Origin of the sequence: Mesorhizobium sp. M0862 (genome assembly GCF_040319795.1) — a bacterium.
Classification (GTDB): Bacteria; Pseudomonadota; Alphaproteobacteria; order Rhizobiales; family Rhizobiaceae; genus Mesorhizobium.
Map to the genome: position 1 here is coordinate 1 of NZ_JAMYOJ010000013.1, position 53,582 is coordinate 53,582.

65 protein-coding genes and 1 tRNA gene are annotated in these 53,582 nt (G+C 59.2%); 21 read left to right on the top strand and 45 right to left on the bottom strand.

Features of this window, described 5'->3' with window-relative positions; genetic code table 11:
* Positions 1-192: 192 nt before the first annotated feature.
* The 4 genes from NKI15_RS19825 (at position 193) to NKI15_RS19840 (ending at position 3,225) form a co-directional block, all read left to right on the top strand.
* Positions 193-672, top strand: a complete 480-nt coding sequence (locus NKI15_RS19825; protein ID WP_027050850.1) for an MgtC/SapB family protein — start codon at positions 193-195, stop codon at positions 670-672.
* Between the two features lie 441 nt (positions 673-1,113).
* Positions 1,114-1,578: a hypothetical protein gene (locus NKI15_RS19830; protein ID WP_023736647.1), complete on the top strand. Its 465-nt coding sequence runs from the start codon at positions 1,114-1,116 to the stop codon at positions 1,576-1,578.
* A gap of 452 nt (positions 1,579-2,030) precedes the next feature.
* Positions 2,031-2,891 (top strand): ATP-dependent DNA ligase, encoded by an 861-nt coding sequence (locus NKI15_RS19835; protein ID WP_352886660.1) that lies wholly within the window; start codon positions 2,031-2,033, stop codon positions 2,889-2,891.
* Between the two features lie 106 nt (positions 2,892-2,997).
* Complete coding sequence (locus NKI15_RS19840; RefSeq protein ID WP_023736644.1) at positions 2,998-3,225, top strand: DUF768 domain-containing protein; 228 nt, start codon at positions 2,998-3,000, stop codon at positions 3,223-3,225.
* 214 nt (positions 3,226-3,439) lie between these two features.
* Here NKI15_RS19840 and NKI15_RS19845 read toward each other — a convergent pair whose 3' ends face one another.
* The 4 genes from NKI15_RS19845 to NKI15_RS19860 form a co-directional block, all read right to left on the bottom strand.
* Positions 3,440-3,835 carry a DUF5615 family PIN-like protein gene (locus NKI15_RS19845; RefSeq protein ID WP_023736643.1) on the bottom strand — a complete coding sequence of 132 codons (396 nt, stop codon included), beginning with the start codon at positions 3,833-3,835 and terminating at the stop codon, positions 3,440-3,442.
* Entirely contained in the window at positions 3,832-4,545 is a 714-nt protein-coding gene (locus tag NKI15_RS19850; RefSeq protein ID WP_023736642.1) for a DUF433 domain-containing protein, read from the bottom strand. Before NKI15_RS19850 ends, NKI15_RS19845 begins: the two co-directional genes overlap by 4 nt.
* 109 nt (positions 4,546-4,654) lie before the next feature.
* The gene (locus NKI15_RS19855) at positions 4,655-5,041 is read right to left on the bottom strand and encodes a hypothetical protein (RefSeq protein WP_352886663.1); all 387 of its coding nucleotides are present in this window, start codon (positions 5,039-5,041) and stop codon (positions 4,655-4,657) included.
* 162 nt (positions 5,042-5,203) lie between these two features.
* Positions 5,204-5,461 carry a hypothetical protein gene (locus NKI15_RS19860; protein WP_352886665.1) on the bottom strand — a complete coding sequence of 86 codons (258 nt, stop codon included), beginning with the start codon at positions 5,459-5,461 and terminating at the stop codon, positions 5,204-5,206.
* Positions 5,462-6,946: 1,485 nt separating this feature from the next.
* Between NKI15_RS19860 and NKI15_RS19865 the strand changes: the two genes are divergently transcribed.
* The 3 genes from NKI15_RS19865 to NKI15_RS19875 all read left to right on the top strand — a co-directional run bounded on the left by NKI15_RS19865 (position 6,947) and on the right by NKI15_RS19875 (position 8,535).
* Positions 6,947-7,156: a hypothetical protein gene (locus NKI15_RS19865; RefSeq protein WP_023701261.1), complete on the top strand. Its 210-nt coding sequence runs from the start codon at positions 6,947-6,949 to the stop codon at positions 7,154-7,156.
* 145 nt (positions 7,157-7,301) lie between these two features.
* Entirely contained in the window at positions 7,302-7,514 is a 213-nt protein-coding gene (locus NKI15_RS19870; protein WP_352886668.1) for a hypothetical protein, read from the top strand.
* A gap of 811 nt (positions 7,515-8,325) precedes the next feature.
* Entirely contained in the window at positions 8,326-8,535 is a 210-nt protein-coding gene (locus NKI15_RS19875) for a hypothetical protein (RefSeq protein WP_352886671.1), read from the top strand.
* 102 nt (positions 8,536-8,637) lie between these two features.
* Here NKI15_RS19875 and NKI15_RS19880 read toward each other — a convergent pair whose 3' ends face one another.
* Positions 8,638-8,835: a hypothetical protein gene (locus tag NKI15_RS19880; protein ID WP_023755241.1), complete on the bottom strand. Its 198-nt coding sequence runs from the start codon at positions 8,833-8,835 to the stop codon at positions 8,638-8,640.
* A 558-nt stretch (positions 8,836-9,393) separates the two neighbouring features.
* Positions 9,394-9,975, bottom strand: coding sequence for a hypothetical protein (locus NKI15_RS19885; protein ID WP_352886674.1), 582 nt, complete (start codon positions 9,973-9,975; stop codon positions 9,394-9,396).
* A 569-nt stretch (positions 9,976-10,544) separates the two neighbouring features.
* On the opposite strand from NKI15_RS19885, the gene NKI15_RS19890 reads away from it, so the two are divergent.
* On the top strand, positions 10,545-10,838 hold the full coding sequence (locus NKI15_RS19890; protein WP_352886676.1) for a hypothetical protein: 294 nt from the start codon (positions 10,545-10,547) through the stop codon (positions 10,836-10,838).
* A 220-nt stretch (positions 10,839-11,058) separates the two neighbouring features.
* Positions 11,059-11,382: a sunset domain-containing protein gene (locus tag NKI15_RS19895; RefSeq protein WP_352886679.1), complete on the top strand. Its 324-nt coding sequence runs from the start codon at positions 11,059-11,061 to the stop codon at positions 11,380-11,382.
* 273 nt (positions 11,383-11,655) lie between these two features.
* Here the strand turns inward: NKI15_RS19895 and NKI15_RS19900 are convergent, their stop codons facing one another.
* The 10 genes from NKI15_RS19900 to NKI15_RS19945 form a co-directional block, all read right to left on the bottom strand.
* On the bottom strand, positions 11,656-12,789 hold the full coding sequence (locus NKI15_RS19900) for a hypothetical protein (protein ID WP_352886682.1): 1,134 nt from the start codon (positions 12,787-12,789) through the stop codon (positions 11,656-11,658).
* A 489-nt stretch (positions 12,790-13,278) separates the two neighbouring features.
* Complete coding sequence (locus NKI15_RS19905) at positions 13,279-13,575, bottom strand: hypothetical protein (RefSeq protein ID WP_352886685.1); 297 nt, start codon at positions 13,573-13,575, stop codon at positions 13,279-13,281.
* A 43-nt stretch (positions 13,576-13,618) separates the two neighbouring features.
* A complete protein-coding gene (locus NKI15_RS19910) occupies positions 13,619-14,014 on the bottom strand; it encodes a hypothetical protein (protein WP_352886687.1) in 396 nt (131 codons plus the stop codon).
* 90 nt (positions 14,015-14,104) lie between these two features.
* On the bottom strand, positions 14,105-14,701 hold the full coding sequence (locus NKI15_RS19915; RefSeq protein WP_352886689.1) for a hypothetical protein: 597 nt from the start codon (positions 14,699-14,701) through the stop codon (positions 14,105-14,107).
* A gap of 43 nt (positions 14,702-14,744) precedes the next feature.
* A complete protein-coding gene (locus NKI15_RS19920) occupies positions 14,745-15,083 on the bottom strand; it encodes a hypothetical protein (RefSeq protein WP_023736629.1) in 339 nt (112 codons plus the stop codon).
* Positions 15,084-15,346: 263 nt separating this feature from the next.
* Positions 15,347-15,553 (bottom strand): hypothetical protein, encoded by a 207-nt coding sequence (locus NKI15_RS19925; protein ID WP_352886692.1) that lies wholly within the window; start codon positions 15,551-15,553, stop codon positions 15,347-15,349.
* The gene (locus tag NKI15_RS19930) at positions 15,550-15,825 is read right to left on the bottom strand and encodes a hypothetical protein (protein WP_023736627.1); all 276 of its coding nucleotides are present in this window, start codon (positions 15,823-15,825) and stop codon (positions 15,550-15,552) included. The genes NKI15_RS19925 and NKI15_RS19930 overlap by 4 nt, the downstream gene beginning before the upstream one ends.
* Before the next feature lie 100 nt (positions 15,826-15,925).
* Entirely contained in the window at positions 15,926-16,339 is a 414-nt protein-coding gene (locus tag NKI15_RS19935; RefSeq protein ID WP_023736626.1) for a DUF6074 family protein, read from the bottom strand.
* Between the two features lie 655 nt (positions 16,340-16,994).
* Positions 16,995-17,825 carry a DUF3102 domain-containing protein gene (locus NKI15_RS19940; RefSeq protein ID WP_352886697.1) on the bottom strand — a complete coding sequence of 277 codons (831 nt, stop codon included), beginning with the start codon at positions 17,823-17,825 and terminating at the stop codon, positions 16,995-16,997.
* A complete protein-coding gene (locus NKI15_RS19945) occupies positions 17,826-17,987 on the bottom strand; it encodes a hypothetical protein (protein ID WP_023736624.1) in 162 nt (53 codons plus the stop codon).
* Between the two features lie 185 nt (positions 17,988-18,172).
* On the opposite strand from NKI15_RS19945, the gene NKI15_RS19950 reads away from it, so the two are divergent.
* The 4 genes from NKI15_RS19950 to NKI15_RS19965 all read left to right on the top strand — a co-directional run bounded on the left by NKI15_RS19950 (position 18,173) and on the right by NKI15_RS19965 (position 21,122).
* Positions 18,173-18,700: a hypothetical protein gene (locus NKI15_RS19950; protein ID WP_156933251.1), complete on the top strand. Its 528-nt coding sequence runs from the start codon at positions 18,173-18,175 to the stop codon at positions 18,698-18,700.
* A gap of 11 nt (positions 18,701-18,711) precedes the next feature.
* Positions 18,712-19,917, top strand: a complete 1,206-nt coding sequence (locus NKI15_RS19955) for a site-specific integrase (protein WP_502898706.1) — start codon at positions 18,712-18,714, stop codon at positions 19,915-19,917.
* A 72-nt stretch (positions 19,918-19,989) separates the two neighbouring features.
* Positions 19,990-20,079, top strand: a tRNA-Ser gene (locus NKI15_RS19960).
* A 155-nt stretch (positions 20,080-20,234) separates the two neighbouring features.
* Positions 20,235-21,122 (top strand): hypothetical protein, encoded by an 888-nt coding sequence (locus NKI15_RS19965; RefSeq protein WP_352886704.1) that lies wholly within the window; start codon positions 20,235-20,237, stop codon positions 21,120-21,122.
* Between the two features lie 460 nt (positions 21,123-21,582).
* Here NKI15_RS19965 and NKI15_RS19970 read toward each other — a convergent pair whose 3' ends face one another.
* Entirely contained in the window at positions 21,583-22,065 is a 483-nt protein-coding gene (locus NKI15_RS19970; protein ID WP_352886707.1) for a hypothetical protein, read from the bottom strand.
* Positions 22,066-22,426: 361 nt separating this feature from the next.
* Between NKI15_RS19970 and NKI15_RS19975 the strand changes: the two genes are divergently transcribed.
* On the top strand, positions 22,427-22,963 hold the full coding sequence (locus NKI15_RS19975) for a hypothetical protein (protein WP_352886709.1): 537 nt from the start codon (positions 22,427-22,429) through the stop codon (positions 22,961-22,963).
* A 503-nt stretch (positions 22,964-23,466) separates the two neighbouring features.
* On the opposite strand, the gene NKI15_RS19980 is transcribed toward NKI15_RS19975, so the two are convergent.
* The 19 genes from NKI15_RS19980 to NKI15_RS20070 form a co-directional block, all read right to left on the bottom strand.
* A complete protein-coding gene (locus tag NKI15_RS19980; protein ID WP_352886711.1) occupies positions 23,467-23,916 on the bottom strand; it encodes a DUF3102 domain-containing protein in 450 nt (149 codons plus the stop codon).
* Positions 23,913-24,341, bottom strand: coding sequence for a hypothetical protein (locus NKI15_RS19985; RefSeq protein WP_352886714.1), 429 nt, complete (start codon positions 24,339-24,341; stop codon positions 23,913-23,915). The genes NKI15_RS19980 and NKI15_RS19985 overlap by 4 nt, the downstream gene beginning before the upstream one ends.
* Before the next feature lie 233 nt (positions 24,342-24,574).
* Positions 24,575-27,028 carry a hypothetical protein gene (locus tag NKI15_RS19990; protein ID WP_352886716.1) on the bottom strand — a complete coding sequence of 818 codons (2,454 nt, stop codon included), beginning with the start codon at positions 27,026-27,028 and terminating at the stop codon, positions 24,575-24,577.
* Complete coding sequence (locus tag NKI15_RS19995) at positions 27,028-27,411, bottom strand: hypothetical protein (protein WP_352886719.1); 384 nt, start codon at positions 27,409-27,411, stop codon at positions 27,028-27,030. Before NKI15_RS19995 ends, NKI15_RS19990 begins: the two co-directional genes overlap by 1 nt.
* Positions 27,401-30,187, bottom strand: coding sequence for a phage tail length tape measure family protein (locus NKI15_RS20000; RefSeq protein ID WP_352886722.1), 2,787 nt, complete (start codon positions 30,185-30,187; stop codon positions 27,401-27,403). Before NKI15_RS20000 ends, NKI15_RS19995 begins: the two co-directional genes overlap by 11 nt.
* On the bottom strand, positions 30,187-30,525 hold the full coding sequence (locus tag NKI15_RS20005; protein ID WP_352886725.1) for a hypothetical protein: 339 nt from the start codon (positions 30,523-30,525) through the stop codon (positions 30,187-30,189). Before NKI15_RS20005 ends, NKI15_RS20000 begins: the two co-directional genes overlap by 1 nt.
* On the bottom strand, positions 30,522-30,941 hold the full coding sequence (locus tag NKI15_RS20010; protein ID WP_352886728.1) for a hypothetical protein: 420 nt from the start codon (positions 30,939-30,941) through the stop codon (positions 30,522-30,524). The genes NKI15_RS20005 and NKI15_RS20010 overlap by 4 nt, the downstream gene beginning before the upstream one ends.
* Entirely contained in the window at positions 30,938-31,192 is a 255-nt protein-coding gene (locus NKI15_RS20015) for a hypothetical protein (protein ID WP_352886731.1), read from the bottom strand. Before NKI15_RS20015 ends, NKI15_RS20010 begins: the two co-directional genes overlap by 4 nt.
* A gap of 129 nt (positions 31,193-31,321) precedes the next feature.
* A complete protein-coding gene (locus NKI15_RS20020) occupies positions 31,322-31,975 on the bottom strand; it encodes an ATP-dependent Clp protease proteolytic subunit (RefSeq protein ID WP_352886734.1) in 654 nt (217 codons plus the stop codon).
* Between the two features lie 165 nt (positions 31,976-32,140).
* The gene (locus tag NKI15_RS20025; RefSeq protein WP_352886737.1) at positions 32,141-32,626 is read right to left on the bottom strand and encodes a hypothetical protein; all 486 of its coding nucleotides are present in this window, start codon (positions 32,624-32,626) and stop codon (positions 32,141-32,143) included.
* The gene (locus NKI15_RS20030) at positions 32,616-33,008 is read right to left on the bottom strand and encodes a hypothetical protein (RefSeq protein WP_352886740.1); all 393 of its coding nucleotides are present in this window, start codon (positions 33,006-33,008) and stop codon (positions 32,616-32,618) included. The genes NKI15_RS20025 and NKI15_RS20030 overlap by 11 nt, the downstream gene beginning before the upstream one ends.
* Positions 33,008-33,667: a hypothetical protein gene (locus NKI15_RS20035; RefSeq protein WP_352886743.1), complete on the bottom strand. Its 660-nt coding sequence runs from the start codon at positions 33,665-33,667 to the stop codon at positions 33,008-33,010. The genes NKI15_RS20030 and NKI15_RS20035 overlap by 1 nt, the downstream gene beginning before the upstream one ends.
* Positions 33,664-33,855: a hypothetical protein gene (locus NKI15_RS20040; protein ID WP_352886746.1), complete on the bottom strand. Its 192-nt coding sequence runs from the start codon at positions 33,853-33,855 to the stop codon at positions 33,664-33,666. The genes NKI15_RS20035 and NKI15_RS20040 overlap by 4 nt, the downstream gene beginning before the upstream one ends.
* Complete coding sequence (locus tag NKI15_RS20045; RefSeq protein WP_352886749.1) at positions 33,852-34,727, bottom strand: hypothetical protein; 876 nt, start codon at positions 34,725-34,727, stop codon at positions 33,852-33,854. The genes NKI15_RS20040 and NKI15_RS20045 overlap by 4 nt, the downstream gene beginning before the upstream one ends.
* 177 nt (positions 34,728-34,904) lie before the next feature.
* On the bottom strand, positions 34,905-35,102 hold the full coding sequence (locus NKI15_RS20050) for a hypothetical protein (protein ID WP_352886752.1): 198 nt from the start codon (positions 35,100-35,102) through the stop codon (positions 34,905-34,907).
* Positions 35,102-35,305, bottom strand: coding sequence for a helix-turn-helix transcriptional regulator (locus NKI15_RS20055; RefSeq protein ID WP_352886755.1), 204 nt, complete (start codon positions 35,303-35,305; stop codon positions 35,102-35,104). The genes NKI15_RS20050 and NKI15_RS20055 overlap by 1 nt, the downstream gene beginning before the upstream one ends.
* Positions 35,306-35,418: 113 nt before the next feature.
* Entirely contained in the window at positions 35,419-36,084 is a 666-nt protein-coding gene (locus NKI15_RS20060; protein ID WP_352886758.1) for an HAD family hydrolase, read from the bottom strand.
* Complete coding sequence (locus NKI15_RS20065) at positions 36,081-37,310, bottom strand: tyrosine-type recombinase/integrase (protein ID WP_352886761.1); 1,230 nt, start codon at positions 37,308-37,310, stop codon at positions 36,081-36,083. The genes NKI15_RS20060 and NKI15_RS20065 overlap by 4 nt, the downstream gene beginning before the upstream one ends.
* A 314-nt stretch (positions 37,311-37,624) precedes the next feature.
* Positions 37,625-37,786, bottom strand: a complete 162-nt coding sequence (locus NKI15_RS20070) for a hypothetical protein (protein ID WP_023691300.1) — start codon at positions 37,784-37,786, stop codon at positions 37,625-37,627.
* Between the two features lie 186 nt (positions 37,787-37,972).
* Here NKI15_RS20070 and NKI15_RS20075 point away from each other — a divergent pair, with 186 nt between their 5' ends.
* Positions 37,973-38,164 (top strand): DUF3606 domain-containing protein, encoded by a 192-nt coding sequence (locus NKI15_RS20075; RefSeq protein ID WP_023706817.1) that lies wholly within the window; start codon positions 37,973-37,975, stop codon positions 38,162-38,164.
* A gap of 347 nt (positions 38,165-38,511) precedes the next feature.
* On the opposite strand, the gene NKI15_RS20080 is transcribed toward NKI15_RS20075, so the two are convergent.
* Positions 38,512-39,237: a hypothetical protein gene (locus NKI15_RS20080; RefSeq protein ID WP_023706818.1), complete on the bottom strand. Its 726-nt coding sequence runs from the start codon at positions 39,235-39,237 to the stop codon at positions 38,512-38,514.
* A gap of 431 nt (positions 39,238-39,668) precedes the next feature.
* On the opposite strand from NKI15_RS20080, the gene NKI15_RS20085 reads away from it, so the two are divergent.
* The 6 genes from NKI15_RS20085 (at position 39,669) to rimO (ending at position 45,142) form a co-directional block, all read left to right on the top strand.
* Complete coding sequence (locus NKI15_RS20085) at positions 39,669-40,058, top strand: sugar 3,4-ketoisomerase (protein WP_352515104.1); 390 nt, start codon at positions 39,669-39,671, stop codon at positions 40,056-40,058.
* A gap of 43 nt (positions 40,059-40,101) precedes the next feature.
* Positions 40,102-41,322 carry an FAD-dependent oxidoreductase gene (locus NKI15_RS20090; protein ID WP_352515105.1) on the top strand — a complete coding sequence of 407 codons (1,221 nt, stop codon included), beginning with the start codon at positions 40,102-40,104 and terminating at the stop codon, positions 41,320-41,322.
* Positions 41,323-42,249 carry a glycosyltransferase family 2 protein gene (locus tag NKI15_RS20095; protein ID WP_352515106.1) on the top strand — a complete coding sequence of 309 codons (927 nt, stop codon included), beginning with the start codon at positions 41,323-41,325 and terminating at the stop codon, positions 42,247-42,249.
* Positions 42,250-42,358: 109 nt separating this feature from the next.
* Complete coding sequence (locus NKI15_RS20100) at positions 42,359-42,766, top strand: DUF930 domain-containing protein (RefSeq protein WP_032894508.1); 408 nt, start codon at positions 42,359-42,361, stop codon at positions 42,764-42,766.
* A 262-nt stretch (positions 42,767-43,028) separates the two neighbouring features.
* A complete protein-coding gene (locus NKI15_RS20105) occupies positions 43,029-43,688 on the top strand; it encodes a TerC family protein (RefSeq protein ID WP_023745054.1) in 660 nt (219 codons plus the stop codon).
* 140 nt (positions 43,689-43,828) lie between these two features.
* Positions 43,829-45,142 carry a 30S ribosomal protein S12 methylthiotransferase RimO gene (rimO, locus tag NKI15_RS20110; protein ID WP_023691314.1) on the top strand — a complete coding sequence of 438 codons (1,314 nt, stop codon included), beginning with the start codon at positions 43,829-43,831 and terminating at the stop codon, positions 45,140-45,142.
* A 139-nt stretch (positions 45,143-45,281) separates the two neighbouring features.
* Here the strand turns inward: rimO and NKI15_RS20115 are convergent, their stop codons facing one another.
* From NKI15_RS20115 to NKI15_RS20150, 8 genes are all read right to left on the bottom strand, one after another.
* On the bottom strand, positions 45,282-46,349 hold the full coding sequence (locus NKI15_RS20115) for a BMP family ABC transporter substrate-binding protein (RefSeq protein WP_023668961.1): 1,068 nt from the start codon (positions 46,347-46,349) through the stop codon (positions 45,282-45,284).
* A 50-nt stretch (positions 46,350-46,399) separates the two neighbouring features.
* Complete coding sequence (locus tag NKI15_RS20120) at positions 46,400-47,320, bottom strand: ABC transporter permease (RefSeq protein WP_023668962.1); 921 nt, start codon at positions 47,318-47,320, stop codon at positions 46,400-46,402.
* On the bottom strand, positions 47,320-48,444 hold the full coding sequence (locus NKI15_RS20125) for an ABC transporter permease (protein ID WP_352515107.1): 1,125 nt from the start codon (positions 48,442-48,444) through the stop codon (positions 47,320-47,322). The genes NKI15_RS20120 and NKI15_RS20125 overlap by 1 nt, the downstream gene beginning before the upstream one ends.
* Complete coding sequence (locus NKI15_RS20130) at positions 48,441-50,018, bottom strand: ABC transporter ATP-binding protein (protein WP_352515125.1); 1,578 nt, start codon at positions 50,016-50,018, stop codon at positions 48,441-48,443. Before NKI15_RS20130 ends, NKI15_RS20125 begins: the two co-directional genes overlap by 4 nt.
* 209 nt (positions 50,019-50,227) lie before the next feature.
* On the bottom strand, positions 50,228-51,205 hold the full coding sequence (locus tag NKI15_RS20135; protein ID WP_023688482.1) for a quinone oxidoreductase family protein: 978 nt from the start codon (positions 51,203-51,205) through the stop codon (positions 50,228-50,230).
* 17 nt (positions 51,206-51,222) lie between these two features.
* Positions 51,223-52,053: a phosphatidylcholine synthase gene (pcsA, locus tag NKI15_RS20140; protein WP_023688483.1), complete on the bottom strand. Its 831-nt coding sequence runs from the start codon at positions 52,051-52,053 to the stop codon at positions 51,223-51,225.
* Entirely contained in the window at positions 52,050-52,664 is a 615-nt protein-coding gene (locus NKI15_RS20145; protein ID WP_352515108.1) for a DUF1326 domain-containing protein, read from the bottom strand. The genes pcsA and NKI15_RS20145 overlap by 4 nt, the downstream gene beginning before the upstream one ends.
* Before the next feature lie 14 nt (positions 52,665-52,678).
* Entirely contained in the window at positions 52,679-53,566 is an 888-nt protein-coding gene (locus tag NKI15_RS20150; protein ID WP_023688485.1) for a DUF2182 domain-containing protein, read from the bottom strand.
* Positions 53,567-53,582 lie beyond the last annotated feature (16 nt).

A 53,582-nucleotide genomic window follows, 5' to 3' on the forward strand; every position in this document is an offset into this window, starting at 1 on the left:
GACGACCTGCGCGAGCACAAGAAGCTCGCTCTGCGCCAAGCCGCATGACCAGCATCATGGCTGCCCCATTTTGCAGAACTTGACGCACACAACCTTCGAGACCTAGCCCAGGCCCTTGGAGTCTGAATGTGAATCTATGGCACGAAGCGCGGCTGCCTGGAACCGACCGACCCGAGATACGTTCTGCGCCTCATGGATGAATTCATTGAACGTTTTGGGCAACAGACGTGGCTGCCTTTTTCCGTAATTTCAGCCAGGCTTTTGCTCGCGGCCGTCCTTGGCTCCATCGTTGGCATCGAACGCGAATGGCGCAACCGGCCGGCCGGATTGAGGACACACATCCTCGTCTGTGTTGCGACGGCTCTAATTGCCATCCTCACGATCGAGATTACTCACCTTCACGTCTTCGACGGTCAGGAAATCGCCATTGATCCTATCCGCTTGATCGAAGCCACGACTGCCGGCGTGGCATTTCTGGCCGCCGGCTTGATCTTCTTCTCCAAGGGCGAGGTTCAAGGGCTTACCACTGGGGCGGGCATGTGGCTGGCAGGCGCCATAGGCCTGGCGGTTGGGCTCGGGTTCTGGCAGATCGCGGCTTTGGCTACCTTGCTCGCACTTGTCGTGCTGGGTCTTCTGCAACTTGTGCAGGTCGGCAGCAAGGATCGTAATTAGATCCCGGCTCCTTCGAAAACGGGTTCGCAGCTCCGTTCGGGTAACGAACGCCACCCCCTATTATCCATGGCAGCGCCGATGGTTGACTTGGCGATGGGCAACGCTCTAGAGAAATGAACCGCAAGCTGGTCCGGAAGGACAGGTATCATTCGATACCAACTGTCGTTCACTGGGTCGGTTGATGTTCCTAGATGATTGAAAAGTCACGTTGGAGGGATGGCCGAGCGGTTTAAGGCACCGGTCTTGAAATTCGGTCATTCACGTCCCTTCCCATCCCACTACGTCCTTCCAAGTGCCGTCTTTTCAAGGCGTTGAGGCGGCGCCCATACCTTCAATCCCGCCTCGTACCTTCGAGTGCTACGCAGTTTAGTTGCAAAAAGCGTAGCAGTTTGTTGCGGAATTGTTCTGGCTACACATGCTGGCCTATGGAGGAAGATGACAATGGTTTTAAGCGATCTCCTGTTTTTCTCGCCGGTCATCCTTGGCGGCGTCGGCATGATCCTGTCGAAGGTTCCCGACATGATCGACGCCATCACAGGCGACCACGGGCAAGCCGACTTCGAACGGTTCATGATGGATGCCGGCCGGCGCGGTCTCAGCTACTCGGATTCCATGCGGGAACTCGATATCAGGACCATCTTCGCGCGGCTTCGCCGTGAGGCCAGCGGCGCCGTCGCCATCGATGTCCAGAACTGGGCAACGATCCTGGAGGCCGCCGTTCAGAAATGCCTCGCCGACAACCCGCAACATGATCGCGAGCTCAAGGCCATGATGCAGGGCCTATCCTACGCGCATATCTTGTACCCAGCGGAGGCCGCCATGGTCGATGATCTCTACAGCGGCTTCCGGCGGCGCCGTGACGGCTTCTCTATTGATCAGCAGGCCGCACTGCGATTTTCTGGCTGATCATTAATACCGGCCAATCGGTTCCCAAGCCTTGAAATATGGCTCAGCTGCAACTGTGTTCGGGTCTCTTCTGATATCCTGGCTGTGCGGCGAACCATCCTCGAATAACCATCGATGCCCGGCTGCGGACAATTCTTGGAGGTAATCTCGCAGGGTATCTGCTTGATAAATTCGATACAGGTTACGTTGATATCTGACCGGACCCATATCCAGAACGCGAAAGAGGAGTCTTATCTGGATCAGGGGCAAGCGGTCGCCGGTAGGAAATTTGTGCAACGCATAGACGTTGGTCTGAAAATCGGAAATCCAGTCACGCCGCCTCGGCATACTCAGCCCCTCTCGCGGTTAACGTCCCTTAAACGTACCATAATCCTTGTTATATCCATTTTTGCTAAACTAAGCGGAACCGATCCTAAGCCTCTGGCTTGAATCGCGATTTCGTGAGTCAGTGCATGCGTCTCAAATTCATACCGCCACTCATGCCGACCCTGATGGAAAAGCCGCCTGAGGGCGACGCCTGGATTCACGAAATAAAATTCGACGGCTACCGCTCCCAGATCATCATCGATGAGGGAGGCATTCGGATATTCACGCGGCGTGGTCTTGATTGGACATCGAACTACCGCGACCTGGTCAAGGCCGCCGAAGGTCTCAGGGTCGAAAGCGCCATTCTCGATGGCGAGGTCATCGTCACCAATGAGGCCGGCCTGTCTGATTTCCGGGCCTTGCGGAGCGCGATCACCCGGCGGCAACATGATCTCTATTTCGTCGCCTTCGATCTCCTGCACCTCAATGGCCACGATCTCAGAGATATGCCGCTCCAGGATCGCCGCGAGATCCTGGAAGCCATGATCCCGGCCGGCGGCAGGATCCAGTTCAGCCAAGCCCTTCCCGGCGACGCCAAGGCCATCTTCAAGCTAGTCGATGATGCCGGTCTCGAAGGCATGGTCTCGAAGCGCAAGGACAGCGTTTACCGATCCGGTGATTCAACGGGATGGCTGAAGATCAAGGCTTATGCCGTTGATGAATTCGATCTCATCGGCGTCGAACGCGAACAGGGCAAGCCCGCCTTCGCCCTGATGGCGGAACGCGGAACCGGTCGCTATGTCGGCGCCGCCTTCATCAACGCCAATCGGGCGATGCGGGAACGGCTATGGGAACGCGTCCAGGCCAATCCAGGGGCGCCGCCGAAGGGCATGAAGCGGCCGGCGACGGTTTGGGTCAAGCCGGGCCTTATAGGGCGCGTGAAGCACCTACGCGGCGAGGAAGACTTGCGCCATGCCTCACTGCAAGATTTCCGGGAAGAGACCTGATGCCCCGGCGCACTTCGCGCTTCGTTTCCGGTGGATACAACAAGCGTTCTTCCGCTGCGGCATCTTCAAGCGCGGAACCTAATAAATACTCTCGGCTTATTCTCTCATGAGCAAGCGCGGTATAGATTTCTTCGAAAAATGGATGGCAGAGCATCTGCCTAACGCCTTGACCGACGATCCAGCGGCTATAAGCGACATGGCAGACCAGGCGATGAAGGCCGCCGACAAGGAAGGCATCCCCGCCGAAGAGATCGCCGATGAGGTCGGCAGTGTCTTCGAGGTGATCGCCGACTCCATGCAGCACCGCGAAGGCGGCCGCCCGGTTCTAGCCTGAAGCCTTCTCCCGTGGCTGTGCCGGGCCTTGTCCCGTTCCACTGGATGAACCGCGCTCTCTCGCCGGGCGCGCGGTAGTGCTCGCAGTAATAGTCCAGAAGCGGCCCGACAATGCTCTTGAGCGCCGACGAGCGTAAAGGCACGGGTATCAGGATCAAGCTTGAGGAGGTGCGACTTGGTGAGCATGTGGCTTCCCCAAAAGGAAATAAGCGGAATTACTTCAGCTGCGCGATCCGATTGCTCTTCATCTGTAACTCGAAGATCGCGCCGCCCTTCACGATTTCCGCCTGCTTTTCGATAATAGTCCAGAGCGCCAGAAGCCGCTCCATCTGCTTCGTCACCGGCGCCTTATAAAGGCCTTTCGACAGGAAGAACCCCACAAGGCGAGAGTTTCGGAAGGCATGGTATTCGAGAGCGTTTCTGGTGATGCGCCTGTCGCCCGAGATCACTATCCATCGCCCCTCAGCGCTGCTGGACTGAATCCAGTCGATATCCTTGACGCTGGGGCCGTATTTCTCCCGCACATGGATTACATCATGCAGTCCTACGAACAATGCATTTAGGGATTTGGCCAGCGCCGGCGAAAGGTTCTCATCGATGAGAACTTTCACGCCGCTTTCAGGTCATGTTGGAAGTTCACCGCATCGCGGACGACTGCAGGCGAAACCTCGTATAGCCGGGCGACGCGTTCGACCGATCCTTCGGCCTCTACTGCATCTGCCAGCGCCACGGTAGGCACTCCCGATTTCGCGGCGATAGGCTGGCCAAAAGACCGTTCCGGATCGATGACAATTGAAGGTCGGCCGCGATAAGGCCGCCACCGCGCCACGGCATCTTTCTCGATATCCAGATCCTTGAACGTCTGGTCGATCACCTGCCGAAACACGTATTGTTTCTTCCGTAGGTCGAGCACCTCAGACTTGCCGGTCCTTTCGATGCTCTCCAAGAAAATCGTTCGGCCATCGGTCTGGAACCTCCGCGTCGAGAAAGGCCGGTCATCGCCAACGCATTCTTTGGCGTATTCAATGCAATTCCGGATTGCGAGGAGACCGACGCCGGCCTCGGTGAAGGCCTTCACAAATCGTAGCTCAATCAGATCTCGGAATCCGATTTCGAGATGGTCGTCGTCGCCGTTGGGAACCTGAGACTGCCACAGCGGTTCGATGTCATGGACAACGTTATTCCGGCGGTATGTGTACCCCTTTAACCAGCGATTTACATTCCTGGCTGAGGTCTTGATGAGCAAGGCCGCTTCCTGGGCGGAGTAAGACCCCACACCAAAAAGAATCGTTCCCTCAACGCCCGCTTGCCTCACGTTCATGCCTATAGGGTATCCTGATTATGGTTGGCCGCAAGATGGCGGCTCCGCACAGATGCCAAAGACCGTTTCCTAGGGAGTAGAAAATTTCGGCGCGCGCGCTAGGCAGCAGTCATTTCTGCGCCGCTGCAACCTTCTCGCTCGCTTCAATTAGCTTTCGGGCAGCGTCGCAGAAAACGCCCTCATTCTCTGCCGTTGGAAATTCCATAGTCGCAACCACGCCGGCTACCGCAAATACCTTCTTGCCCGCTTCCGTCTTGAAGGCGGCATCGCCGCCTGCCGCCCGTATCAAATTGGCTGAAGGCTTTGGAATGCCGCATCTTTCACCAGCAAATAGCGCCATCCCATAAGAAGTTAAAAGCGGGCTTTCTTTAGCAAGTATTTGAAACTCGCTCTGTGCTTTTCCGGGTTCGGCGAATAGGGACTTGAAGTAAACAGCGTATACTTGGTCATTTCGGGCTGGCTTATCAGCGGCGCCGGAACTCATGAGTGTTTGCATTTCGGCTGCGCCAACTCCAAGGGTGAGCGCACCTATCGCCATTGCCCCGAAATGCCACCACCTCATCCGCGTCCCCTCACCCCGAAAAGAGAATGGATTAGCCTCCGCGTGGGCGCAACCTTTATCGAAGCCGCAATTTCAGTCGAAGGTGACAGACAAATGTTAGCACAGATCGGGAAACCGCGCCGCGTCTTTGAGGCATGTAGCCCTTGCAGTTTCGCAGAAAGACGCCGCCGGATCGTATCCCGCCTGTTTGCAGAGTAGGATCGTCCGTTCCAGCACGATGTGATCAAACTCATCCTTCTTAGCCTGCTTTTCCGATACCGACCGTTGGTAGACGCCTGTGGCCGATGTCCAGATGAATTCGCCGACGAAAATTGCGGCCGCGAGGCCAACGAACGCGAAAACGAGATTTTTCATACCACTCCCCTGACCTTGATCGGGGAGTTCAGAACATCTCACGCAGGAGATGCGCCGCAGCCTTTAGGCTTTCGCCCTGGACATGCGCCGCGGCCTCCCCGACCAGGTCGGAGAGAGCGGGTGACGGCTGCTCTTGCGCCGCTGCGTGAAGGGTTCTGACGCCCCTGAGCTATTGCTCTAGGCTGTTATAAGGATCGATGAGGCTTGTGCCAATGGGGCCGCAAACCGTTTGCGAGCGTGCGCGCCGCGATGGGTTCACCGGGCGGCGAAATAGATACGGAGCCGGGCAACCCAGCGCCTAGAGCGGTGCTCATCGCCACCAACCCCTCCGCCGCTCGTTGACATTTTGCTGGCTCGCTCCAGCTACTCCAGACCGATTTCCCGCCGGCTCGCTGGCGGGCTTTTTTGCGTCAGTCGGGGGACATCCTCACTCCAAGGCTGTTCGGTCACACCCGGCTCGTTCTTCAGCGGTCCCTGCCGGTGACCAAGATGCGTCCCTCACTCGTCATGGTCGGCCCGCGCCGCTTCGGACAGCAGGCGCGGGTCATCCCATCACAAGCCCGCTCTGGGTCTCACAGCTAAGGGGCTTTCTTCCTGCTCGGATCTGATGCGCTCCTGGCGGGAGTAAACACTATCACTCCGTACGGAGGCGAGTTCCTCCCGGAAATGCTGCATGAGCGCTCGCTCTTCCGCCAGACATGATCGGAGCGACCGTGCCATTTCGATACAAACCGATGATTCTAATGCGTAATCTTTGCTCATCGTCACATTCAAACTCGCGCTGAGTCTGATTGTTCCATAGCTGGTGACCTTGCGGTGTGACATCTCTCGTCCGCCGGACGCAAGGGCGGCGGGCACCTTTTGAATTGACAAGGCGCGGGCTGATTGACAACCTTTGGATGTAATTGCGCTTTGCCTCAAATTCCCTGGAGGGGACTGCATGAAGAAAGAATACAGGAAGCCAGTACTGACCAAACGTGAGCATCTTAGCGCAGTGACGGCGCAATTGGGACCCAGTGTTCCACCGCGATCCACATCCTAAGCAAACCACGGCCCTGCAACAAAGCCCGCTGGCTTCGGTCGGCGGGTTTTGTTTTTCTGCGTGGGTAGGAACCGGCAATGAGCTGTTGCTCGTCGCATTCGCTGTTCTGTCTTTGATGGGCGTCGGCTTCTGGCTGGCGGCCCAATTGTTCCTGCCTCACTGATCCAGTTCGAGCGGCTGGTGATCCGGTTGTTCGTGCCACATTACCTGGCGGGAAAGTGGCGCCGGTCAACCTGCTGGCCGCAGATGGGGCGCGCATAGAAATGCTCTTCCCAGTCAGGTCATGTGGCTTGCCGGGGATGGGCGGTCCGAGGTCGGCTATTCTGGTCATGCCCGACCGAACCCGTCGCAGCGGCAACAGTTCCGGAAAGGCGTGCCTGTTGCCCGATCGCCCGCTCGCATTTTTTGTACCATATATTCGCGGCCTCCATTAGCATCCTCTCATGGCAACTCTGCGGTACGGCGTAAGGCGGGAACCGGATGGGACGTGGACGGTATTCGACGTGTTCACCGGGCTGCCGGCTATTGTAGCGGGCCACCCATCTGTCGACCTTCCCGACATGGAGTATGCCGAAGAGCTGGCGGCCATCCTGAATGCCAACGACCTGAAGCAGAGGCTATCTCACGGGAGGTTCCCCGGAGGGTTCGCCTGACTGAGGTGGCATGACAAGTTAGCCATTCGCCGCCTTCGTACTGCCCATCCAGGATCGTCCGAATTCCGAACAAGCATCTGTTATTGAAGTCCCGACTACCTGGGTCTTAAATCGACTTGCCATTGCTGTTCGTAGGGAGGATGTGATGAGCAACGTGGTGCCAATCCGCAAGGCCACGCCTTGCGTGGAAATGGTCGAAGCCTTCGGTGAATGGTCCGTTCGTGTGGCCGAGGAAGACCAGGAAATTACCCGATCATTCGTGCGTGAATCGTTCGCGCTGTCCTTTGCGGAGGGCCAGCGGATACGCCTGCATCTCGACAAGGTTGTGCGGCTTCAGGACCCTCCTGCGGCTGCGTAACCTCAGTGCTTGGACGGTGATGGCCGATTGTTCCATGGCTGGTGAGGCTTGCGACGTCTCTGTCGTTCGCCGGAGGACGCAAGGGCGGCGGATGATCGCGACGACTGGCCTAGCCAATCCCCAACGGCTGGGAAGAATCCGGTCCCCGGCGGCGTTCCCTTCGTTCTTCAAGGAACAGCTTGGTGTGCTCGTCCCACTCAAGAGGCGTTGTCCCCGTGCTCTTGAGCGAACTTTCCAAACGCCTTGCGCAGGTCGGCAAGGTCCAAAGCCCAAAGATGCTCATGGCTACCAAGGTCCGACATCGCGTTCACCAATTCCGTCCGTTCTCCGGAATTAAGTTGGCTTCGCGGTTGAGCCTTCAAGATGGTATCGCCAGATAATTGCTCGGTTGCTAATATGCCTATATCTTAGGCAGTGCGGGGGGCCTCCTGTCTTCCCGCAGTGGCCGGTGCGGTTAAGCCCCCACAAGCTTGCCCAACCGCACCGGCCATTCCCTACGGCTGACTGGGTAGGGTCTACAGACGAACAACCTTGTCGAGATGCAGGCGTATCCGTTGGCCCTCCGCAAAGGACAGCGCGAACGATTCAAGCTCGAATGAGCGGGTAATTTCCTGGTCATTCTCAACCACGCGAACGAACCATTCGCCGCAGGTTTCTGTCGAGCTTTATAGCGCCGACAAAAGCGGGCTTTCAATAAAAAACGCTGGTCCGGAATCATACAGTTTTGAAGCCACGAAGTGGTGAGCGGGTTGTATTTGAAGCCTGCTAACAATCGCCCTATCTGCCTTATCGCGTAGCATCGGGAGGTGGCATGGCCGGAATAACTACCGCCGCAGAGATGGCGAACGCTGTTGGGATTGACCCTGAGATGTTTCGCGAGGCTTTGCGCGATTCAGACTTCCCGTGGCACAATCCCCCCGACGACTGGACGGTGGAGATAGATGGCCGCCAGCATGAGGCAATGCGCACCGTGCTGCTGATAGTCCTCCTGAAGCGGAAAGCCCAAGGAAAATATGACTAGGTTTGTCAACGACATTTCGCCATGAAAGCTCGTGCAGATGTTCCGCGATCCGACCTCTGCATGCCGGCCCGACTTAGGTCCTGATGGCGCGCCGATGGTGCTTTAGCCACCGCCGTCCTGGCCACCCTTCTTTTCTTTGGCCGCCCTGTGTTCGGTTTCCCACGGCAATTCGTCGAAGTCGGGCTTGTGCCCCGCATCACGGTAGGAGGCCTGAGTGAGGTAACTTGCTTTGTCCCGCTCCACAATGCAGACAAACGGCGGGTTTCCCGGGCACCTGTAAACGCCTACTGCTTTTTCCATGCAACAGGTGTGCTACGGGTGCTCAAAGATGTCGTCCTTCATTACGATGACAGAACAAGAGCGAGGATAGCAGCGGTCCGGCATCACTGAAGGTGCGGGGATTGGTAAAAATCGTACAATTCTTTTCATTGCAGAGAGAGTTTCGGCGGGCTTATTAATGTGGCGTTTACCATTGCCTTTTCGGGAGGATGCGATGGTTGCAACGCCCATAGATATCGCTCAAGCGGCTACTGCGACTACGGCCACCTTGCTGAAGTGGCAGAAGACCATGGAGGAACGCGCCACGTTTCGCCAGAACATGGATCAATCGCGCAGGGCGATCCAAGCCTCACGCCTACTGCTGAAGCGCCTTCGGCCAACGTCATCGCCACGACAATAGCGTCGCGGACGCGCGCCGGGCCGGCGCCGAAGGGCATGAAGCGGGCGGCGACGCAATGGGTTCAGCCCGGGCATCATCGGCCGTGTGAAGCATCTTCGCGGGGAGGAGGATTTGCGACATGCCTCGCTGCAAGATTTCAAGAGGCGGATTAAGCGCGGAGCCCGTCCGAGCAACCGCTTTCACCGTGAAGGGCTATTATCTGTCTTGGTGGCTAAAGTGCCGACTGTGGGGTTCGTTGAATTTCCGATGGGATACCACGCAGCCTCGGGCGGATGACGCATTCGAACCATTGCCTCGCATCTTTTTAGCAGCTTCACATTCGGCCGAGGATCGTCTTCTTTGGAAAGCTCACGGAACCGTGCCTCTGCAGCTTCAAAGTCGCTATTTGACTCCTTGTCGATGTCTCCGTGGCGACGAATTCTGCTCACTAAGATGATCATATTGGCGTAATTGTCAGAGTGGCCGACATACAACCGAGTAAGTCTTTCCACTCGCTTGTTTAATTGAATTATAGGTTTTGCCACGGCGAGCAAGGCCGAAATGGTCGCTAATGTGCCCCAAATCCATGGCCCAAATGGCTCCAATGACCAGATGGTTAAGGCAGAAATGCCGCTGCCTGTTGTACCTAGCGCAATTAAAATTTCCAGTACATCATTGAATCGTTGAGTTGTTGCTAACGATCGTCCGTAGTACTCTTTATTCAGCGCACTTCGGCAAAGGAGGTTGTATATTTCTGTAAGTGTGTCGACAGATATCGGCACTCTAATTCACTCTGCACGGCGGCGGGCAAAATCCCCAAGGACGCTCTTCTATTAACGGCCGATTGTAGCTCGGAACATCATGAAAAGAGTTGTTACCGCCGAAGATCGGTAGTTGAGGCGATGGTGCAAGTTGATATTGTTGAGACTGTTGCGGCGGATTTGGGTATTGATATTGGGTAATGACCCGGCAAGGGGCGGGGCCAAAATCACCTGCACATATTGGCCCTTGCAGGGGATCGTTGTAGAGAAACTGGATATTTTGCGCGAACGATGACGAAGCTGAGGTCACAGCTGCAAAAAGCAACGCGGTCGAGCAAAAGCTGCTACGTGCGGTCCCCACAACTCATCCTCCTCCACCAGTGATCCTATCACGCTCCGGCTTTTCTGAGAACGATATCTTTCGGTGGGCGTTCACTCGCACCACCTGCCACCACTACTGTCTACTAGTTGTACCCCAGTCGGGACGGCTTTTGTCGCGGAGCTCGCGATTTAGCCTGAGCTCGGCCCTTCAATGGATTATTTGACGTTCCGCCCTTGACGCGAAAGGAAAATGTTCCTTTTCTGTTCTCATGGCGCACGATCCGATCGACACGCTGGGCAAGGCGACCCGGCACAACATGCTTGTGAAGGCAGAGTGCAACTGCGGCAATGTCCGCTACTGCCGGTCCGTAGACCTGATGATGGTCTATGGCGGCGGCGTCGATCCCTTGAAGCTCAAGTTCGACTGCAACCGGTGTAAGCCGCAGATCAAAATCACCTTGCTGGAGGTGCATCCCGAACACCTGCCTAAGCGGCTGATGATCCACAAGCCCATGAAGGTCGACGGCAAGATCGCCTGGCATACCGAACGTTTCCGGGGATAGGCGATGGCCGCTGCACTTGAGTATCATCAAGCCGTCTATATCCCCGCACTGCGACCACTGCCGGCAGACGCGCGTCCTGCATGACGTGCTGTTGCAGGGGTGCGGGACGTCACCGGGGAGGAAGTAACGTTCATCCAGTGGAACGGGACAGAGCCAGCAAAGCCGCCCATCTGGACTCCAAGCCCTAGGCGTCGCATTCTCCCGTCGGGGAGTGAGGGGCGTGGGCAAACGTCGCTACTACGCAGACAATGAATACAACCGCCGAAGGTATGGCAGGCGCCATCGTTCGCGCGACGCGCCGTTATGGCTAAAGATCGGGACCTTCGGTGCGGTTGTGGCTGGCCTGCTGGCCTTTGAACTCGGTCCCCCTGCTGTTGGCTGCGGCATCAAGGGCAATATCAGCTACAACACTGGCGAGCGCATCTATCACGTTCCCGGGCAGGAACATTATTCCGAAACCCGCATCAGCCTTTCGAAGGGCGAGCGGTGGTTCTGTTCGGAAGATGCAGCGCGCGCGGCTGGGTGGCGGAAGGCTATGCGCTAACGTCGGCTCTAGCCCTTTTCGCAGCCTATCCCGTCGCCGTCTCGGTCAAGATCATAGATATCCGTGCCTACAAGTGACAGGCCCGATTACGTTGGCGGGACCATTGCCCTTTCCAGAGGAGCAATCGACGTCGCTGGCTATTGGAACACAGGCACCCTAGTATTTAGGGTCGCATTCCTTGGCGTGAGCGCTGCTGATGAATGACGCCATGCAAATGGCAGTTGCGGCTAGCCGACGAAAAGCCATTGCACCTTCCCGCCTTCACGGTACGCTTTATGTGATGGCCTCTAGTAGAATGATCCGCTGCACGTTGAGATAATCGCGCCTTACGCGCTCAAATAGGTCACCATCTACCTGCAAACGCGATCCAATTTTGAATGCCGGGTCTTTCCTCAACCTCTCGAAGGCGGTTGGATCAAAGGCGCATGTCGTGACGCCTGCACGCGACCTAAGCAATAGCGTCCGGCTTGCAGCATTGATTTCTATGATGGTTCCAGTCCGCCTGGAATCGACACCATTGCTGCGCGCGTGTGCCTTTCTTACTTCGTCAGCCCTTTCCCTGCTGATTGAGATGCGCCGCAGAACATTGCCCTTTTGCGTGGAAAACGTCACGTTCGAGAAAGCCGTATCCGCCGATGGCAACAAATGCTGGACGCCCTCGTAGACATCATCCGTCGCTGCCGTAAGAGCATTCTGCGATAACATATCTTCCATGCCGGCGAAGAATTCGTCCTTAGTTTTGGTAACCCCTATCCGAACTTCTTCGATGGTCAGTCCCCGCCGCTCCTGTGCCTGCCTCAGCTTGCCCATGTTGGCCACGGGCTCCTTTACGGAAATCATCAGGCTACCAAGAGCCGGGTCTCCTACAAGAAAATCGAATGTTGACGTTCTGAGGCCGCGCAGTTCGGGCGGCGCTATCACGTTTCTGACCAGATTTTGAACGCCAGAAAGCAGGCCCATCAGAGTAGAGTATTGGATCGACTCCCGCTGCAACCCGGCGCCTTGGAAGTAGATAGACACGAGTGCATCCTTTTCTTGGAGCACGTCTGGACACTCACCCAAACGCGGTAGGATACCGACACCAGGTTTTGGCAGAAAGGCTTCTGCGACTTCGGTTGGGCCAACCATCATTTCAGACAGGACATTGAGAGCGTAGTCAGCCGCAACAATGTAGCGCTCTTTCTGGCTATCAAACACGCCGCGAATGGATATTCTACCATCACGCAAGCCGGAAATATGATTGTCGTCAATATAGCACGACAGGTATTCACCGCCAGTGTCTATCTCATTGATCTTCAAAAATAGAGACTTAAGAAACCCAACACGGGCGACAAACAAAATAGGCTCGTCAAACTCGTATAAAGTCTCTACGATATTTAAAAAATAAAGCGGACTCTGGGTCGCCATGTGCCTACCCCGGTTCCAATACGATTTGACAGCTATTCAGAAGCGTGCTGCTGGAGCTTTTCCAGAACGTATGGTGATCTGGCTGCTTTGAACTTGGCGTGTACTTAAGGCAGCCATCGGAAGCCGTGACGGAAAACTGAATAATTCGCTTTGTCCGAAAATATGGGTAGGCGTCTAGAGCATGGTGGACAGCGTCCATGCTAGGCCACACCGAAAGGCCCCAGCTATCGCATTTGGTGAGATCTGTACCGACGCGCTTCTTCTCAGCAAACGACTCGAAGTCCTTCGCTTTCGCCTGGGACCCATCTATCGCCTTGTACAAGTCTGCACCCACTTTTGCTGAATCAGACGGCGGGCATCCCTTTGGGATGCTTTGATGAAACTGCAATGTGACCCCCCCGATAACGCAGACACGTAAGCTCGCAATACCGCGTTGCTCAACCGTTGTCCACCGGGCGGGTCTGTCAACTATATAATCCCCCATGATTTCTAAACCGTGGCCATCTGATATTTGACTCGTTCTGGGACAATCATATCTCTTTCAGCGTCGAGGGGCGCGCGACCGTTGGATATGAGGAGAATTGGCGGCAGCTCATTGACCGCACACCATTTCAAAATGAGATCGAGCGTCTGAGCGAAAACGCCAGCTCCGGCATAGCCCAGCAATTCAGCCAACCCAGCGTAGGTCAAGGTTTCCCGTCGATGGGCTGCCGCAGAGAGAATGCTGAAGATCTGAAGGGCGCGCAGATTCCGCCTTTTCTCTTTGGAATAATATCTAACGGGCATTCGCTCCCCTCCGTAATCGTTCCTGCGCCATGTACGCGGTTACCTAGGAAACGGCTTCCAGGGCGAACTCGCCCGTGGCTTCGTCGAGCTGCACCACTCTTACCCGCATCTGACTAGGGAAACACTCGCTTATGGAGCGAGGTCGGGCATTTTTGTCCTTTGGAATAGCGATTATGACTTTGAGCCATCCTTCACAGTTGTCGAGAGCCCAGCGAAGGTTCTTCATAAGCTCGTTGTGTCCGTTCCGCCTCTTGGCATCATTCCATAGCGCTCCACGAGCGTAGACCAGCTTACCGTCAACCTTTTTGAACTCGTCCTGCCAGAGAGTGACAACTACGATTTTCTTGCCCTCATTTCTCGCGGACCAACTCCACTGCACATTTGCAGGCACAGTCTCGAAATGCGCAAAGGCTTGGGTGTGAGTGAATTTCTTCGGCATCAAATCTCCCTCTCCCGACTACTGAAGCATCGACGGTATGCGAAGAGCAAGTCTCGGCCACAAGCTACAGGCGGATTACCCCCTGCAGAGTTAGTACCTGAAGCGCTCATTTTTCATCGGCCCTAGCGCTGTGAAATCGAGCAAGATCTCGTACTCTTTTCGGTCTTGAAACACGGTCAATACGTCGGTTTTCTTTACAAGAAGCGATACGACGGCCCGACCTGATTTGTACGACCTTCTGCGACCCCGGGCGAACCGCACGGCAGTCGCTTTGTCTGTAGTCCACGACAGCCCATCCAATCGCTCGTCTGCACATCCACGATAGACACGAAACTCGCCAGGTAAGGCGTCGAAGAAATCCTGATCACTGCCATGTGACATACCAACCAATCGAGGCAACAACGATAAGAATTCAAAACGAAGCTCATATGTGTCATCACACCCTGACCAGTGCGTCCGGAACAGGTCCCATCGGGCTTGCGCGTCATCGAGCTTGGCCAACTCACTCAGCAACACGCCGGCAAGCTGCGACGAACTGCATCGGGCCAAAGTTGGTTCGGTCCATATTCCAAACTCTCTGCGAACTTGATCAGTGATTGCCTGGACCACGGCGATATTCTTCGCACCTGTACGCTCGCCCAGCAGCTGCTGAAAGCGCGCATTAAATGCCTGTTCGTCGAAGTTCATCGTGTCAACCTGTAGGATTAAGACAGTGTGGAGGTGGCGACTATTAGGCCTTGACCGCCTTGGGCTGTGCTTTGAGCCGGTCGGCAAGCTTCACGGTAAGCCGAGAAGTCGAGTCGGTCTGCCTAATCAGCGCTAGCAAATCGATGCTGAACGTCACGCCGCTCTTTTTCATTTCTTGGAGTTCGGCATCCAGCATCGACTGCAGCGCTTCAAGCCGCGCTTTCGCTCGGATCAGATCCATCAAGCTATCGATTTGAGGCTGCGAAACGCTTTCCCCGGTGCCGAAATAGGCCTCAAACCCTTCACGGAACGATTTCTTTTCTGCCCTCGAAAGGGCCTTGGGGAAAGGCAAAGCCCTCATACTTTCCACATTTTTGATCATAGCAGACATTGGCTCCAAGACTGAGAACTCGTGTCAGGGCAGCAATCCGTAAAACAATTGCAGAAATCGGGCCGATGCATCGAGCAAATGTTCGAACGCTGCCAGAATAATTGCGCGCGTGGGCGGGCGTGCGCTCGGCGTGCGTTGCCTGCTGTCCACATTTTGATCCCCCCACCTCCTTTAGTGGCGCCGCCGCGCTGGCGTCACAGCGCGGCGGCCAGTGGCCTGAGAGGAGGGTGGCCAGGCCAACAACAAGATTGATTTCAATGGACCGGAAATTTCCGTTTGACCGCATCGACTGAGCGCTTGAACCAGGCTTCAATCTGGATGCTGTACGCGCCCAAGCGTTTGCTCTTCTCGCTATCGCTTAGCCCCTGCTGTGCCAAGGCGGCCTTGTATCCCTCGAGGACACTATCGGCGGCCTGACGGAAGGCAGTCTGGCAGATCTTAACCACTTCGGCGGGAGTCATAATTTCACCGCCTTGGCGCGGGCTTTGCCTACGGGCTTGGCACCCTTTGGCGATCCGGCGGCGAGTTCCAACAGCGTCACGCGATTACTCAGCAACCTTGTTTCTTGAGCAACCAGCTGTTTCATCACGTGACTTATGTCTGCCAGAAGGCTGGTGTCATAGTTGTCGGATGGTGAAATCGACGGCCCACCGCCTTTGGCCAACAGCCTGGCCAAGGAAAGAAGGGCTTCAAGCTGCCCATCGTCATTGGGTGTTTTGGAAATCGAGCGCATCTAGGGCGTCCCATGTTTTGAGGGGGTTCGCTCCTAAGCTTTCGCTTTGGTAACATAGCAAGAGGGGCGGTGAACTGCAAGGTTCGTTGATACAGTGGCGCTAGTGAAGATGTTGCGCGACCGTTGTCCGCGACGCGGGTTTGGTCGCATTCGCTCCCGCACTGCCCTCCGGGCATCGCTCCGCTTCGCTGCGCGGCCGCGACAGAGGTAGGATGGTGGCACTTCGCTTTTGATTCTCGATTTGAGGGATTTTTTTATAGCCGAGCACAAAGGCATTCACCGCGCTTTTGTATGCTCTCATCTCGGCATTGATTTGCTGTTGCTTCAGGCCATCGTGCCGTAGCTTCCCCCGCATTTTGGCGATGTGCTTCTTCCAAAACCGCGTGCCAGTTTCGGGCGATATCAAGCGCAACGCCGTGGCGCGCACGAGCGCGGCGCGGCGGTGCAGCGGGAAGTATGTGGTGCTGCATATCGGCTTCGCTTCCGGTCCTGGACTGAAGAGGCTCAACTGCATATTGGCTCCGTTGGCACTTAAAGGTCCCTCCACGGTAGGGGGAGCCGTGGGGGGTAACATCGATATTATCCTGGGGGGGACCGTGGAGGGTTCACTCTCTCGTCGGGCGGCCCTCGGTGCTTGGAAGGACGATCCCGTCAGGCAGTGATTTTGGATACGATAGCTGAAGGATTCGGGATCTGAGAGAATGACCATTACTTGTGATGCGTGGACCCCGCTTCGATATGAGCACGCCCATCGCTATGGCTTGCTTGACAAGGCGCTCCATCACCACAACGGAGCGCTCCGCAAGGCGCGCCAACCGCTTATTGGTTGCTGTTGTCGTGCCACTTTTCCACACGATTACAAATTTCATGAGATTGATGAGTTTAAAGCTGGCGTTGTGAAGGCCCGCTACTTGCTTGGACACGTAAAGCCATGACTCGAAAGCTACTTGACGTGTAGCTGCTGTTTTAGGCCATTCAAGCCGAATCGATGGCACTGGCGCGATTTCACGGTGTTTCCCTGTAAGCCACTTGGGCTTATCTTCAGCACGTTGGGCTTCGGCTTGGTCGCCGGCCGAGGCGGACCTGTCGCGAGGGCGGAAATGCATTTTGACTAGTCCTCAAGATCATTCATCGTTGCGCCGGCACCGTTTCCGGGTCGCGTTTAGTCGTCATTGATCGCAGTAGTAAAGTTCGGACAGCATCATGATCCTGGGCGTCACGTTCTTAAACACCCTGTGGATCGAGTCCGCTTTGCCTTGAGCACGCTGCTGTTTCCAGAAGGCTTCACAGGTGGAGTGCTCTAGGTCCCGCAATGCTTTCATCGCCACAACCAAAGACGCAATGCTGTCGATTTCGTCGGTACTTGGTTCCTGGTCGTGAACTTCAGCGGGGTCATTGATTTCGCGAACGGCACCGTGAATGCTGTCGGTAGACGGTTCCGGGTCTGGATCAGGGTGTCGCAGCTCCGGCGCGTCAACCTCCTGCATGGATTCGATTTCGGCCTCACGCTCCATGGTGGCGATGGCGTCATCATCCGCCTGCCTCATCGCGGCCCGATGCGCGGCCATCGCCTGATCGTAGGTTGCCTTGGTCACCAGCTTGCCGGCGTCGATCCTGCGGTCGATCTCGTCCCTGACCTCCGATGGCGTCTTTGGTGCCGCGAGGAGGTAGAGGGCTTCGGCTGTCACCTTCAAATCCGCAAGGCTTGCGTATTTGTCCGCATAGACCTCAGCTACCCCCATAAAATTCTGGGCTGAGCGTTCGCTCATTTTGAACTCGGCCTTGATCCATTTCATAAAATGGCCGTGACCTACGCGTTCCTTGATATCGATCAGGTCCAGCCCGATCCCGATGATGTCTTCAACAGTGCGGCGCATCCGCAATTTGATACGCGTGGCGGCTTCGCGTACCGCGATGGTGTCCACGTCATTCAACCCGAAGTAGTTGAACGCGCATTTGGCGCTGCTGTCATCGTACAGATCGGGATTGACGCGAGCCATTTACGCGCCCTCGCCTTCCAACAGGCCCAGGCGCTTTGCCTCTTTGGTGACGGCAACCAATTTCAGGCGGCCCATCGTCAGAACCTGAATGTCACCGCGCGCGGCGGCGCTGTAAGAGCCGTTGCGGGACAGATCCAGGAAAATCTTGCCGAAGATCGTCAACGGCAAAGTCGGATGCTCAAGGGCTTCCTTTACAGTCTTGGGTTGTGGCGATCTCACGATTGCACCTCGAAATGTTATTATTTGGCAGTGCAATCGGTGATAGGAAGGGACGAAAAAGGTCAATAGGTGTTGCAAAGTTTTTTGTGTCATTATAGGGAATTGGCATCACATTGGGAGCGGACGGGATGAAATCGGCGACGCCGCGAGGCGGCAAGAGCGAAACGCTCACAATCCGACTTGATCCAAAATCCCGCTTCGTTGTCGATTATCTATCACGGCTCACCGGTGCGACCATTACGAGCACGATAGAGCGCGCGATTTTCGTAGCCGCCTCAAACGCTCCGATTCCTGGCAATCCGGCGACCCCTGCGGAGACAACTTGGCAAGACCTTTGGGATGTCTCTGAGGGTATCCGTGCCCTTCGACTAGCGGCTCAACCGGAATTGTATCCAACCGATGAGGAGGAACGACGCCTTCGCTTCGCACAGGAACATTGGGCGTTGTTCTTCACCAATCACGATTGCAAGACGCCCATCCGGCAGAACGTCGATGTCCTCTGGCCAGATATCGATCAATACATCGCTATGCAGAATGAGGAAAAGGCGACCAACTATTTCGGAGCCAGCAAGGCGATGCATGCCGCACTTGTGGCGGCGAAACTGCGAGTGCCGGATTGGTTCGATGGGCGGGCCAACGGCGAAGAGAATTTTTAGGGGATACAGCAGTGAAGGGCCATCTCAGAGAAAGGTCGCCGGGGCGATGGGCGATAATCTTGGATGTCGGCGAGCGAGATCCGAAAACGGGCAAAAAGAAACGGAAGTGGCACAGCTTCAGCGGCGGCAAGCGCGAAGCTCAAAATGAATGCTCCCGTCTCATATCCGAAATTACCAAAGGCCAATATGTCGAACCGACCAAGCAGACCGTGGCCCAGTTTCTTGAAGAATGGCTCTTATTCATCAAGCCGTCGGTCGCACCGAAAACCCATGAACGCTACACTGAGATATGCCGCAAGGGGCTGACGCCGCTCATCGGCGATGTGGTCCTTTCTAAGCTGAAAACGGACCGTATTGATGCGGCCTTTACAACGGCGCTGACGGCGCCACGCGTCGACCACCGCAAGAAGAAAGATGGCGCGCCGTCGAAGCCTCTTGCGCCGTTGTCCCCCCGCACGGTCCACCACTACCGAAGAGTTCTGGTCAAGGCGCTGGGCCAAGCCGTGACCTGGGAGCGGCTTACTCGCAATCCAGCCACGGCGACGACGCCGCCGAAGGTCGAACGCAAGAAGATGCTGGCATACGATGTGGTGCAGACAGCCAGCATGTTGGACGCCCTCCGGCCGACGCGCATGTTTATTCCCATACTCTTGGCTGTGACGTGCGGCTTGCGCCGTGGTGAGATTCTTGCGCTACGCTGGCGCCACCTTGATCTTGGAGACAACAGCCGGCAGATGTCGATCCAGGAAAGCGCCGAGCAGACAAATGACGGCGTTCGCTACAAGGAACCGAAGAGTGGGCGGGCCAGGACGGTGGCGCTATCTGCTAGCACAGTCGCTGAACTAAAGGCGCACCGCGCGCGGCAGGCTGAGGAACAGTTGCGCCTTGGTATTCGTCCGGATGCCGACAGCTTCGTTGTCGCCCAGGTCGATGGCCAGCCGCTACAGCCTCGCTCCCTCACACATGAGTGGGTGCGCGTTCTCGGCAAGACCTCCCTACCCCGAATCCGGTTCCACGACTTAAGGCACTCGCATGCCTCCCACTTGTTATCGGCAGGCGTCCATCCAAAGATCGCGAGCGAACGCCTCGGGCATTCCGGCATCGGGATCACGTTGGATTTGTATTCGCATGTGATGCCCGGGATGCAGGCCGATGCAGCGGAGCAAGTTGACGTGGCATTGCAGGCGGCTATAAGCAGCCAGCGAAAAGCCGAATAGTTGCAAAGTGCGTAGCAAAGGCACAATGGAGATTTCTTGGCGCAGGGAATAACGTAGTGGGATCAATACTTTGGAGGGATGGCCGAGCGGTTTAAGGCACCGGTCTTGAAAACCGGCGTGGGTGCAAGCCCACCGTGGGTTCGAATCCCACTCCCTCCGCCACATTCCATTGAAATTGCTACATAATATTGGCTTGAAATCTTCTTGCGTACAAACCTACGCACTGTCATAAGTTAACCAACGGTAATCAAAGTTCGGTTATCATCTGCCAGAATCGTGCTACTGAGAGTCAAGAAGCTTTTCGGGGGGAGAGCAAATTGACCATCGCAGCATGCTATGTTTCACCAGAAGGTGTTGTGTTGGGCGCAGACAGCACTTCGACATACGGCAATGCCAATGGGCCTCACTACTTCAACCATGCACAGAAATTATTCGAGCTAGGTGAACGTGGAACCCTCGGGATGGTTACGTGGGGCCTCGGCGGATTGGGCTTTACGAGTTATCGCAGACTGATTGCCCTGGTCGCAGATGAGCTCGCAGCTAAACCTCCTAAAAGCGTCTCTGCAGTTGCTGATCTTTGGATTGATCGGTTTTGGGATGCTTACATCAGCTCTCCGTCGCATGGGCCGTTGATCACCACTGCCCAAGCTCTTTCGGTACGGCCTTCATTCAACCCTGCAGGACCGCAAGCGCCGAACGCGAGAACAAAAGATGAGGAAGAAGAGTTTGCTGTCCTGAGACAAGGCCTGTTTGTGGGTTTTTGTCTGGGGGGATACGTTTTGCCCGACCGTACGCCAACCGCCTTCACGATAGCGTTTGATCCCCTTGCCGGTAAGCCCAAGGCGACACAGATAATAAGTGGATATCAATTCTGGGGTGCGCCCAACATGATCCAGCGCCTCATTTTCGGGTGCGACGACGAGCTTCGTCAGGCAATCTTGTCCTCAGGCAAGTGGGGCGGAACAACGGCGGAACTGGAAGCAATACTCGCTCAGCAGGAGTTGGCTCATCCAATCGTGCCCATCCGGGATGCGCTGGATTTCATTCATGCATGCATCGCCAGCACCATCAAAGCGCTGAAGTTCTCCACTTTTTCACAAATTTGTGGCGGCCCAATCGAAATTGCGGTTATTACGGCCGATCGCCCGTTCAGATGGGTTCGCCACAAAGAATGGGATTCAGCCATCATGGAGGGAGTTTCCTAATGACCAAGTTGCATGGGCAACCTGTTGCCGTTGAGGAAGACAGACGTGGCGCGGAGTGGATACGGGAAATGCAAAAACATTTCCAAAGGACCGGGTCCTATAGGGCCAAAGATATCGAGCGAGTGTTAGGGGACCCGAGAAAATCGGTCGAGGTCAAAACCAGCAGCGAATTTGCTTTCGCTAACCGGAAGGCCTAAAGCCCGCCACCGGGAGGCAGCGGGCAAATCCTGCAAATTTGCAGCTTTTGTTTCAGGCGGCGGCTTTGCTCTCGCTCATCACCTTGTGGTGGCAAGCCGCGGCGGTTTCGCTCAATCGCTCTGTCAAGTCTCGGGCTATCCAAAGCAGGTGCTGGACCTTGGCGTCCGTGTCGCTTTCGACTGCCGCCGTGACAGTGACGCCCATCAGCGTCGACAGATTCGTGATGTCACCCTCGAGGTCGTTGAGATTGTCGCTCGGCCGCTCATGCCTGCACCTTTGGGCCGTAGTTGACGCGGAAACGCTCCTCGGTCATGAGGACGCTCTTGTGGTTGCTGGTGGCGGACGGGCCGATGCGAAACCAGCGCTCGCCATTACGGTCATGCTCTGGCGCGCGCCGGACGAAGATCTGCTTCACCTCGCCCCATTCGTAAGGGGACGCATACCAGCCATCGCCCTCGTACTTCGTCGTCGTGCGGAACGCTGCGATCATGATGCCGCAATACTTGTCGCCGTTCGTGCTGACGGTCCAGTTGTAGATGTTCGGATCGAGCGCTTCGGCCGCCGCTTTAAGTTCGGCTACAGCAGCCTGGAAGCGATCGACGGGTGCGGTGGCAGAGTTTGCCGCTGCAGCGCTACCTACGGCCGGGAGGGAGGCGATTGCGCCAAGCGCGGCGCGGCGGGAAAATCTTCCCAGGAAGGCAGCGGGCATAGCTTCGCCGGCCGCCGGAACACGGGTGTTCGGCATGGTGTGATTTCTCCAAATGGTGATATTTACACCATTAACGATAATTCCATACCCTATTTGATGTCAATGACATTTGGTGATAAAAACACCATATGAAGCCAGTTCAATGTCGCATGGGGCGTGCCGCCCTCAATTGGAGCACTCTCGACCTCGCCAAGGCGGCTGGTGTTGGAGGGAATACGGTCAACCGTTTTGAGGCTGGCCAGGACGCTCGGGTGAGCAGCGTAGATAAGATGCGCGCCGCCCTCGAATCTGCCGGCGTCGAGTTCATCCCCGAGAATGGCGGCGGCGCTGGCGTGAGGCTGAGGAAGGGCTAATGCCCCAGCCTCTTCGCCGAGATGCTCCGATTGATTGGAGCCTAATGGCTGTAGCCAACCACCCGGTTCTGACGTCGGGAGTTGGTGCATGCATTCTTGCCGTTGCATCAACTGAATCTGCCATGGGCGTTTTCTTAGCCAGCATCCGGTGGCAACATGCGCCGGCCGCTGTCGAAGCTTGGTCAAAACTCCGAACGGTGAGAGGTAAGCTCGATTTGATCGAGGCAGAAGCGTCTCTGGCCAGCTCCGGCCACAAACTGTTGGCGGTAAAGACGCTCGACAAATTCATTACTATAGCAACGCGTCGGAACAAGCTGGCTCATGGCTTTTTCGGGATTGTAACTGACCGCGAAGATCAGTTTGCGTGGAGAGACGGGGCAGCGGCCGGCCGAACAATGGCAGACGGCCTGGCAACATCCAGCATGCGTCCGGACCCAACGCCGCCAACCTGGATCTACACCCCTAGAGACTTTTCAGCACTCGCTCAGGATTGCGCTGATACGTTTGACCTGATTTCTCGGATGGTCGACGTTTTGCCTATCATCCATGCTTTTAGCGAGAGATCGGCGTCCGGTGCCTGACCAGAGGCGCGCTTAATAACTGTCATCAAGCACTCCCTCGGGGGCCGGCTTGCGCGCGCCTGTCAGTTGCGCGATGCTGAAGCGGGGAAATAACGGGAGGGGTATTACTGTGCCGCATAGGATGAAGACGTCTATACTAGCAGCAATTCTGATTGTCGCTTCCGGCTTATCTGCCGCCGCCGCACAGACCGATACCTCGATATGTGAAGCCCTCGCTGGACCGTCGGACGAGGCGGCTGGAGGTAGCCGCAAATTTGTTCAAGCGCTCGAAAGCGTGGACTACGCCTCTGCGCGGCCACAGTTGCACGGCACGGAGCTTGAAGCTTTCGACGCGATGGTGGCCGCCAGAGATCAGGCGCTCGGGCCGTTGAAAGAATTCACAGAACGGTTCGAGGATTTTGCGTACCTCATGCGGCGATGTGCTCGTTAGCAGGTGCCCTGTCGCCTTTGAATGTGGGTGCCTCACAGAAGCCCGCCAGCACGCGTTTCCGCCGGCCGCTGTCTTACGCCGCCAAAGCGCTCCGCGCGTCCTGACGCCCGCCTGTCGCCAGCCGCATGCATTGCTGGGCCATGCTTTGGGAAAGCCCGTCCTGCTTGGCCAACCATGGCCCGAAGTGCCCATGAGGCAGAGAGGCCTTGTGGTGCAGCAGCCAGCGGCCGATAGCGAGCTTCTGACCGTCGGATAGATGCCCGCGGGGGATGGCGCGTGTTGCGGCCGGCGCCGGCTCCGCCAGAGGCACGACATTGGATGGCGACATCAGCGCCAGATAAGCCTTGTGCACTTCTTGCTGCTTGTCGGCGGGGAGCTTGTTGAACTGCCTGACGGTCATCCCGCAACCCACCGCCAAGACAGCAGTGTGCCGATCATCCCCACGAAGGCGCCTCAGCCGCTTGCCTTGCCACTGGTTTGGCAACCGATAGGTGCCCACACCCTCGATCTCGATCTCGGTCATGCTGCCACCTTCTCGAAAAGCGACGTTCCGGCCAGCATCGGATAGAGCATCGCCACCATGTTGTTTGCCGTGCTGCCTGGCATCGCCCTGGCAAGCCGACGGACGTGGCCAAGGTCGATCCTGTCGAGGGCCTCGAACAAGCCCGAGCCGATCGGCATGACCTCGATCCGGACCAGATACGAAACCGCCTGCAGCGTGGCTGCATGGAGCTCGAGCCCGTTGCCTGTCGAGTTGATGAGCTTCAGCACCAGGGCGAGGTGCGATTCCCCATACCGGCGCCCTATGTCGCGGACCGCGGGTTTGCAATAGCAGTGACCAGGCTTACGCCCGGTCGAGCGATTATCGGCGCTGTCGTGCAGGGTGACGCCGCATGTGCGGGCAATGGCGTGGATATCGCAGGGATGACGATCTGTCCGTGCCAGCATGCCGCGCCTCGCTGTGGAGTGCGCGGATATTGCATAAGTCTCGACTTATAAGCAAGCCGCGCGGTCTGCGGATTGCTCTTCCATTAGCTTGAGCGCAGATTGTCGCCAGCCGGGAGTGCTTTATCACTTTTCCGGTTAGGCCCGGCGGCTGTTGGCTCACCCCCTAAAGGCAGCCGGGCCGCCGAGCACCAGGCCAGCGGACAGCGCGAAGGCGAGCCAAGGCGTTGCGGACCTCACGGCACCACTATCGACAGCCCCGGCAGATCGGCGTCGTCCCGCGGCGGCAGCAGGTACATTTTCCGGATGAAGCAGGCGTTGTAGGAGCCATCCGGAGGACCGCCGAAGCTCGCCGTGACCATCGGGTCGATATCGCGAGGGCTGGTATCCGACGATACCGTGCCGCCATCCGTCGACATGCTGATCCCTGAGATAGCGGTGCTGGTAAAAGCGACCTTGTGAACGCCTGGGCCAAACGTGTCGGTGTTGTTGACTTCCCTGCCTTGAACACCGGACTCGTATCCCTGCATGGGCAAACCAACGGAGCCGAACCGGTCTATCGCCATCGAATGGTGATTTCCAGGCTCAAAAAGAAACAGCAGTTCGGTGAAGAAGCTGCTCGTCAGTTCCTCCCATTCGATCACAATCGTCCAGTTGAGAGTAAGCAGATCGGTCAGGAAGTCACCGATCGCAGAGACGACACCGTCGGCGTCCTCCTGCAGGATTTCCAGCCCGCTGGCGCCAACCCTTGCCGGCTTATCGATGATGTCGGCCAACGTGGCCGGAGAGGCAAGATGGGTGTAGGTCTCAGCCAGGAAGTCGAGAGCCCACACGGCATCGACGGAGGGGTCGATGGGATCAGGATCATCTGGATCTGGATCTGGATCGCCGCCCCAGTCGGGACCATCGAAGGTAAGTTCTTCGGGCGTGTAGCCGGCCAGGGACATGATCTTGGTGAGCATCCACCTGACGCTTACCGCGCCGGGAATGGTGTTCGGCTGCCTGTGGACGGTCCACACATATTCGCCAAGGGCGCTCATCCAGAGCGCTCGGCCCTGGTCGGCGATCAGGTACGAAAATCGGGTGCCATCTGTAAACGGCGGCACTACTTCACTAGCGAAGGTTGAAAGCGTCTTCGCCTGGATGTCGAGGGAAATGATTTCGTAAACAGGCTCGTCGGGATCGCCGTCAGAATAGAGCATCAGCAAGAATCCAGGACGGCTGATCAGGCGATTGTGCAAGCGTGGGAGTAGGAAAGAAACATTGAACCCCATCTTTGCGGTGTCGAAGGTATCGACCACCGACCCGGTTTCGGGATCGATGTACAGCCAACGATTGATCGGGCCGGACAGGCCGTAACCCACGACGACATAGCCGGTCAGCGGATCGTACCAGAGCACGCTCGCCGACAGGCCGGACAATCCCGTGAGTGAGTGCAGCAGCGTTGAGGTCCAGGCGTCACCGTCGAAGCGCAGATCGTATATGTCTGCATCGCCCGTAAAGCTGGACGAGGCGGCTAAGAAGGATGTGAAGCCGGTTGTCACCCTGCCGTTGACAATTAGATAGCTGCCGGGGATCCCTTCAGGATCGACATCGAAAGTTCCCTTGGCGGGATCAAAGATGCCGGTGACTCCCATGCCGGCGTCGAAATTGTGCCCGATAAAGACCCAAAGTTGGCCGAACTGCTGCACTGTCACCCATTCCATGTTCACGGTGTCCAGGTGCGAGGCGATGAGGTGCCCAGTCGCCGAATCGTAGATCCCGGATAGACGAGGCGTCGCCTCCGCGCCCCACAACTGGATCAAGAGCAGCCCGGTGCCCGCCATCGCGATCGGGATGCTCAACTGGTAGTCGTTGACATCTCGGCCGACCGCATAGCCTTCCGAGCCTTCGAGCGGGACGCGATACCGCTCCTGCCGGGTGTCGACGTCCAGGACGGCAAGATAGATTTGAGAGAGGCTCGGAATATCGGTCGGGTCGAAGATCTGATAGATGACGCCCTCGGCTGGATCGTAGGCCGAACCATTCGGGAAGGCGTTCAGAATTCCGCTTGGTGCCTCACCCGTCCATGCGATATCGCCGCTTGAACCCGTGTCGGTCGCAGCGTTCGAAATGACGGCTTTGACCGAAGGCGCGGCGCTGGCGACATAGCCAGACAGGAAGAGCATGACAAAGCCATGCCATGCCCCGGCGTTGGCCCCGATGACGGCTTTTGTTATTGGATCTGCCTCGGTCTGCGTGCCACCGTAAAAGCGGAAGTTCACCGAAGCCCCGATGCCGTGTTCGGCGTCGAAAACGACCTGATCATTCACCTCAAGACGGATCAGTTCGTAGCCATCACCGAATGGATCATAGGCGAGGAGATAGCCAAGCTGCGTCGTCTGCTGCGCGCCGTATGTCGGGACGAGAACGATGCCACCACTGTCGAAATAACTGCCATTCTTCCATTGGCTGCCTGCGGGATAATCATGGAGGTTTGACAGATTGGTGGCCTTGACCTCCGTAAAGCCTGTGGAGATCTGGGCGGATACCGCGCCGCCAATGACTGGGATGCCATCGACCTTGCCGGTTCCGATCACGATTGGAATTGGGCGACCGAGAACTTTTGAGACAGAATACGGGCTGGCTGCGGCAACCGGGTCGACAGTCTTGGTTGTATCTGGCGTCGGACCGAAGCGGAAGAATGGCATCAGTTGCCCGCCTTTACCCGGAGCAAGCGCTGTACGCCGGCTGGTGTCCGAACAGCGACAGCTCTATGCACCGCAACAATATCGGTTCGCAGGATTGTAGCCGTCGCCATGGGGTTGAGCGTCATCACAGTGATACTGGCCTCGTCTTGGGTGAGTAGGATTTTCATGAGACAGGCTTCGCCACGCGCCACGCGGTGGCCGATGCAGTCGCCTTCGCTACTGTCCGAAAAGCGGCCGGGCGCGAGCCAGAGCGCGACGATATCGCCCTCCTTGGGCTCCTCCAATGCCGACACCGACCACTTGGACCCGGCTAACACCGGCCCCAAGCAATCTCCGGTGCTTTGCACGTTGTAGGTTTCCGGGAAAGACCGCTCAGCGACCATTGATAGACCTCTGCATGTCAGCGCCGGCAAGAGCCATCTGCCGACGCATTTCGGCGATGCTGTCCTTTGAAATCGTTGTGCCGCCCTCGACCTTGACGTTGACGTTGACCTGCACCGGCCGATTGCTGCCGCCGCCTGACCTCGACGACCCGCCGCGCTGGTCATCTATCTGGTCATTATCGGCAATGATGACCCGCTCGCTCGGCCTCTTGAAGAACTCGACCTTTTGCGTGTCGCGAGAGTCGCCGCCAATTATGCCGCCTGTAGCCATGCCGTAGACAATGCGACGCGCTATTTGCTCCGGCGTGGCGCCGAGTCCCTGCGCGCCATAGCCAATGTTGCCGCTGCCGACGATTCCGGCAGCCGCAAAGTTGGAGTTCCATGTGGCAAGGACTTTCCGGTATTGCCGAGCTTTGTCATCTAAGTTGCTTCCGCCTGACGCCGACGATCCGCCGCTGACGGAAGACGACGACCCGCCACCGCTATAGCTGCTGGTCGCGGCCCACTTCTCGACGCCTTCGTAGGTCTTGCGGGTGTTGGCCTCGATATTCATGAACAACTGCCACATGCGATCGGTCTCGCGCGTGGCTACCTGCCCCGTGTAGGCGGATTGCGGATTGGCAAGAGCCATTGATTGAGCGTTCGGGATGACGGTCGCTGCCGATTTCGGCACCACCAGCTCGGGGCCACGCTCGCCGACCCAATATGGCGAGTTAGCCGAGATTGGACCGCCTGCCGCGCGCTGCGGGTACATGGCGGCCACCTGCGCCAGCACTCTCGGATCTTGATAGGTCTTGGGCTGCGTGTAGCCCCACGAGTTGGTGGAGGTGTTGAAGATCGGAGTCGAGGAGACCGCTGGGCCATTTGACGAATAGCGCGTGACACCAACGCCGGTCGTGCCGCCGCCCGATGACTTAGGCACATCGTAGGTCGACTGCGTGCCGGTGCCGACTTGGCGCGTGACCACGGTGACCGTGATTGTCTTGTCACGCAGAGCGTTGACCGCCGCGCCTATCTGATGCACAGCGCCCTTGGCGGCGTCCAGTTGCATCCGGGCCCGGACCCAACTGTCGATGAAGGCATTGACGTGGTCTACTCCGAGGCCGCCCTGAATGAGCGTCTGGCGCAGCAGGTCGACGCCGGATGCCACATCGCTGGCTTTGGCGTTGCCAGTGTTAAGTGCGTCGAAAAGCCTGTTGAGAATGCCGACTGTGTTGCCGAGCGCGGCATTGGCACCGTCGATGTTGCGAACGTCGCCAAAGAAAGCCTGGATGTTCTCACTGCTCCCGGCTGTATCGACAGCCTCCTTCAGCGTCTCGACCTGTGTTGTCGTGTCGCGGAACTGCTTGGTGAGATCGAGCATGCTCTGCGCTTGTTCGCGCCGCATTCTCTGGATGGCCTGGCCAGCTTGTTCGAACTGACCGACAACTCCTTGGAGCGATCCGCCAAGCGAGCGCGTTACGCCGAAGCCGTCTGACCCACCGCTGTTAACGGTGCCGAATAGTTTGGCGATAGTGGCGTCGGCGCTGCCTGCCGTACTGTCTGCGTTTTTGAAACCCGCCGCGACATCGGCAAGCGTTTGGACTGCCTTATGACCGTCGACGGCGATGTCCTTTATAGCTTTGTTGGCCGGGATCAAACCGGCTACCTCAACGGCCTTATTGATGCCATTCGCGCCATCGAGCATCGCCTTCGCGAAATCATGCGCGTTCTTGGAAAGGGTTGGGTCAAGACGAATTTTGCCCAATTCGTCCTGGAGGCCCGCAGCGTCCAGTGCCCCGGCCTTCAGTTCCTTTGAAAGTTCGGCGAACCTCGCCATGCCGGCCTGGCCAATTCTTGAAAAGTCGCCATCTCCGGTGTTGAGCAAATCCATCTGCCGGCGCGCATCATTCATGAGTGTGGCCAGCGTCTTTTGGGCATCGGCGACGTTGTCGGCGGTGTCGGCAGCGATGACCGACTTCGGCATCTGGGATGCCTGGTCCTCGTACTTTTTTGCCGCGGCAGCTGCTGCTGGATAAGCCTTGGCAATCTCGTCAATCAGCGCCTTGTGGTTTTTCAGCACTTCGTCGGCGGATTTTATGTCCTCGCGCGTGGCCAAGGCATACGTGGCGATGGCGCCGGCCGCGAGCCCAGCAGCGGTAACGATGCCGCCAAGTGGCGTGGCGACAAAGTTGAGCAGACCTGCGCCGATTGCCTTCAGAGACCCAAGCGCACCCGCTGGACCGCTTTCCAGCGCATCGAAAATCTGGCCCGCCTGACTTGCGAAAATCTGCATCGGCGGTGCGCCGAGCGCGAACATGGTGATGACGTCGTTGCCCTGCCGCGATAGATTGAGCATCTGGTTCGACGTTAGCTTGGCTGCGGTCCCCACGCTGGCGATATGGCTCACCCCGGCGCGCGTGGACGCGGAAACAGCATCGGTCTTCTGTCTGACAAGATCGAGAACTCTCGCCCGTTCGACCTCATCGATGCCGAGTTTGCGCGCCGCAGCATCGGCCGTGATCATCGCGCGTTCCATCTGCTTTGTGGCTGCAAACGCCGGGTCGACGGAAGCCTTCAGGCGATCCCATGACTTCGCGGTTGACGAGACCGAGCCCGACATCATCGTCATCACGACGCCCTGCTTTTCCATGGCCTTCGTCGCCGCCTGCTCCTGATCGACGAACTTGGCTTGAGCCGCCTCGGCCTTGGCCATAGCCTTCACGTAGGCTGCCGAACCGGCCTCAGCCGGCCTGGCGTCGATCGTCAGTTCTGTAATTAGGACTTGGTCGGTCATCAGTGGCGCTCCTGCGCATCGGCTGGACTGAACATGGCTGCCGACCACTCCATTGTGATCGTCGCGACGGGCATCGGTTCAAGGTCGGGAGTCGCCGCAACCGCCGCGAGTGCATGGCGCGCCTCACGCTTCCTGCCGGCGAGGTGCATGGCGTTGATCGTGCGGATGGTATTGGTTTGAGTGCGCAAGATAGTGCAGACAGACGTCACGATGGCGTTCTGACTGGTGATCATCCGCGCCAGTGCTTCGAGTTCGTCGGCCATCTTGAGCGCGTGCTCGGCGATCTCGGCCGGCGTCATGCCCTCGTGCGCGGCGGTGAGCAGTTCGCGGGCAGTCATCGGCGGATCCTTTCCTCGTCGAGCGGCACGGCGCGAGGCACCAGGCCCTGCTCATGCGGCCCGCGACCTGGCTCTATCAGGCTCCCGAAATGCGTTGGCGACCGCCAATATTGGCTATCCAGACTGCCGGTGCAGGCGATGACGTAATCCATGTCGAACGCCGGCCGAGTCAGGCGATCTTCGGCGGCAAGCTGGTGCCGCGCCTTCAGTTTCGCCGCAGCAAGCAACCGGCTTTCTGGCGACCATTCCGGGCTGGCGCAAACCTCAACCAGCAGCGCGATGTCGTCGAGGTCGAAGACGGTATCGATCTCTCGCCGCACCAGGGCAAGCCGTTCCGCGTCCTGGTGATTGTGCAGGCCAATGCCGCGGTACTCGCCGACGGTGGGTATCTTGTCGCTCTCGCCGCCTCTGCTCATTGCCGGCCGCCCTTCAGAAGCTTCAAGGCCCTCTCGCTTATCCGATCGTTCTCGGACCCGTCGCCAGCGTCCTTCTTGCGGCCGCCCTGTGCAATGAGCGCCTTTGCAGCAGCCAATCTTGCCGATGCCGGCGCCGAGGTGTCGCTGGCAATCTGACGAAGCACGGTCAACGGGTCGACGGCATCAATGTCGACACCTTTGAGCGCCCTTTTCGATGCGACAGCCCTGCTTGGCCGGCCCCGTTTTGCCATCAGAATTTCAACCTTTCCGAATTTCTGGACATTCACCGGCGCGCGCGCACGTGGAGTCTCCGTGACCCCGAAGCGGTGTCGGGGTAGCCGCTGGCCAGAGACTGAAGTACCCCCCTTGCCAGGCCATGGTCATGTGCGCCTCTGGACGCTGTAGGCGTGCCGAGGCTCTTCGCCGGCAAGGCAATCGACCAAGCCCCATGAAATCGCAACGCCGATGGGCAACGGCGCCTCGTTTTTGATCTCTCGCTCGAAGTGGCCGCGGCTGCCTTCGCCGGCGGCGGCCGTGTAGAAGTCGACCATCTTTTTGTCGAATGCCTGCAGGTGCTTCGCGAGAGCCTCATGCTCGGCCGCTGTCCAGCGACGCTTCGCATTTGCGGGCGCATCGTTCGAGACCGCATGCAAAAGCAACTTGGTGTGCCGGTAACACATCCGCAAATCTCCGGCGGCCAGGATCAGGCTCGCACCCGACGCGCAAGCCTCGCCTGCCGTGACGGTCACATGGGCTCGGTGCTTTCGTAGGGCTTGATGGATTCGGACTGCCTGGCCGGCGTGACCGCCGGGGCTGTCGATCTGCACCTGGATGAATTTCACGGCGGCATTTGCTTTCAGTGCGGCCTCAACATCATCAGCAAAGATGCCTTTGCCGGTCCGTCGATCGATCTCACCTATCGGCCCCTCGAGATCCATCCAGAGCGTGTCACCACGTTTGACGGCGATGGGCGCACCCGCCTGCATCTTGGCCATCATGCGCTTTGCAGCTGCGATGTTGGGGCGATGGGCCATTAGCTCAGCCCCGCTGAAATTTGGTTGAATGGGGCGGCGGCATCAGCACGAGCCGCCGCCCCAGACGCGCGCGCGAAATGCGCGATCGGCCGTCGGAGAGGCACGCGACCAAGCGAGCCGCCTCTCCGTCGACGATTTGAGTGGATTGGCCTGCCCATATCGTGTTCAGCCCGCGATCTGCCGAAGACGGCGAACGCCCTGCAGGAAAGCCGGTGCACCGTCGATCACCCGTCGAACAGGCAGACCGTTGACCGAAGCCGCCATTGCGTATTCGACTGCGATCGTTGCCAAGTCGTCCAGTTCGCGCAGAAGGCGTGCGACCTCAGCCTGGTACTCGGCAGCCGGTGCGGCAACCTCGGCCAGGACAGTCACGCCAAACGCCTCTCGGCGCTTCGTGCGCTCGTCCAATGCTTGGCCGTAAGCGATCTCGATCGCGTCAATCTGTCCGGTGAGTGCGGCGATCTCCGCCTTGTCGGAGGGAAGCCCATCCTTGCGAAACCTTGTCAGCACCGGTGAGAGGGTCGCCTTCAATGCCGCGCGGTCGGCGCGCAGCTTCGCGACGTTCGATTCGGCGAGCTTCAAAACATTCGTCTTGGTCGGGATGCGCAGCGTCTCGCGTAGGCGGTCGGCCGTCGTCGGTTCAGTCGTCATCGGGTTGTCTGTCCTTGCGAGTCCGAACATGGGTCGTCGGTCCTTTGCCGGTTGCGTCGTGCTGATCAGATTCTACGTCCGATTCGTGCGTTTCCCGCGTTACCGGCAACGCAGACGCCACGGCTTGGGAAATGAGGCCGAGAAGCGCGCCGCGGAGCCATGCGCGATCGGCACCGCCATCGCGAGGGTCAAGCTGCTCGATCAGCCACGTCTGAAGTTCCAAGCTTACCGGAACCGTGACCATCACGGTTTCCACCTTGTCGCGCTTGCGGTATCGGCGCTGATTGATCGCCTTACGGGATGGCGGGCCGCTCCTCGCCATGTTGAAAACAGGCCATGGGCTCTCGGCCAGGAGGCGCATCAGTTCGGTGTCCGCATCCATCACGCACCCGCCTTGGCTTTGGCGTAGGCGTTGAGCGTGGGATTTGGTGATACCGGCAGGGGCGGCTCGGCGGGTGGGGTAGTGGTAGATGTATATGCAGGTGACGTCGTCACCCCATTCATCTCCTGATTTTGGTCGTTATCGGGTGACGTGGTCACCCCATTCGGGTGACGTGGTACTGCCATGTCTTCGGAAACGGGGTGACGAGGTACTGCCATTCGGGTGACGACGTCACCCCGCGTTTTTTTCCTCGGCGGGATCTTCTCAGCGCGCCATTTCATGAAATCTTTGGTCGCCGGCATAGCACTATGCGTCGGATAGTCGAGCGGGTATTCCGTCAATGTCCATGTGCTTGCCCGGCTGCGGCCTTCAGCGCGCGCCTTCCAGTCGAAGTGTCCTTTCGTGGCGAGTTTGACAAAGCCGAGTTCCACGAGCCTGTCGCAGGCGCGGTCGGCCGGTCTGTTGCTGCAATTGAGAGCGACGCACATCTCGTCGCCGCTGAAGGCGATGTCGCCATTGTTCGCACCGCTATAGCGGCCCTTGAACTCGACGTAGAGGCAGCGCTCATACACATCGAGCGACCGCCAGGCCGGGCTGTTCGTCATCCACTCGTAGAGGCGGACATGGCGAGGCTCACCAGAGCGGCCGGCCTTACTCATGACGGCAACCGCCTTTCCGCATCCTGCCAACGGGCAAGCGCGGCGATGATCTCGTCGTTGATCTCCATCGGAGAAATGTCCGGGTTGATCTGCAGCGCCAAGCGGTAGAAATCGGCACCGTCGGCACCGGCCAACACCAAGTTGTCGAAGCCATTCCGCAAGCGGGATATGAGTTGGCTATCGCTCATGCCGCCCTCCAGCCAGAAAGGATCGACTGCAGCGATTCCAGCTCGGCCGCATTTACAGTTTCGCAGCGCGCCCAGGCTTCCGGTTCTATTAGACGTTTGATCTCCTGCTCTACGCACTCGCGCAGGTCGCGCGGATCCATGGCGTCAAGTTCCCAGCAATGGTGCGCGTGGTTGCGGATGAACCAGCGGTAGCGTTTGTCGCTGCTCTTGTCCGACGCCGGGAAGTAGGGAAGTCCCTCCAACTGATCGACAGTCAACGCGATGCGCCGGAACCGAACGTGCGAGCCCCCATATTCGCTGAGACGGCGCGGCAGATCTTCCTCCGACATGTACATGCCGCTCGGGTCGAAGTCGCCGGCGTAGAGGACAATCAAGGGCCTCCCGTCATCGTCTGTGGCAATGTCGTTGACCGTGGTCGCGCTGGCGAAACCATGCATGACACGGAAGCCGACTGCGAAGTGATCGAGCACCGGCTTCAGGACGCCGCGAACCGTGCCTTTCTCGCTCCAAACCTCGACGCGATAAGGCTGCTGATTCCAAAAGTCGCGACGATAGGACCGCGCAACGGCTCGTGCGTACTGTGAAGGATCGTCCCAAGTCGAGACCCGCTCCAATTCCCGCGTCTCGTCAACGATCCAATCCCATGGGATGTCGCCCTGTTCTCTCGCGATCCGCAGTAGGCGATAGACCTTCTGCATGTCGTTGGTCGACATCGACCTGATCAGCCCGGCCGTGAATAGCTTGTAGCCTACGCCTCGACCGGTTATCGGCTGCATTGCTTCGGCGATCTTGTGCATCGCCTCGATCAGGTCGAGGGACGCTTGCGCCATCCCGCGACCCTTTTTCAATCCCGGTTGAATTTGCTCGGTCATGGCGCGGCCTCGATACGATCGAGCGCGATTGGACCTGCATTCATTGACAATCCGACTTGGTTACCACTGTTTTGTTGAACAATGGGTTCAATTGCAGTATGATGGCAATTGTCGATCCGGTCCCCCGTCGACACTCCCGATGAGCCCGTCGCCTGATCCGCGGCGGGTTCTCGCTTTTCATACGGCCGCATCCGCACCTCCTGCCCTGATCTTGTTGGCAAGGCGGACGGCTTCGCATGCGCCTTGGAGATCGAGAGGGTAGCGCTCTCGCAATTCGACGACGGCCGGACGCGGGCGCTGTGCCTTCGGCGTCTCGACGATGAAGCGCGCAGCTTCCTGGATGATGAAGTCGGGGTCGCGGTCGATCTGTTCCATTAGGCGGCAGCCTTGGCGGCGTCGCGCTGCGCGATGCGGTCCTCTTGCCACTTGAGGATTTCGGACTCGAGCCATCCGACTGAGCGGGCGCTCAAGGGAACCGGTTTTGGGAACTCGCCCTTGGCGATTTTGTCGTAAATGCTGGATCTGGGAAGGCCGGTCGCGCGCTCCACTTCGTCGCGACGGAGGATCGTCTGTACCATCGTTCTTCACTCCAGTTGGAACCGCTTGGACGCGGTCGGCTGTAGGAAGATGGTCGGGATAGCAGACGCTAAAAAGCCGGGGTTTCGAAGAAAAGGCGGGTGCGAAATCCTGTCTAATTTTGGTTTGGGCGTCGACCTCGCTTTGCGTGTGTCTCATTGCCGATGCGTGCGATGAGCCTCTTGCAGCGATCCTCACCGACGGACGTGCGATAGCCGGCAACTTGAAGAAGGCTCGGCAGGACCTTCGCAAAACACGAGTTTCGGGAGAAACCTGGCCGCTCTCCAAAGGCCGACAGGTAGCTATGCGCTAGGTCGGTGATCAGTGAATCGCCGCCCTGACGCTCTGATAGGCGGGCAGATTTCGTTGACCTCACAGCGATTGTCGCCGCAAAGAACGCTGTCTCGGAAGCCGTCCGGATCCGTTTCAACATTGCCGTCGCTTCTGAAGCCGCATGGTCGACGTCAGTGCCATACCGGCGGCCGACAGTGAAGAAATTCTCTTCCAGCAATTCGTCCGCTTCCGCAGTCAGCTTTTCCACCGCCTTTCGGAAAGCGCGGCCGGTTTTTGCCAGCAGATCAAGTCGATTAATCGCGAAGGCTCGCCGCTCGACCATTGGCAGCGTGAGGCGTCGATAGTTCCCGATTGCCTCCCCGACGGAGGTCAGAAATTGCTCGCGCTGCGAACGAGTCGACCAAGCAATTCCATCGGCCAGCAAGAGGGAGATCGCGGAGCGTTCGCCCTCGTCGAAGACGTCGGACACCCATTCCGCCGCAGTCATTGCGAGACGCCGCGGATTGGCACCACCTGGCCGCTGCCAGGTGCCATGGAACAATAGACCGTCCAGTCATCCATCAGCCGACGCCGCTTGTCGAACATGTCGCCGCGACGATAGGCGGCCTCCGTCTTATCGCTGACCGTATGCGCCAGCGCCATTTCCAGCAGTTCGTTTGGATAGGCGGTCTGCTCTGCCGCCCAATCGCGGAAGGTGCTTCGGAAGCCATGCGTGGTTAGGTCGTCGTGATCCATGCGGCGGAGCGTCATCAACAGCGCCATGTTGGACAGCGGCTGCCCCTTCTTGTCGCCAATAAAAACGAACTCGTTGCCTTTTTCGCGAGGCAGAGCCTTGAGAATTTCGATGGCTCGATCGGACAGTGGGACGCGGTGTTCCTTTCCGGCCTTCATGCGGTCGCCGGGGATGATCCACAGTGCGTTGTCCAGGTCGATCTCAGGCCAGCGGGCGCCGACCACTTCGCCGGTCCTGGTGGCGGTCAGGATGGCGAACTCAAGCGCCTTGGGGCTGTTCCCTTCCATCTTGCGGACATCGGCAACGAATGCGCCTACTTCGGCGTAGGGCAGCGCGGCATGGTGCTTGACCTTGGCGACCTTGCTACGGGCCGGCAGCAGCTTGTCGAGATGGCCACGCCAGCGGGCCGGGTTGTCACCATGGCGGTAACCCCGCGCCGTCGCCCAATCCAGAATGCTTTCGATGCGTCCCCTCACCCTGGTTGCCGTTTCCGGCTTCGTCGTCCAGATCGCTTCCAGCGCCTTGAGGACAAGCGCCACGTCTACGCGGCCGACAGCAAGCTCTCCGAACACCGGATAGGCGTAAGCCTCCAGCGTGGCCTTCCATTGCCCGGCGTGTTTGATGTTCTTCCATCCCGAGCGGTGTGCCTTGATATAGGCCTCGGCCGCTTCCTTGAACGACAGAGCGGTTGCTGATGCCGCCAGCTTCTCCAGCCGTTCCGCCTTGCGCTTCTCGATCGGGTCGTCAGCATCGAGGAGCTTGAGCCGCGCCTCCCCTGCCCGCTCCCTAGCCAGCTTCAACGACACGGTATTGACCGAGCCCAGGCCCATCTTGCGCGGCCGGCCGGCGAGCATGTAGCGGAAGATCCAGCTCTTGGCTCCACCCTTCGCCACCTGGAGGTAAAGGCCGAGCCCATCGGCATAGAGACCGGGCTTGGTTTGAGCCTCGACGGCTTTGACGGACAGGCGGTTGATTTGCATTCGAACTCTCCCTGCGGACAGCCCTACGTACAACTTGCCATCGGATTTGGCAAGACCCCCTTAGACACTATCGGAACTGGAAAGCAGAGATTGCAAGGGTTTCAGGCGTCACATGGGACCACCTTGGACACCCTCGGATTAGGCGGAGACGGACACTCCCTCCGCCAGATATTTGGCTACCGTGCTGAATTGCCTCTGTATTTTCAAAGAGGGCCAAATCTTTCCTAAGTTATTCCTAACTTCCTAAAACGAAGAAGCCTGCCACCGCGAGGCAGCGGGCCAGCGTGAGCGCAAACGTTGCGCCAGCCTCAGGATCAACGTTCGTCCTGGCGATAGAGCCGTTTGGTCGCTCGGTCGCTTTCCATGCGTTCTGCAGGACCACGGTGGCGTCGGGTCATAAGAACGTATGCCATCAATAGGGCCAGCAACAGTGGCCCACCAGCAACGACGATCAACCACATCACACTTTCAAACATGAGGCATCTCCTTCACGTCACAACCGTCAAGGAGAAGAACCGTTCCGTTCAAAGTTACAGCAACACCAGCACCTCCTGCGACTGAGGGCCGTTTTCCCATGTGACCGTTTCGGAAATCCGGGCTCCGCTGCAACAAAAGGCTGCGGCTGCACGTTGCGGTTGATCATTCAACCAGGAGCAAAGCAAATGGCCGACGACAAAACGAAGACGGACTTCCGCGATTGGGACCGCGTCTCTGCCGATGAGGATTATGAAGTCGAGTATTTCGCCACCAAGGCCGGCATCACCCCGCAGCAGGTCAAGGAATTGATCGCGAAGCACGGCAACCGACGCGAGACGCTGGAGCGGGAAGCGAAGGCTCTGGGGAGCGGTAGGTAGGCCGGCATGCCAGAGTACCAGGTGGAAGAGTGGCATGGAGAGGAGTGTGTCTCAACTCAGGCCACGAGCGCCGATGATCCGTTATCTGCGGTAGAGAAGGTCACGGGCCAAAGGGTGTCGCCTAGAGCGCTTCAGGAGCATTGGTTTCGTGTGGTCGATGAAGATGCGCGAAGCACGCATGAATTCAGCCTTGAGGACGGCGGCCCGGCTGGAGATTTCGCAAAATAGCCATGACCAGAATCTCGGACCTGCATTGGGACCAACGCTGCAGATAGGCGAGAAAGGTGCAGCCGCCGGGCGGACCCGACGGCTTATCGTCGATTGGATCGCTGCCGCCGCATAGGGCCTTAAGGCGCGGCCGGCGCCAGCTTGGCGGCTACTTGGTCGATCTTGTCGGCAAGTACGCTATTGGCCCAATCTGTCACCTCAGGGTCAACGGGCTTGTTGGCCATTTGGGCAAGGGCTGCATCGATCGATGGGACGTTGGCAGCGGCAGCTGTGGCGGCGGTCTGAGCAGCGGCCGCATCCTGGGTGGCGTCATCGAGCGCTGCCTGTGCTGCATCGAGGTCGGCCTGCGTCGGGACATCTTCGGGCAGGGTATTCGGGTCAGCCGCTTTCGCATTCAGCGCGTCGAGCGCCGCTTTGGCGTCGGTAACCGCCTGATTAGCAGCATCGAGCGCCGATTGAGCGTTCTTGGCTATTGCCGACTGTGTCACAAAAGCCTGCACGCCAGCGAAGTTCTTGCTCTTGGAGTGCATAAAGGCGTTGGCGTTGCGCTGCAGCGAGTTCAACCGGCCGAGCTTGGCATGGATATTCTTTTCCTTGGACACAGAAGGGGTAGCGGCCTTGGCGACCTGGCCCTTAGGGGCCTGGCCCTTGGCGGATGCCGACTTGCCGACCGAACCGCCGCCTCCGCCATTGCCGCCAGCATTACCGTTTCCTCCGCTATTGCCATTGCCGTTACCATTGCCATGGCCGTTACCATGGCCGTTGCCACCAGCAGCAGCCAGGGCCGGCGACACCAGAAGCGAGAACACCGCAAATGCAGCAAAAAGGGTCTTTCGGGATGTCATAACTACCTCCGAGATTGCCACCGCCACTAACCGCTATAGCGGGCAACATGAGGAATCGCTAACACAAAGGGTAAACTTAGATATAGATGTGTTTTCATTGCGAGAACGAAGCGGCCGGCCGGCGAAACGCCAACCAGCATAACTCTTTGAAATTGCTGAAGTAGATCACCCTCCTTGGAACTGGCCGGCCTTCCGAACTCAAAGGTCCTAGACCGCTCAGACCAAGGTCTTAAGCCGTGGTTTCGGCCGCGACTCAGAAGTCGTGACGGCGCGGCGACCTTCGGTAGTCGGCACCTATCGGCCTGAGGCCGAGCTCGACATCGATCCGCTGCAGTGTTCCCAAACACCGCCTAAGTGGTTGTATTCCCTGTCTTTTGATATAAGCGCTAGTCTGAGGTAAAATTTCGACCGGCATCTGGCGGGCTTACGTTATGCAGCATCGAACGTTCTTTGGCGGCAAGGTCACCGAGATCCCCACTTCGTTACATAGCGATCCCAGGGGAATGCTGACCGCTATCGAGTTCAGCGGTTACAATTTCCAAGCCGTGCGGGCGTTCATCGTCACCGCGCCGCGCGGCACGTCGCGGGGCGGACATGCACACGGCTCGGGCCGGCAATTGATGATGCAGCTGTCGGGCGAGATCGGCATCGAATTTCGCTACCAGGAACAGGTCGAACGGCTGACGCTCACCGCATCGAACCGCGCGGTGCTGGTCGACGCCCCGGTTTGGGCGCTGCAGACCTATAAAGGCGAGAACCCGTCTTTGCTGGTTTTCTGCGATACCGAATACGACCCTAAAGACTACGTCTCGTATCCCTGATGACAATCGTCAGGAAAGGAGAGGCCGCGATGCGCGCCAGGACATGACAGCGCCTCGCGGCAGAATGGCTATTCTCGGCGCCGGCATCATGGGCGCCAGCCTCGCTCTCATGATGGCCCGCAGAGGCTACGCGGTGTCCCTCTTCGACAAGGAGAGCGAGCCGATGGCCTGCGCCAGCCGTTGGAACGAGGGCAAGATTCATCTCGGCTATCTCTACGGGAACGATCCCTCGTTGCTGACCGCCCGGCATCTGCTTTCGGGAGGACTGCGTTTCGGCAGGCTTGTTTCCGAGTTGATCGGAAGCAATCTGGAAGCGCACACGACCTTTTCGGAAGATCTTTATCTGGTCCATCGCAACTCGATCGTCGCTGTCGAGGCGCTGGGGGCGATCTTTGAAAGTGTGGATGTATTGGTGCGCAGCCACGCTGACGCCACCAGCTACCTTGCCGACGTATCGGCGGCGCGATCGAATCGGCTTTCCAAAACTGAATTGGCCGATGTCACCAACTCGGACCAGATCGTCGGCGGCTTCCAGGTGCCGGAGCGATCCGTCAACACGCGATGGGTTGCCGACCGGCTTTGCGCCGTGCTTCGGAGTGAACCCAACATCAGCTTGCGAATGGCGGCCAAAGTCCTGTCGGCACAGCCGGTGGATGCAATTGACAGGAAATGGCGCGTGGCGGTCGCAGGCGAGAAAAGCGAGGCGTTCGACATCGTCGTCAATTGCCTATGGGAGGGGCGGCTGGCTGTCGACCGCACGGCCGGCATCGAGCCGGTTCCCGGATGGTCGCACCGCTACCGGCTTTGCCTGTTCGGCCGCACCAGCCAGCCTGTCGATGTGCCGTGCGCGGTCGTCGCCCTTGGCCCGTTCGGCGACATAAAAAACTATGACGGGCGCAACTTCTATCTCTCCTGGTACCCGAGCGGGTTGCTTGCGGAGAGTGGCGAATTGTCGATCGAAACGCCGCAAGCGCTCGATGCCGACGCACGACAGCGGTTCATCGGCGACGTTCGCGCCACGCTCGCCCGGTTGGTGCCCAGTGTTTCCAGCATGTTCGACGATGCCGAGGAGCTTGAGGTACGCGGCGGCTTCGTGTTTGCGCAAGGGCGTGGTTCGCTCAGCGACCCGAAAGCCACGATCCATCGCCGCGACCAATTCGGGGTCAACCGCCTGGGCAACTACATCTCGGTCGACACAGGTAAATGTTCGACGGCGCCGTGGCTTGCCGACAGGCTGGCGCGGCAAATCTGCGGGATCGAGTGAATGGGTGAGACAGAACAGGGCGGCGCGAAGCAGGTAGCGCAGAAACAAGTCCAGCTTCGATCCGGCTGGCGGCCGAAGGTCACGGCGCTGGTGCCGTGCTACAATTCGGCGGCATTCATTTCGCGTACGCTGGACAGCCTCGCCGCGCAGACCTGGGACAATATCGAGATCCTGGTCGGCGAGGACAATTCGACCGACGCGACATTCGAGATCGTTTCAGCCTTCGCCGGCGGCCGCGACGATGTCCGTATCCTGCGCCGGGACAAAAACCTGGGATGGCTGAAGAATTCCAACGATCTGATGGCCAATGCCAGCGGCGAATTGATGTTCTTTGCCTTCCATGACGACGTCATCGATCCAACCTATATCGAGGCGTTGGTGCGGGCGCTCGATGCCAATCCCGAGGCCGTACTGTCGTTCAGCGATGTCGAAGTGATCGAAGTCAGCGGCGAAAGTGCCACGTGGAAGTTCGACCTGCTGAAGGGCTTGCAGGACGGTTTTGCGCGTGGCCGGGCGATGGCGCGCCAGCCGCATGGATGGTGGGTTCCCAATCGTGGGATATTCAGGGCCTGGGCGTTCCACCGTAGCGGCGGGATCAAGCCCAACAGCCAAGGCGAATTCAGCGCCGACTGGACCTGGCTTCTGCATCTGTCGCTGCTCGGCGGCTTTGTCCGCGTGCCGCAAGTGCTCTGCCACAAATACTACCGGGCGGGCAGCATCAGCCGGCGCTGGGACCGCAACAGCACCCAACGAAGGGCCTTGCGGGCGGCGGGGATAAGGGAGGTCTGGCACAGCGAGGCCGGCCTTGCACAAAGAGCCTTCCTCGCTGTCTATATCGCCTTGCGGCCGTGGCGGTGGGTGCCGCGATCGCGAGAAGCGCAAAGACGGCGAAACAGGCAATCGGTGCATGGCAGCCCGGACAAATAAGAATGGCGCCGGCGACGTATCAAAGCGGCTGCGCCTGCCCGGCTAACGGCGATTCCAGGCATATCCGGCTGCCCCAAAATGGCACTCCGGTTGATTTTTCACGCGAGTTATGGTCGTTCTCCCGCCCATGAAAAAACTATTCCTTGCGGCGCTGGCCTCGGTGACGCTGGCTTTACCCGCCCACGCGATGGACGCCGCCCTGCGCGCCGGCCTGCTGAAACTCGACCCGGAGACCCGGCTGGAGCAGAGATGCGACGCCGAAGTGCTCGACCGCATCAGCCATGACGACCACAAGTACAAGGCAGACCGCGTCGTCGCCTACGCCTTCGCGACGCCGGAAATGAAGGCCGATGCAATCCGCAGCCCGGGTGCTGCGTTCCGCAGCAAGGGGCAGTGGTACCGGCTGAAGTTCAAATGCGAGACGGCGCCGGACCATATGGAGGTCCTGCAGTTCCGTTACCGCATCGGCGACGAGATTCCGGAAGCCGACTGGGCGAAGTACAATCTCTACGACTGAATTCGCTGCGACCAGAATTCTCTCTGGCAGAACGGCCTTCCCTATTCCCGTGGCTTTCAGCGTCGGCCGTTGGAGCGGTTCAGCTTTTTATAGAGCAGCTGACCCACTCTAACTCTTTGTTTTTGCATAATTCCGGACGGAAAGCCGCTACGCACTTTTCCTGGAATTGCGCCGGCAGTCTCTTGACGCGCGGGAACCATACACGTTAGGGCGTCGGCATATCCGACGACGAACACGCCGATACAGCAAGGGGCTCCGGTCGATGGACATTTTCAGCGCTGCAAGCATGACGGCCCTCCTCCAGGTCATCGCCATCGATCTGGTGCTTGCCGGCGACAATGCCATCGTCATCGGCCTTGCCGCCGCCGGCCTGCCGCTCGAGCAGCGCAAGAAAGCCATCCTGATCGGCGTGTTGGCGGCGACGGTGCTGCGCATCCTGTTTGCCGCCGTCACCGTCAAGCTTCTTGCCATTGTCGGCCTGCTGCTGGCCGGCGGCATCCTTTTGTTGTGGGTGTGCTGGAAGATGTGGCGCGAGCTGCGGACGTCGCATGCCGACGAGTTCGAGGCGACCGAGGCGCTGTCCGATTCCGACCTCAACAGCGACAGAACGGTGGGGGGCAAGGCGCCGCGCAAGACGCTCGGCCAGGCGGCCCTGCAGATCGTCGTCGCCGATGTTTCGATGTCGCTGGACAATGTGCTGGCGGTCGCCGGTGCGGCGCGCGATCATTTTCCCGTGCTTGTCATAGGCCTGGTGCTGTCGATCGCCTTGATGGGCTTGGCCGCGAGCTTCATTGCCAAGCTGCTGCATCGCCACCGCTGGATCGCCTATGTCGGCTTGCTGATCATTCTCTACGTCGCGATCGATATGGTCTATCGCGGCGTTGTCGAGGTCTGGCCGCATGTCAGTCCTGTGGTGAGCTGACGCTGCCGGTCCCACAGCTTCTGTAGCAGCATGGGTATCTGCCGGAGGCAGTGGTCGCGTTCGCCGCAGCCGCTGCCCATACCAATGCCGCAATAAGTGTGGTACTGGCCGCCGATCCCGAAAAACCCGGATGTTTTCTCATGTCTGCGCCTCGCGTCAGTTTCGTCAGCCTTGGATGCCCGAAGGCGCTTGTGGATTCCGAGCGCATCATCACGCGCCTGCGCGCCGAAGGCTATGAGATCGCACGCAAGCATGACGGCGCCGACCTTGTCGTCGTCAACACCTGCGGCTTTCTCGACTCAGCCCGCGACGAATCGCTCAACGCCATTGGTTCGGCGCTTTCGGAAAACGGCCGGGTGATCGTCACCGGCTGCCTCGGCGCCGAGCCGGACGTCATCCGAGAGAAGCACCCCAACGTCCTCGCCATCACCGGCCCGCAGGCCTATGAGAGCGTGATGGCCGCGGTGCATGAGGCGGCGCCGCCCAGCCACGATCCCTATATCGACCTTCTGCCGCCGCAAGGCGTCAAGCTGACGCCGCGCCACTACGCCTATCTCAAGATTTCCGAAGGCTGCAACAACCGCTGCACCTTCTGCATCATTCCCGCACTGCGCGGCGACCTCGTCTCGCGCCCGGCGGCCGATGTGCTGCGCGAGGCCGAGAAGCTGGCCAAGGCCGGGGTCAAGGAATTGCTGGTCATCTCGCAGGACACCAGCGCCTACGGCATCGACATCAAGTACCAGACGTCGATGTTCGGCGACCGCGAAGTGCGGGCGAAATTCCTCGACCTGTCGGAGGAGCTGGGCAAGCTCGGCATCTGGGTACGCATGCACTATGTCTACCCCTACCCGCATGTCGCCGATGTCATCCCGCTGATGGCGGATGGAAAAATCCTTCCCTATCTGGACATCCCCTTCCAGCACGCCTCGCCGCAGGTGCTGAAGAACATGCGCCGTCCAGCCCATGGCGAAAAGACGCTGGAGCGCATTCGCGGCTGGCGCGAGGTGTGCCCGGATCTGGCGATACGCTCGACATTCATCGTCGGTTTCCCCGGCGAGACCGACGAGGATTTCGAGATGCTGCTCGACTGGCTGGACGAGGCCAGGATCGATCGCGCCGGCTGCTTTAAATACGAGCCGGTCCGCGGCGCCCGCTCCAACGATCTCGGCCTCGAACAGGTGCCGCAGGAGATCAAGGAAGCGCGCTGGCATCGCTTCATGCAGCGCCAGCAGAAGATCTCGGCGACGCAGCTGGCCAAGAAGGTCGGCAAGCGCCTGCCGGTGCTGATCGACGAGGCGCATGGCACGTCTGCCAAGGGCCGGACAAAATACGACGCGCCCGAGATCGACGGTTCGGTGCATATCCAGTCGCGCCGCCCGCTGCGCCAAGGCGACATCGTCACGGTCAAGATCGACCGCGCCGACGCCTACGACCTTTACGGCTCGGCGGTTTAGAAAATTACCAAAAAGGGCGCCTCCCGGCGCCCTCGGATTTTTGGCACAGCCCTCGGCGCGGTTTCGCAGTCGAAGCGTGCAGCCCGCGAAGTGAAAAAGGGCGCCGGGCGGCGCCCCTTCTCTTTTGCGTTTCCGATACTTACTGCGGCAACTTGTCGTCGACGCCCTTCACATAGAAGTTCATGCCGAGCAGCGTGCCGTCGTCGGCGACTTCGCCGTCCTTGAGCCACGGCGTGCCGTCCTGCTTGGCGACCGGTCCTGTGAATGGGTTCCAGCCATCTGCGATTTTCTTGGCGGTTGCCTCGGCCATCGCCTTCACATCGTCCGGCATGTTGGTGAAGGGCGCCAGCTTGACGGCGCCGTCCTTGATGCCGAGCCAGACATTGTCAGGCTTCCAGGTGCCGTCGAGCGCCGCCTGAACGCGGCTGATGTAATACGGCCCCCATTCGTCTGTCAGCGAGGTCAGCTGCGCGTTCGGCGCGAACTTGATCATGTCGGAGGACTGGCCGAAGCCGTGCAGCTTGCGCTCTTCCGCCACCTGCAGTGCCGCAGTGGAATCGGTGTGCTGGACGATGATGTCGGCGCCCTGGTCGAACAGCGCCTTGGCCGCGTCGGCTTCCTTGCCCGGATCGAACCAGGAGTTCACCCAGACGATCTTGGCCTTGAAGTTCGGGTTGACCGACTGCGCGCCGAGCATGAAGGAGTTGATGCCCATCACCACTTCGGGGATTGGGAAGGAAACGATATAGCCGGCGACCCCTGCCTTCGATTCCTTGGCGGCGATCTGGCCGAGCACGTAGCGGCCTTCATAGAAGCGCGCATTGTAGATGCCGAGATTGTCAGCGGTCTTGTAGCCGGTGGCGTGCTCGAACATCACTTTGGGGAACTTCTTGGCGACCTTCACTTCCGGGTCCATGAAGCCGAAAGAGGTGCCGAAGATGATCTTGCAGCCTTCGCGCGCCAGACGCTCGAAAGCGCGATCGGCATCGGGACCTTCCGAGACGTTCTCGAGATAGGCGGTTTCGACCTTGTCGCCGAGCGCCTTCTCCACCTCGAGGCGGCCTTGGTCGTGCTGGTAGGAATAGCCGAAATCGCCGATCGGGCCGGTGTAGACCCAGCATGCCTTCAACTTGTCGGCGGCCTGCGCCGACGCCGCCAGTGACATGGCGGCGGTCGTGGTCATCAACGCGATAAACAGTTTTTTCATTGTGTTACCTCTCTGAGTTTAGCCTTGGAGCTTCCCGTTTGTTTTTGTTGTCAACGATCCGGAACGAATGGCTGCCCCAAGGAAGCCGGCGTGTTCATCATCGTCAGACGCTTGTTGCGCGAGATTAGAACGAGAACCACGACGGTTGCCAGATAGGGCAGAGAAGAAAGCAGCTGCGAAGGCACCGGAATGCCAAATGCCTGTGCATGAAGCTGGCCGATCCACACCGCGCCAAAGATGTAGGCGCCGGCGAGCACGCGCCACGGCCGCCAGGAGGCGAAGACGACCAGCGCCAGCGCGATCCAGCCGCGGCCCGCGCTCATGTTCTCCACCCATTGCGGCGTGTAGACCAGCGACAGATGGCCGCCGGCAAGGCCGGCGCAGGCGCCGCCGAAGATGACCGCGAGATAGCGGTAGCGGATGACCTTGATGCCGAGCGCATGCGCCGATGTGTGGCTGTCGCCGATCGAGCGCAGAGTGAGGCCGGTGCGGGTCTTGAACAGGAACCACATGACGGCCGCCGTCAGCGCGATCGAGATGTAGAAGATCGGGTCCTGGCCGAACAACAGCCTGCCGACCACGGGAATGTCGGTGAGCACCGGAACGTAGAGGTTTGGCAGCCGCTCGCCGGGCTGGCCGACGAAGCTGGTCCCCATCATGCCGGAAAGGCCGAGGCCAAGCAGCGTCAACGACAGGCCGGTCGCCACCTGGTTGGTGGCGAGCGACAGCGTCATCACCGCAAACAGCAGCGAGAACACCGCGCCCATCGCGATTGCCGCCAACAGGCCGATCCAGGGCGATCCCGTGAGATAGCCGGCGCCGAAGCCGCCGACGGCGCCCATGATCATCATGCCTTCGACGCCGAGGTTGAGCACGCCGGAGCGCTCGACCACCAGTTCGCCGATTGCCGCGATCAGCAGCGGCGTCGCCGCGGTCGCGATGGTCAAAAGGATGTTGACGGCGATGTCCATCAGCGGGCTTCCCTCAACTTCGGCGCGGCTTCAAGTTTCGCCGCGCTTTTCGTCAGCGCCATGCCGACCAGGCGAATGCGGTAATGGATGAGCGTGTCGCAACCGAGCACGAAGAACAAAAGCATGCCCTGGAACACACGCGCCACCTTGTCGGAGATGCCGAGCGCGCTTTGCACCGCCTCGCCGCCGAGATAGGTCAGCGCCAGCACCAGGCCGGCGGCGACGATGCCGAGCGGATTGAGCCGGCCGAGGAACGCCACAATGATCGCTGTGAAGCCGTAGCCGGGCGAAATCACCGGCTGCAGCTGGCCGATGGCGCCGGAGACTTCCGAAATGCCGGCAAGCCCAGCCAGCGCGCCTGACAGCAGGAAGGCGAAGAACACCATGCGGTTGAGGCCGAAACCGGCGAAGCGCCCTGCCCTGGGGCTGGAGCCCAGCACGCGGACCTCAAAACCCTTGAGCAGACGGCTCATCAGCACCCAGATCAGCACGGCCGCGATCAGCGCGAAGACAAAACCCCAATTTGCGCGGCCGGCATCCGGCATCAGTTCCGGCAGGACCGCCGAGCCATTGAACTGGATCGTCTGCGGAAAACCATGGCCCTGCGGATCGCGCCAGGGACCGCGCACCAGCCAGTCGAGGAAAAGCTGGGCGACGTAGACCAGCATCAGGCTGGTCAGGATTTCGTTGGTGCCGAACCGCGTCTTCAAGAGAGCCGGGATTGCCGCATAGGCGGCACCGCCGACCATGCCGAACAACAGCATCAGCGGCAGCACCAGTGGGCCTTCGAACCCAGGAAACAGCACCGGAATGGCCGAGCCGAAAATGCCGCCGAGAATGAATTGGCCTTCGGCGCCAATGTTCCAGATGTTGGCCTTGTAACAGACCGACAGGCCGACCGCGATCAGGATCAACGGCGCGGCCTTGATCGCCAGCTCATGCAGCTGCCAGACCTGGCTGATCGGCTCGATGAAGTAAATCCCGAAAGCAGTCAGCGGGTTGACGCCGAGCAGCGCGAACAGAACCGCGCCGGCGATGATCGTCAGAGCGAAGGCGATGAAGGGCGACAGCGCCGAAAACAGCATCGAGCGCTGCGGGCGTTTGACGAGTTCGAGGCGCATCATGCCGTCTCCAGACCATGTTCGGCGTGGCCGGGCTCGGCGCCGCCCATCAACAGGCCGATCTTTTCGAAAGTGGCCTCGGCGATCGGCAGCGGCTTCGACATTTCGCCGTTGTGCATGACCGCGATCGAGTCCGAAATCTCGAACAGCTCATCGAGGTCCTGGCTGATGACCAGAACCGCCGAGCCACTGCGCGCCAGTTCGATCAGCGCCTGGCGGATATGGGCGGCGGCGCCGGCGTCGACGCCCCAGGTCGGTTGGTTGACGACCATGACGGCAGGGCTGCGATCGAGTTCGCGGCCGACGATGAATTTCTGCAGATTGCCGCCCGACAGGGCCGCGGCTTCCGGATCGGGCGCGCTCTTGCGCACATCCATCGCCACGATGATGCGCTGGGCGGCGGCATAGACCGCAGCGCTTTTGACCGTGCCGCCGGTGCCGACAAAAACCTTGCCGTCGGTGGCGTGGCGCGACAGGAGCAGGTTCTCCGAAAGCTTCATGCGCGGCGCGGCGCCATGGCCGAGGCGTTCTTCCGGTACGAAGGCAGCGCCCATCAGCCGCCGGCCTGTGATCGAGAGCGAGCCGGCATCCTTGCCGCGGATGCGCACGGATGCGGCGTCCTGCTGCAGCACCTCGCCGGAGACGGATTCGAAGAACTCGCCCTGGCCGTTGCCGGCGACACCGGCAATGCCGATCACCTCGCCGGCGCGCACAGTGAGGTTTATGTTCTTCAGCGGGACCGAAAACGGCGTTGCCGGCTTGCGGCTGAGGGCGCGGATTTCGAGCAATGGCTGCGCGGTCTCGATGCCTTCGGCCGGCGCACGCACCACGGCCTTCACCTCGTTGCCGACCATCATGCGGGCCAGCGACGAAGCCGTTTCCTCGCGCGGATTGCAATGGCCGACGACCTTGCCGTGACGCAGCACGGTGGCGCGGTCGCAGATGCGTTTGACCTCTTCCAGCCGGTGCGAAATGTAGAGGATGGATTTCCCCTCCGAGCGCAGGCGCTCCAGCGTTTCGAACAGCTTGTCGGCTTCCTGCGGCGTCAGCACCGAGGTCGGCTCGTCGAGGATGATGAGCTGCGGCGTCTGCAACAGGCAGCGGATGATCTCGATGCGCTGGCGTTCGCCGACCGAGAGATCGCCGACCAGCGAGTCCGGATCGAGCGGCAGGCCATAGCTGAAGGAAAGCGCCCTCGCCTTGGCCGCGATCGAGCTGATCGGTGAGCCGTCATCCAGAGACAGAGCGATATTCTCGGCCGCGGTCAGCGCCTCGAACAGCGAAAAGTGCTGAAACACCATGCCGATGCCGAGCTTCTTCGCCATGCCCGGACTGGTGATCCGCACCGCTTCGCCGTTCCAGAATATCTCGCCGGAATTGGGCTCCAGCGAGCCGAACAGCATCTTGACCAGCGTCGACTTGCCGGCGCCGTTTTCGCCGAGCAGCGCGTGGATCTCGCCCTTGGCGATGTCGAGGTCGATATGATCGCACGCAGTCAGCGTGCCGAATATCTTGGTCAGGCCACGAACCTCAAGCAGGTTCGCTCCATCATGATCTGCACTCACAGTGCCTCCCATCCGGTTCCCGGACATGTTCTGTGTTCCCGCCAGCATGGTATGCGCTGGCCGCTCTCGTGCGAAAGCAGCACCCACCTTGAAAGAGCTTCAAGAATTTCAGCGGAAACTCAAGAGGTAAAGACCGACCTGCTTCGTACAACAGACCGATCGCCCGGTTTTTCGTGCAAACAGTGCCTGGCGTCGCGGCAAAACGCTGAAAGCAAGGCAGATCAGGGGATCAGTATGGTCGTGCCCGTGGTCTTGCGCCCTTCGAGATCGGCTTGCGCCTTGCCGGCGTCCTTCAGAGCATAACGCTGGTTGATCTTGATCTCGACCGCACCGCTCAACACCACGTCGAACAATGCCGCGGCGGAGACTTCGAGGTCTTCACGCTTGGCGTTGTAGACGAACAAAGTCGGCCTGGTAGCGAACAGCGAGCCCTTCTGCGCCAGCAGCGACATCGAAAATGGCGGGATCTGTCCAGAGGACTGACCGAAAGAGACGAACATGCCGAGCGGCTTCAGACAGTCGAGCGAGGCCGGGAATGTGTCGTTGCCGACCGAATCGTAGACGACGTCACATTTCTTGCCGCCGGTGATGGCGGCGACCCCGGCGACGAAATCCTGCTCCTTGTAGTTGATGACATGGCCGAAGCCATGCGCCTTGGCGAGCTCGATCTTGTCGGTTGAGCTTGCCGTGCCGATCACGGTGGCGCCGAGATGTTTTGCCCATTGTCCCAGGATCAGCCCGACGCCGCCGGCGGCGGCATGAAACAGGATGGTGTCGCCTGCCTTCACTTTGAAGGTCCGGCGCAACAGATACTCCGCCGTCATGCCTTTAAGCATCATGCCGGCGGCCTGTTCGTCGCTGATGCGGTCCGGCACCTTGACGACGCGGTCGGCGGCGACGACGCGCTGTTCGGCATAGGCGCCGACGTTGACGGCATAGGCGATGCGGTCGCCCGGCTTCAGCCAGTCGATGCCTGCACCGACCTCGAGAACCACACCTGCCGCCTCGCCGCCCGGGATCAGCGGGAAGCCGCCGGGCGGCGGATAGAGGCCGATGCGGTGATAGACATCGATGAAATTGAGGCCGATCGCGGTGTGCCTGACCAGGATCTGCCCGGCGCCGGGTTGTCCCGGATCGGCGTCTTCATAGGTCAGGACTTCCGGACCGCCATGGGCGTGGATACGGACTGCTTTGGACATTGTGGGCTTTCCTGCGGTCAGGCTTTCTTAGGGTCCGGCTTGGCGCCGAGTTTGGGGAAGAACTGCATGATACCGCCGATGCAGGCGAGGTAAAGTCCGGTGATGGTGATGCCGACCTTGGTAAAGACGCTGACCTGTTCGCCCAAAACGCCGATCTGGTCGTAGAAGGCGGCAAGGGCCGCCTGCGCCAGCGCCAGCGCACCGAAAGCACACCAGAGCAGCGTCATGCCAAGATTGATTGGCCGCAGCCGCACCACCCGCACGGGGTGAATGAAGTTGATCGGCACGAAGGTGAGGATGCCGGCCGCCACGACGACGCCGAAGGACACCCACTGTCCCGGCTCGATGACAAACAGCGTGAACACGACCATGTTCCAGACCACCGGAAAGCCTTTGAAGAAGTTCTCCTTCGTCTTCATTCCGGTGTCGGCATAATAGATGGCGCTGGACACCACGATGATGGCCGCCGACAGGAAAGACAGCCCTTCGCCCATGAAGCCGCGCTGGTAGAGCGCGAAGGCGGGGATCAGCACATAGGTGACATAGTCGATGATGTTGTCGAGGAGTTCGCCCGACCAGGTCGGCAAAATCTCCTTGACCTCGAGCTTGCGCGCGATCGGCCCGTCTATGCCGTCGACGAACAGCGCCAGACCCAGCCACCAGAACATCGCCGTCCAGCGTTGCTCGCTTGCCGCCACCAGAGACAGGAAGGCCAGGAACGAGCCAGACGCGGTCAACAGATGCACCGAGAATGCCCGCGCCTGCGGCCAGGTGACCTTTTTCTTCGGCCTCGGAATCCGGTCGGTGATCTTTTTGGCGGCGTTTCTGGCGGTTGTGTTCTTGCTCACGGGCCCCGCCAATCCAGTTTGCAGATTTCGGCCGAGCGGCCGGCAAAGTTCCAGTTGCGGCCGAAAGCCCGCATCTTGCTCTTGTCGGACCTGGCCACGATGATCTCCGGCGCGATCCAGTATTCCGAGTTGCCGATCACGGTATCCTTCCTGCGATCCTTGCCGGGAATCGGTGTGACCGCCCCGTCGATGATCTTCGGTATCTGGAAAATACGGGTCTTGTCACGCGTCTCGTAGGTGATCGGCACCTGCTCGACGCCGAGGAACTTGCCGACAAGGATCGACAACAGCGCGGTGGTTCCGCCGGCCTTCCCGGTGAAGATCCTGGTCAGCGCTTTCACCGCATAGACGGAGGCTCGCTTGTCGATGAACAGGCCTGCGGTCCAGTTGCCGCGGCTCATATAGCCGGGGATTTCCATGACCAGACCGAGATTGAGGCCGGACAGGTCGACCTCGCCGAAATGGCCTGCGTCGATGCGGAAGCCCGCCCAGGTCTGGCAATAACCCTCCGTCGGCGGATGGCTGCCAAGCGACAGTACGCAAGGACAAAAAACCGTGCAATTGCAGGAGAGCACGAGCTCTCCTTTCATTGCCCAGCCTTGCTCTGCCATGGAATTATCCCCCGTCATGCCGAGACTACTAGCAGGGCGATTGCCCAGACAAGCAGTATCGCACCGGCCACTCGGGTTGGAAGGCTGCCGGTGGTCTGTTTTTCGATCAAGGTGAACAGGCCGATCAGCGCCATCCAGAACACGTTCATCGCGCCGACGGCAAACATCACCAGCATCAGCGCCCAGCAGCAGCCGAGGCACCACAGGCCCTGCTTCAGCCCTAGCCGGAAGATGCCACCCGGCTCCGCGCTCCAGTTGGAAAACAGTGTCGAGAACGGGTTCCGGCATTTTGTCAGGCAGGCCTGCTTGAGGCTGCTGAACTGGTAGAGGCCGGCAACCAGCAGCGCGGCCGCCGCGGCAAGGCCGCTCACCGGATCGAGCAATCGAGCGGAGGACGCAAATGCGTGGACGAGCAACGTCAGCACCGCGAAGCCGATAGAGGCGACAAGCCATGTCGAGAGGTAGCCGGCGACCAGGACCAGCGGGTGGGCCACCGGTTCGCCCTTGATGCGGGCGGTGTCGGCGATTTCACAATAGGTACGGATCATCGGCGCCGCCGACGGCAGCATCGTCGCCACAGCCATCGAAAACCACATCACGATCAACGCCAGAAGCTGTGCGCCGCCGGCATCAAGTGGTGCAGGCGTCAGGCACATGCCGAAGAAGCGGTCGAGGACATCCGGCAGCGGCAGTTGCGGCAGATATCGCAGGACCACATCGCCTGGTACGCCGGGGAGCCGGCCTTCGGCGTCGCGGATCGCCATGGCGCCGAGAATGAACCAGGCGAGCAGAATGCCGCCGGCGATGGCGATGTTGACCGTCAGGCGGGGGCTGCGGGCCAGGCTTGCCGTGGCGCGGCCGGCGCGGTCGAGATGGCTGAAATCGTCCTGCTGGCCGGTCATGACAACCGAATGAGCC

What these genes read in the sequence shown, in the direction of transcription:
- NKI15_RS19825 (WP_027050850.1), top strand. Translation starts at nt 193, where the DNA reads ATGGATGAATTCATTGAACGTTTTGGGCAACAGACGTGGCTGCCTTTT.
- NKI15_RS19830 (WP_023736647.1), top strand. Translation starts at nt 1,114, where the DNA reads ATGGTTTTAAGCGATCTCCTGTTTTTCTCGCCGGTCATCCTTGGCGGC.
- NKI15_RS19835 (WP_352886660.1), top strand. Translation starts at nt 2,031, where the DNA reads ATGCGTCTCAAATTCATACCGCCACTCATGCCGACCCTGATGGAAAAG.
- NKI15_RS19840 (WP_023736644.1), top strand. Translation starts at nt 2,998, where the DNA reads ATGAGCAAGCGCGGTATAGATTTCTTCGAAAAATGGATGGCAGAGCAT.
- NKI15_RS19850 (WP_023736642.1), bottom strand. Translation starts at nt 4,545, where the DNA reads ATGAACGTGAGGCAAGCGGGCGTTGAGGGAACGATTCTTTTTGGTGTG.
- NKI15_RS19855 (WP_352886663.1), bottom strand. Translation starts at nt 5,041, where the DNA reads ATGCAAACACTCATGAGTTCCGGCGCCGCTGATAAGCCAGCCCGAAAT.
- NKI15_RS19860 (WP_352886665.1), bottom strand. Translation starts at nt 5,461, where the DNA reads ATGAAAAATCTCGTTTTCGCGTTCGTTGGCCTCGCGGCCGCAATTTTC.
- NKI15_RS19865 (WP_023701261.1), top strand. Translation starts at nt 6,947, where the DNA reads ATGGCAACTCTGCGGTACGGCGTAAGGCGGGAACCGGATGGGACGTGG.
- NKI15_RS19870 (WP_352886668.1), top strand. Translation starts at nt 7,302, where the DNA reads ATGAGCAACGTGGTGCCAATCCGCAAGGCCACGCCTTGCGTGGAAATG.
- NKI15_RS19875 (WP_352886671.1), top strand. Translation starts at nt 8,326, where the DNA reads ATGGCCGGAATAACTACCGCCGCAGAGATGGCGAACGCTGTTGGGATT.
- NKI15_RS19880 (WP_023755241.1), bottom strand. Translation starts at nt 8,835, where the DNA reads ATGGAAAAAGCAGTAGGCGTTTACAGGTGCCCGGGAAACCCGCCGTTT.
- NKI15_RS19890 (WP_352886676.1), top strand. Translation starts at nt 10,545, where the DNA reads ATGGCGCACGATCCGATCGACACGCTGGGCAAGGCGACCCGGCACAAC.
- NKI15_RS19900 (WP_352886682.1), bottom strand. Translation starts at nt 12,789, where the DNA reads ATGGCGACCCAGAGTCCGCTTTATTTTTTAAATATCGTAGAGACTTTA.
- NKI15_RS19905 (WP_352886685.1), bottom strand. Translation starts at nt 13,575, where the DNA reads ATGCCCGTTAGATATTATTCCAAAGAGAAAAGGCGGAATCTGCGCGCC.
- NKI15_RS19910 (WP_352886687.1), bottom strand. Translation starts at nt 14,014, where the DNA reads ATGCCGAAGAAATTCACTCACACCCAAGCCTTTGCGCATTTCGAGACT.
- NKI15_RS19915 (WP_352886689.1), bottom strand. Translation starts at nt 14,701, where the DNA reads ATGAACTTCGACGAACAGGCATTTAATGCGCGCTTTCAGCAGCTGCTG.
- NKI15_RS19920 (WP_023736629.1), bottom strand. Translation starts at nt 15,083, where the DNA reads ATGATCAAAAATGTGGAAAGTATGAGGGCTTTGCCTTTCCCCAAGGCC.
- NKI15_RS19925 (WP_352886692.1), bottom strand. Translation starts at nt 15,553, where the DNA reads ATGACTCCCGCCGAAGTGGTTAAGATCTGCCAGACTGCCTTCCGTCAG.
- NKI15_RS19930 (WP_023736627.1), bottom strand. Translation starts at nt 15,825, where the DNA reads ATGCGCTCGATTTCCAAAACACCCAATGACGATGGGCAGCTTGAAGCC.
- NKI15_RS19935 (WP_023736626.1), bottom strand. Translation starts at nt 16,339, where the DNA reads ATGCAGTTGAGCCTCTTCAGTCCAGGACCGGAAGCGAAGCCGATATGC.
- NKI15_RS19940 (WP_352886697.1), bottom strand. Translation starts at nt 17,825, where the DNA reads ATGGCTCGCGTCAATCCCGATCTGTACGATGACAGCAGCGCCAAATGC.
- NKI15_RS19950 (WP_156933251.1), top strand. Translation starts at nt 18,173, where the DNA reads ATGAAATCGGCGACGCCGCGAGGCGGCAAGAGCGAAACGCTCACAATC.
- NKI15_RS19970 (WP_352886707.1), bottom strand. Translation starts at nt 22,065, where the DNA reads ATGCCGAACACCCGTGTTCCGGCGGCCGGCGAAGCTATGCCCGCTGCC.
- NKI15_RS19975 (WP_352886709.1), top strand. Translation starts at nt 22,427, where the DNA reads ATGGCTGTAGCCAACCACCCGGTTCTGACGTCGGGAGTTGGTGCATGC.
- NKI15_RS19980 (WP_352886711.1), bottom strand. Translation starts at nt 23,916, where the DNA reads ATGACCGAGATCGAGATCGAGGGTGTGGGCACCTATCGGTTGCCAAAC.
- NKI15_RS19985 (WP_352886714.1), bottom strand. Translation starts at nt 24,341, where the DNA reads ATGCTGGCACGGACAGATCGTCATCCCTGCGATATCCACGCCATTGCC.
- NKI15_RS19990 (WP_352886716.1), bottom strand. Translation starts at nt 27,028, where the DNA reads ATGCCATTCTTCCGCTTCGGTCCGACGCCAGATACAACCAAGACTGTC.
- NKI15_RS19995 (WP_352886719.1), bottom strand. Translation starts at nt 27,411, where the DNA reads ATGGTCGCTGAGCGGTCTTTCCCGGAAACCTACAACGTGCAAAGCACC.
- NKI15_RS20000 (WP_352886722.1), bottom strand. Translation starts at nt 30,187, where the DNA reads ATGACCGACCAAGTCCTAATTACAGAACTGACGATCGACGCCAGGCCG.
- NKI15_RS20005 (WP_352886725.1), bottom strand. Translation starts at nt 30,525, where the DNA reads ATGACTGCCCGCGAACTGCTCACCGCCGCGCACGAGGGCATGACGCCG.
- NKI15_RS20010 (WP_352886728.1), bottom strand. Translation starts at nt 30,941, where the DNA reads ATGAGCAGAGGCGGCGAGAGCGACAAGATACCCACCGTCGGCGAGTAC.
- NKI15_RS20015 (WP_352886731.1), bottom strand. Translation starts at nt 31,192, where the DNA reads ATGGCAAAACGGGGCCGGCCAAGCAGGGCTGTCGCATCGAAAAGGGCG.
- NKI15_RS20020 (WP_352886734.1), bottom strand. Translation starts at nt 31,975, where the DNA reads ATGGCCCATCGCCCCAACATCGCAGCTGCAAAGCGCATGATGGCCAAG.
- NKI15_RS20025 (WP_352886737.1), bottom strand. Translation starts at nt 32,626, where the DNA reads ATGACGACTGAACCGACGACGGCCGACCGCCTACGCGAGACGCTGCGC.
- NKI15_RS20030 (WP_352886740.1), bottom strand. Translation starts at nt 33,008, where the DNA reads ATGGATGCGGACACCGAACTGATGCGCCTCCTGGCCGAGAGCCCATGG.
- NKI15_RS20035 (WP_352886743.1), bottom strand. Translation starts at nt 33,667, where the DNA reads ATGAGTAAGGCCGGCCGCTCTGGTGAGCCTCGCCATGTCCGCCTCTAC.
- NKI15_RS20040 (WP_352886746.1), bottom strand. Translation starts at nt 33,855, where the DNA reads ATGAGCGATAGCCAACTCATATCCCGCTTGCGGAATGGCTTCGACAAC.
- NKI15_RS20045 (WP_352886749.1), bottom strand. Translation starts at nt 34,727, where the DNA reads ATGACCGAGCAAATTCAACCGGGATTGAAAAAGGGTCGCGGGATGGCG.
- NKI15_RS20050 (WP_352886752.1), bottom strand. Translation starts at nt 35,102, where the DNA reads ATGGAACAGATCGACCGCGACCCCGACTTCATCATCCAGGAAGCTGCG.
- NKI15_RS20055 (WP_352886755.1), bottom strand. Translation starts at nt 35,305, where the DNA reads ATGGTACAGACGATCCTCCGTCGCGACGAAGTGGAGCGCGCGACCGGC.
- NKI15_RS20060 (WP_352886758.1), bottom strand. Translation starts at nt 36,084, where the DNA reads ATGACTGCGGCGGAATGGGTGTCCGACGTCTTCGACGAGGGCGAACGC.
- NKI15_RS20065 (WP_352886761.1), bottom strand. Translation starts at nt 37,310, where the DNA reads ATGCAAATCAACCGCCTGTCCGTCAAAGCCGTCGAGGCTCAAACCAAG.
- NKI15_RS20070 (WP_023691300.1), bottom strand. Translation starts at nt 37,786, where the DNA reads ATGTTTGAAAGTGTGATGTGGTTGATCGTCGTTGCTGGTGGGCCACTG.
- NKI15_RS20075 (WP_023706817.1), top strand. Translation starts at nt 37,973, where the DNA reads ATGGCCGACGACAAAACGAAGACGGACTTCCGCGATTGGGACCGCGTC.
- NKI15_RS20080 (WP_023706818.1), bottom strand. Translation starts at nt 39,237, where the DNA reads ATGACATCCCGAAAGACCCTTTTTGCTGCATTTGCGGTGTTCTCGCTT.
- NKI15_RS20085 (WP_352515104.1), top strand. Translation starts at nt 39,669, where the DNA reads ATGCAGCATCGAACGTTCTTTGGCGGCAAGGTCACCGAGATCCCCACT.
- NKI15_RS20090 (WP_352515105.1), top strand. Translation starts at nt 40,102, where the DNA reads ATGACAGCGCCTCGCGGCAGAATGGCTATTCTCGGCGCCGGCATCATG.
- NKI15_RS20095 (WP_352515106.1), top strand. Translation starts at nt 41,323, where the DNA reads ATGGGTGAGACAGAACAGGGCGGCGCGAAGCAGGTAGCGCAGAAACAA.
- NKI15_RS20100 (WP_032894508.1), top strand. Translation starts at nt 42,359, where the DNA reads ATGGTCGTTCTCCCGCCCATGAAAAAACTATTCCTTGCGGCGCTGGCC.
- NKI15_RS20105 (WP_023745054.1), top strand. Translation starts at nt 43,029, where the DNA reads ATGGACATTTTCAGCGCTGCAAGCATGACGGCCCTCCTCCAGGTCATC.
- rimO (WP_023691314.1), top strand. Translation starts at nt 43,829, where the DNA reads ATGTCTGCGCCTCGCGTCAGTTTCGTCAGCCTTGGATGCCCGAAGGCG.
- NKI15_RS20115 (WP_023668961.1), bottom strand. Translation starts at nt 46,349, where the DNA reads ATGAAAAAACTGTTTATCGCGTTGATGACCACGACCGCCGCCATGTCA.
- NKI15_RS20120 (WP_023668962.1), bottom strand. Translation starts at nt 47,320, where the DNA reads ATGGACATCGCCGTCAACATCCTTTTGACCATCGCGACCGCGGCGACG.
- NKI15_RS20125 (WP_352515107.1), bottom strand. Translation starts at nt 48,444, where the DNA reads ATGATGCGCCTCGAACTCGTCAAACGCCCGCAGCGCTCGATGCTGTTT.
- NKI15_RS20130 (WP_352515125.1), bottom strand. Translation starts at nt 50,018, where the DNA reads ATGGGAGGCACTGTGAGTGCAGATCATGATGGAGCGAACCTGCTTGAG.
- NKI15_RS20135 (WP_023688482.1), bottom strand. Translation starts at nt 51,205, where the DNA reads ATGTCCAAAGCAGTCCGTATCCACGCCCATGGCGGTCCGGAAGTCCTG.
- NKI15_RS20145 (WP_352515108.1), bottom strand. Translation starts at nt 52,664, where the DNA reads ATGGCAGAGCAAGGCTGGGCAATGAAAGGAGAGCTCGTGCTCTCCTGC.
- NKI15_RS20150 (WP_023688485.1), bottom strand. Translation starts at nt 53,566, where the DNA reads ATGACCGGCCAGCAGGACGATTTCAGCCATCTCGACCGCGCCGGCCGC.